This is a genomic window from Streptosporangium sp. DT93 (assembly GCF_049844535.1).
Classification (GTDB): domain Bacteria; phylum Actinomycetota; class Actinomycetes; order Streptosporangiales; family Streptosporangiaceae; genus Streptosporangium.
In genome coordinates this window covers 394,234-451,904 of sequence record NZ_JBNCLF010000004.1, presented here as the reverse complement: position 1 = coordinate 451,904, position 57,671 = coordinate 394,234, and the positions used below count along the sequence as shown (strand labels likewise).

Genomic DNA, 57,671 nt, shown 5'->3' with positions numbered 1-57,671 from the left:
CGTCGGAGAGCCCCTCCAGCTCGGCGACCAGCAGCTCCTCCACCGCCGTCGCGAGCCCGGCCACGGTGCTGCGCGCGAACAGGGTGCGGATCGGCACGTCCACCTCCACGGCCGCGCGGAGCCTGGCAATGGCCCGGGTGGCGAGCAGCGAGTGCCCGCCGAGGGCGAAGAAGTCGTCGAAGGCGCCGACCCTCTCGATCCCGAGCACCTCGCCGAAGATCTCGGCCACCAGCTCCTCGGCGTCGCCGCGCGGAGCGGTCCTGGTCAGCGGCCCGAGTTCGGGCGCGGGCAGCGCGGCCCGGTCGAGCTTGCCGTTCGCGGTCAGCGGCAGGCCCGGCAGGCTCACCCACAGCGTGGGGACCATGTGGGCGGGGAGCGTGGCGGCAAGCCGCGTGGCGAGTTCCTCACCGGTGGTCGTGCCCACGGCACCCGCGATGCCCTCGCCACCCGCGGCGCTGACGATGTAGCCGACCAGCGTCTCCCGGTGGACGGCCACCGCGGCCTGGCCGACGCCGGGGCAGGCCAGCAGCCGCGCCTCGATCTCGCCCGGCTCGATCCGGAAACCGCGGACCTTGACCTGGTCGTCGAGGCGGCCGAGGAACTCCAGCCGCCCGTCGGCCCGCCAGCGCGCCCGGTCACCGGTCCGGTAGATCCGCTCCCCGCCGCGCACGGTGAAGCGCTCGGCGGTCAGGTCCGGCCTGTCGAGGTAGCCGACGGCCACGCCGGCACCGCCGACGCAGAGCTCGCCCGGCGCCCCGGGCGGCACGGCCCCGCCGGCCGCGTCCAGGAGCAGGACGGAGGTGTCGGCGATCGGGGTGCCGATCGGCGGACGCCCCGGGGAGCCGTCGAGCTCCGCGGCGGTCGCGATGATCGTCGCCTCGGTCGGGCCGTAGGTGTTGACCAGCCGGACCCGGTCGCCGAAGCGCTCGCGCCAGCGGGTCACGGCCGCCTCGTGCACCTGCTCGCCGCCGAGGATCACCAGCCGCAGGGACGACGGCCAGGTGATCTCGTCGATCTCGTCGACCAGCGCGTGCCAGTAGGCGGTGGGCAGGTCGAGCACGGTGACCCCGCCGAGGTGGTCGGGCAGGCTGACACCGCCGTCGGGCAGCAGCTCCAGCCGGGCCCCGGCCGCCAGCGCCGGGTAGATCTCCTCGGCGTGGGTGTCGAAGCTCAGCGAGGCGAACTGGACGACCCGGTCGTCCTGGCCCAGTCCGTACGCCTCGCGCATCCAGGCGACGCGGGCGGCCAGGTTGCGGTGCGAGACCACGACGCCCTTGGGCGTCCCGGTGGAACCGGAGGTGTAGATCACGTAGGCGGCCCCGCCGTCCGGCGTCACCGGACCGGCACCGGAATCACGGCCGGTGGTGGTGGAGGGGACGGGGTCGTTCACCCGGACGAGCCGGGCGGTGCCCGGCAACCGGTGGGCCAGGCCCTCCGAGGTGAGGACGAGGCGGGCGGCGCTGTCGTCCAGCATGAAGGCGAGCCGCTCGGCCGGGTGGTCGGGGTCCAGCGGCAGGTACGCCGCCCCGGCCCGCCAGGTCGCCAGCAGGGCCGCGACGACGTCGGGCGACCTGTCGAGGCAGACGCCGACCACGTCCCCGGGGACGACGCCGTGCCCGCGCAGCAGCGCGGCCAGCTCTCCGGCGCGGGCGTCCAGGGCGGCGTAGCCGAGCGTGGCGTCCCCGCAGCCGATCGCGACCGCGTCCGGCCCGCCGCGCACGGCCGCCGCGAACAGGTCGGGGACGAGAGGGGCGGGCGGCCGTACGGGACCCCTGGACAGGCGCGCGAGCAGCGCGTCGTCGTCGGCGGTGCGCAGCGGCAGCGCCGAGACGCGCTCGCCGGACGCGGCGGGCAGCGCGGTGAGCAGCAGGCGGAACCGGGCCGCCATCGCCTCGACCGTGGCCCGCTCGAAGAGGCCGGCGTCGTAGACGAAGCTGATCGTCAGCTCGTGCTCGTCCTGCCAGGCCTCCAGCATGAGTTCGAGCTTGGCCTGCCGCATGCCGTGGTCGAACACGCTCGCGGTCAGCCCGGCGAAGGGGGCGCGGGCCCGCCCGGAGTCCTGGCTGTGCAGGATGAGCATGGTCTGGAAGAGCGGCGTGCGGGTGAGGTCGCGGTCGACCCTCAGCGCGGCCACCAGCTCCTCGAACGGCACTCCCCGGTGGGAGAAGGCGTCCAGGACCTCGCCCCGGGCCGCGGTGAGCAGGTCGGCGAAGACGGGGTCGGCCGACAGGTCGCCGCGCAGGACCAGGGTGTCGCTGAGGTACCCGACGACCCCTTCGAGCCCGACCCGGTCCCGGCCCGCGTCGGCCGCGCCGACGAGGATGTCGCCCTGCCCGGTGTGGCGGTGAAGCAGCACCTGGTAGGCGGCGAGCAGCACCATGAACGTGGTGGCGCCGTGCTCCCTGCCCAGCCGGACCAGGGCGGTGGCCTCGGCCGCGTCCAGCCGGACGTCCACCACGTCGCCGTGCCTGGCGGTCCCCGGGGTACGGGGCCGGTCGACCGGCAGCTCCAGCGTGGCGGGGTCGGCCAGCCGCTCCCGCCAGTGTCCGAGCAGGCCCTCCAGGTCGCGCCCGCGCTGCCAGAGGGCGACGTCGCCGAACTGCAGGGGGACCGGGGGCAGGACGGTGTCGCCGGAGTACAGGCGCGCGACCTCGTCCAGGACGAGGTTGAGCGACCAGCCGTCGCCCAGGATGTGGTGCAGCACGACGCACAGCACGTGGTCGTCCTCGGCGATCCTGATCAGCGTGACGCGCAGGGGCGGCCTGGCCGCCAGCTCGAACGGCGTGTTGGTCAGGGCCGCGACCAGCTCCAGCGCGCGGGCCTCACCCGGCGTCGCGGTCCCGGTCCCGCTGATGGTCCCACCGGCGCTCACCTCGTCGCCGCTCGCCTCTTCGGCGCTCACCTCGTCGACGGGTACCGGGCCCGGCGGGTCGACGACGACGACCGGTGCGCCGTCCACCTCGGGGAAGCGGGTGCGCAGGCTCTCGTGCCGGGCGACCGTGCCGGCCAGGGCCCCGGCCAGGGCCCCGCGGTCCAGCGGCCCGCGCAACCGCCTGACCACGCACATGTTGTACGACGCGTCGTCCGGGTCGAGCCGGTTGAGGAACCAGAGCCGCTCCTGGCCGTAGGAGAGGGGCGGGACCGTCCCCTCGGGCCTCGGCTCGATCGGCGGCTCGTCCCGTGTCTCGTCCGGGGACCCGGTGGCCGGTTCGGACGGTGATCCCGCCAGCCACTCCGCCAGCCCGGCGACCGTCGGGTGCGTGAACACCTCCCTGACCGGCACCTCCCGCCCGGACAGCGCCGTCAGCCGCGAGGTGACCATGGTCGCCAGCAGCGAGTGCCCGCCGAGGGTGAAGAAGTCGTCGTGCGCTCCGACCCCGTCCGCGCCGAGGACCTCGGCGAAGACCCGGGCGACGGTCGCCTCGGCGGGGGTGCGGGGAGCGGTCGCGCCCCGCTCGGGGGCCCGGTCCACCTCGGGGAGCGCGTTGCGGTCGATCTTCCCGTTGGGGGTCAGCGGCAGCGTCTCCAGCTCGGCGAACACGCCGGGCACCATGTAACCGGGAAGCTGGAGCGCGGCGTGCTCACGCAGCCCGCCGATCGCCTCCCCGGCCGGTACGACGAAGGCCACCAGCCGGTCCCCGCGCACCGCGACGACCGACTGCCGCACGCCGGGATGGGCGTCCAGCACGGCCTCGATCTCGCCCAGCTCGATGCGGTGGCCGCGCAGCTTGACCTGGCCGTCGGTACGGCCGAGGAACTCCAGGGCGCCGTCGCCCCGCAGGCGGACGCGGTCCCCCGTCCGGTAGTGCCGCGAGCCGCCGGGGCCGGGGACGAAGCGCTCGGCGGTCAGGTCCGGGCGGCCCAGGTAGCCGGTGGCGACACCGGCGCCCCCGATGAGCAGTTCCCCGGCCACGCCGATCGGGCACGGCCCGCCGGAGGGGTCCGTGACGTGCACGACGGTGTTGGCGATCGGGTGACCGACGACGATCTCGTCCGGCTCCTCGGGCACCTCCCACGCCGTCGACCAGATGGTGGTCTCGGTCGGCCCGTAGACGTTGACGAGCCGCTCCACGCGGGGACGCAGCTCGCGGGCGAGCCGTACGGGGAGCGGTTCGCCGCCGGTCAGGCCCGTCACGCGCGGCAGGTCCCCCGACAGCAGGACCCGCCACCCCGAGGGCGTCGCCTGGACGTGGGTCACGCCCTCCTCCCGCACCAGGCGGGCGAGCCGGGCGCCGTCGCGGGCCGTCTCGGCGTCGGCGACGACCACCCTGCCGCCCGTCACCAGAGGCAGGTAGAGCTCGAGGGCGGAGATGTCGAAGGAGAGCGACGTCAGCGCCAGCCACACGTCCTCGGGCGAGGAACGCACCAGCGCGCGCATCGCCAGCAGGAAGTTGGTCAGCGCGCGGTGCGGCACCACCACGCCCTTGGGGCGCCCGGTGGAGCCCGAGGTGTAGAGCACGTACGCGGTGTCGCCGGGGAGCGGCCGTTCCGCCGCCCGGGGCGCGTCCTCGGCGCCGGCCGGGGGAAGGTCGTCCAGGCCGGTCAGCACGAGGGCCGCAGCGGAGTCCTCGATCACGTACGCGACGCGGGCCTCGGGGTAGTCGGGGTCGACGGGCAGGTAGGCCGCGCCGCTCATCGCCACGCCCAGCAGCGCGACGAGCATGTCGGCGCCGCGTTCCATCCGGACCGCGACCAGCGAGCCGCGCCCGATCCCGGCCGCGCGCAGCCGCCCGGCCAGCTCGGCCGCGCGCCCGGCCAGTTCCCCGTACGTCAGCCCGGTGCGCCCGTCCGCCGCGTGCGCCTGCCCGGAACCGGAGGGCCCGGTGGCCGGGGCGCGTACCGCGACCGCGTCCGGGGTCGCCGCGGCCTGCTCCAGCAGCAGGTCGACCAGCGTCACTTCGGGCAGTTCGGCCGCGGTGTCGTTCCACTCCCGCAGCAGGGCGAGCTCGGCGTCCGGCAGCATCCGCAGGGCGCTCACCGGCGAGGCGGAGTCCGCCAGGACGGCGGAGAGCAGCTCCTGGAAGCGGGCGACGAGGCGTTCCACGGTGACGCGGTCGAACAGGTCGGTGCTGTAGATGACGACGCCCGTCAGCAGCCCGTCGGCGTCGGGGTAGATGTCCATCGACAGGTCGAGCCTGGCCTGCGACCAGCCGTTGGGGAAGGGGACGGCGTCCAGGCCCGGCAGCGGGTCGGCCTCGTCGCCGTGGGTGTGCAGGGCGAAGAGCGTCTGGAACAGGGGGGTGCGGCTGAGGTCCCGTTCCAGGTCGAGGTCGGCCACCAGGCGCTCGAACGGGACCTCCTGGCGGGAGAGCCCGTCCAGCACGACCCGCCGGGTGCGCCTGAGCAGCTCGTCGAAGGTGGGGTCGCCGGACAGGTCGCAGCGCAGGGCCAGCGTGGTGGAGAGGAAACCGATCATGCTCTCCAGCTCGGTACGGCCCCGGCCGGCCGAGGGGATGCCCACGCAGAAGTCGCCCTGCCCGGTGTGGCGGTGCAGCAGGACCTGGTAGGCGGAGAACAGCACCATGAAGGGGGTGCACCGGGCCCGCCGGGCGAGGACGCCGATCGCGGCGGTCGTCTCGGGGGTGATGTGGAACTCGACCTCCGCCCCGGCCCCGCCGCGCAGGGCGGGACGGGGACGGTCCGCCGGCAGCTCCAGGACGGGCACCCCGGCCAGCCGCTCGGTCCACCAGCGCAGCTCCGGCTCGGAGACGCGCAGCGAGCGCGCGTACTCGCCGTACTGCAGCGGCAGGTCGGGCAGCGGCGCGGTGCCGCGGCTGCCGTAGTGGGCGGCCACCTCGGAGCGGAGCACGTTCAGCGACCAGCCGTCGCCGTTGATGTGGTGCAGGACCACGCAGAGCACGTGCTCGTCAGGGCCCAGCTCGACCAGCGAGACCCGGAACGGCGGCGCCTCGGCCAGGTCGAAGGCGATGTTGGTCAGGGTGGCGACCAGCGCGGCGGCCTCGGAGTCGTCCCGGGCGCGCAGGCGCTCGACGGTCACCGGCGCGGGAGGTTCGACGATCGCCACCGGCCGCCCGGCCACCTCGTCGAAGCGGGTCCGCAGGCTCTCGTGCCGGGCCGACACCGCGGTGAAGGCGGCCTCCAGGGCGTCCCTGTCAAGACGACCTTTCAACCTGTAAACATAGGAGGTGTTGTAACCCGAGTCGTCGGGGTCGAGCCTGTGCAGGAACCAGAGCCTCCGCTGGCCAGGCGACAGGGGGTATTCGGTCCCCGGCTGGCCCGACGGGACGGTCTCTGACTGGAACACTCGGGGCTCCTCTGCCGGCCGCGGTCCGTGACGCACGCGACCGCGCGGGAAATTAGATGGAAAAGCCCGCTCGGTGCGTAGGCGCCCAGATGGGCGGGCGTGGGGAAAGGCCCCTTTCTGGAAAGAAACCTTTCAGTTAGTTCTGGTTGGTCAGTGTTACACCTCGATGTCGGAGGCGCAAGGGCCTCTTTCGGCATGATTTCATGGTCTCCCGAACCTCCCCCAAGGGCTTGCGTGGCTGTTGCGATCATGTAAGACTAACGCTCGCTTTTGAATAGTAAAGATTCTTTCCTGTAGCGCCTTCGGCACCCACGCGCTTCGAGCGCATATACATCCGATCTTTTAGTGGGAGGTTCACTCGGTGAACCTGACCGTCCCCCAACTGCTCCACGACCGGGCCCTCGCCGACCCCGACGGGGTGGCGCTGATCGTCCACGGCTCGGCCCCCCTCACCTACCGCCGGTGGTACGAGCGCTCCACCGACCTCGCCAACCGCCTGGTCGGGCGCGGTGTCACCCCGGGCGACCGGATCGGGCTGGTCTTCGGCGCCGCGGACTGGACGGACTACGCCGTCGCGTTCTGCGGGGTCCTGGCGGCCGGAGCGGCGGCCGTGCCGCTCTCGGAGCGTCTCGCCCCCGGCGACCTGCGCCTCATGCTGGACGACTGCGGCGCGACCGGGGTCGTGCACGGCGCCGGGTTCACCGTGCCCGGGGCCGGGTGGAGCGCCACGATCGAGGACCTGGACGCGGAAACGTCCTACGAGAAGGCCGTCCTCGCGCCTCCGGCGCCCGGCGATCTGGCCCAGATCCTCTACACCTCAGGCACCACCGGCCGCCCCAAGGGGGTCGCGGCCACCCACGCGAACCTGGCCCACGGCTGCGGCGCCAGGCGCCGCCCGTTCGCGCACTCCCGCCACCTCGCGCACGCCTTCCCGATCGGCACCAACGCCGGGCAGGCGATGCTGATCAACGCGCTGGACGCGCATCCGGCCGTGGTGACGCTGCCGCGCTTCACCCCGGGCCGCTTCGCCTCCCTGATCGAGTCCTACCGCGCCGGGACGGTCTTCCTGGTCCCCGCGATGGCCATCGAGCTGATCGGCGCCGGGGTGGGGGAGCGGCACGACCTCTCCAGCGTGCTGCTGCTCGGCTCGGCCGCCGCGCCGCTGCCCTCGGCCGTCGCCACGGCCCTGACCGCGACCTTCCCCAACGCGACGATCACCAACTACTACACGTCGACCGAGGCCGCCCCGGCCCAGACGGTCATGATGTTCGACCCCGACCGCCCCGGGAGCGTCGGCCGCGCCATCGCCGGGGGACGCGTCAGGATCGCCACCCCCGAGGGGGAGCCCCTGCCCGCGGGGGAGACCGGGGAGGTCTGGATGCGCTCCCCGGCCGCGCCGCGCGCCTACTACGGCGACCCGGAGAGCGGGACCTTCCGCGACGGCTGGGTGCGGATGGGCGATCTCGGCCGGATCGACGACGAGGGCTACCTCTACCTCGTCGACAGGGAGAGCGACGTGGTGAAGTCCGGGGCCTTCAAGGTCTCCACGATCCACGTCGAGGAGGCCGTCCACGACCACCCGGCCGTGGCCGAGGCCGCCGCGTTCGGGGTGCCCCACCCGGTGCTCGGGACCGTCGTCGCCGTCGCCGTCGCCGTGAGGGAGCCCCTCACCCCCGAGGAGCTGCGGATCTTCCTCAAGGACCGCCTGGCCTCGCACGAGCTTCCCGCGCACGTCCTGACGGTCGACGCGCTGCCGCGCAACGACGGCGGCAAGGTCGACAAGCGGGCCCTGCGGCGGAGGGTGGAGGGCACATGAGGCCCGTTCCCGTCTCCTCCGCCGCCTCCGTTCCCGGGAGCGGTTCCGCTCGCGCGTCCGAGACCGTTTCCGCGTCCGAGGCCGCTTCCGTGTCCGAGGGCGTTCCCGTGTCCGAGGGCGTTCCCGTGTTCAAGACTGTTTCCGCGTCCGAGGTCGCTTCCGTTTCCGAGGCCGTGCCGGTGCCGGGTCTCGCGCCCGGAGACATGCCCCAGGTCACGTTCACCCAGCAGGGCATGTGGGTGACCGAGCAGGCGGGGGGTGGGGGCGCGGCGTACCACATGCCGTTGCTCGTCCACCTCGACGGCGACCTGGACGTCGCCGCGCTGTCGGCCGCCTGCGCGGCGGTGGCGGACCGGCACCCGATGCTGGGCAGCGTGGTGACCGAGGTGGGCGGTGAGTTGCGGCTCGTACCCGGTGCCGAGGTTCCGGTACGCCTCCTGAGGAGTGCGGACCTCGCCGCAGAAGCGGACGCGAGCCTCGCCCGGGAGAAGGGCGCGGGCCTCACCGCGGAGGAGGACGCGGACTCCGCCCCGGGGGAGGACGCGTGGGAGCGGGTGGTGCGGGAGGAGATCCTGCGCCCGTTCGACCTGGACGCCGGGCCGCTGACCAGGTTCACCCTGCTGCGCGTCGCCCCCCGGCGGCACCTGCTCGTCGTCGTCGCCCACCACATCGTCTTCGACGGCGGCTCCAAGGACGTCCTGGTCCGCGACCTGGCGGCCCTCCACAACGGGGAGACGCCGCCCCCGCTGCCCCGGATCGACCACGGCCGCGCCGAACGCGACCGGGTGGCCGGCCTGCTCCCCGCCGCCCGCGAGTTCTGGAAGCCCCGCCGGCGCGACCCGGGCGAGACAATCGTGCTCGGCCGGGCGCTGAGGTCCCGGCGGGCGGGCGAGGGCCGGGTGCTGCGGTTCACCCTCGACGCGCCGCTCACCCCGATCCCGGGCCTGACCGGGTTCGAGGTGCTGCTCGCCGCGCTGCACACCCTGCTCCTCGGCTACGGCAACGCGGCGGTGACCACCGCCGTCGACCTGTCCACCCGGCCCGCCGAGGCCGCAGACCACGTGGGGCCGTTCGTCAACGAGCTTCCGGTCGCGTCCACGCCCTCACCCGAGGCGACCTTCCGCGCGTTCGCCACCGAGCTGCGCGGTGAACTGCGCGAGATCTACCGGTTCCGTCAGGTGCCGTTCTCCCGGGCGATGCCCCGGGTCCGGCCGCACGCCGCGCTGGTGCCTGTCTCGGTCAGCTACCGGACCCGCCGCGAGGCCGATCCGATCTTCACCGGGCTGGACGCCACGGTGGAGTGGACCGCCTTCAACCACGCGGTCCGCGGCGCGCTGCACCTGCAGTGCGTGGCCGGGCCCGGCGGGCTGGAGATCAGCATGCGGTACGACCCCGAGACGGTGCCCGACGCCGCCCGGGTGGCCGGCGACCTGCGTCGCGTCCTGGAACGCGCCACCCGCCACCCCGACCTGTCACTGCACGACATTCTGGAGAACGAGATGGGTTCCGTCACCACGCTGACCGACCAGGTGCGCGAGATCTGGGAGGAGGTGCTGGGCATCTCGCCGATCGACGACCACGACGACATCTTCGACCTGGGCGGCCACTCGCTGACCATCACGCAGATCATCGCCCGCATGCGCAAGCGCCTGGACATCGAGGTCTCCCTGGACGACTTCTTCGACAACCCGACGATCGCCGGGATCGTGGACTCCCTCAGCCATGACTGAGACCACCGTGACTCCCACGACCTCCGTGCCACCGATGCCCCCCATGATCCCCGCGACCGTCGGCGCCCCCTTGACGACCGGCCCCACCGGTGTCACCGAGTCCGCCCCCGCCGCCCCCGTCGCCGCCGCCGCGCCCCGCCTCTCCCGCATGGCCGACGACGACCTGGAACTCCTGCTGCTGATCCGGCACTTCGAGCTCACGCTCCTGGAGCTGTACGCCAGGGGCGACCTCAACGGCACCACGCACACCTGCCTCGGCCAGGAGTACGTCCCGGTCGCGCTGCGCCCGCTGCTCGGCGCGGCCGACCACGTCTTCAGCAACCACCGGGGCCACGGCCACTACCTGGCCAGGTTCCGCGACCCGCACGGCCTGCTCGCCGAGATCATGGGCAGGCAGGGCGCGATCTGCGGCGGCGTCGGCGGCAGCCAGCACATCCGGCGCGACCGCTACCTCTCCACCGGCGTACAGGGCGAGAGCATGCCGGTCGCCGCGGGAGTGGCGCTCCACCTCAAGCGCTCCGAGCCCGGCGCCCTGGCCTGCGTCCACATCGGCGACGGCACCTGGGGCGAGGGCGCGGTCTACGAGGCGCTGAACCTGGCCGCGCTCTGGAACCTCCCGCTGCTGGTCGTCGTGGAGAACAACGGGGTGGCCCAGTCCACCCCCACCTCCGCGCAGATGGCGGGCACGGTGGCCGGACGCGCGGCCGCGTTCGGCGTCCGGCACCGCCTGGTCGTCTCCGCCGACGTCAACGAGATCCGCATGGCGCTGGAGGCCGACGTCGCGCGGGTGCGCGAGGGCGTCCCGCTGGTGGTCGAGTTCGTCACCCACCGCCTCGGCCCGCACAGCAAGGGCGACGACGTCCGCCCGGCCGACGTCCTGCGCGCCGCCAGGGACAACGACTGGTACGGCCGCTACGCCCACGACCACCCCGAGCAGTTCCACCGGTTCGACGAGACGGTCAGGGCCCACGTCCGGGCCGTCGCCGACGAGGTCGCCGCCCGGCCGCCGTCCGGTCTGGAGGGACCGTGCGCGTAGCCGAGAACCTCAACGCGGCCCTGCACTCCCTGCTGGAGGACGACCCCACGGCCTACGTGCTCGGCGAGGACGTCGTCGACCCGTACGGCGGCGCCTTCAAGGTCACCAAGGGGCTGTCCACCCGCTTCCCCGAGCGCGTGATCACCACCCCGATCAGCGAGGGCGCGCTGACCGGCGTCGCCGCGGGCCTGGCGCTGACCGGCAACACGGCCGTGGCCGAGATCATGTTCGGCGACTTCGTGACGCTCGCCTTCGACCAGCTCTGCAACTTCGCCAGCAAGTCGGTGTCAATGTACGGCGAGCGGGTGCCGCTGCGCATGGTGGTGCGCTGCCCGACCGGCGGCGGACGCGGCTACGGCCCCACGCACAGCCAGAGCCTGCAGAAGCACTTCATCGGCATGCCCGGCCTCTCGCTGTACGAGATGTCGCCCTTCCACGACAACCGCGCGGTGTTCGCGGCGATGCTGGAGGCGGCCGAGCCCTGCGTGTTCTTCGAGGACAAGGTCCTCTACACCCGGCAGATGGAACGCGTCGACCCGCTGTTCGCGGTGCGCCGCGACGGCGACCTGGCCGTGGTGGACATCCGCGACTCCGGTGACCGCCCCGACTGCGTGGTCATCGCCCCCGGGGGGATGGCCCACCGGGCCCTGGGCGCGATGCGCTCCCTGCTGGTGGAGCAGGAGATCGTCACCCGCCTGCTGGTGCCCTCCCGGCTGTACCCGCTGGACGCGGACACGCTGCTGCCGCACCTGACCGACGTCGTGCTGGTCGCCGAGGAGAGCACCCCCGGGGGCACCTGGGGCAGCGAGGTCGCCCACCTGCTGCACGCCCGCCTCTGGGGACGCCTGCGCGGGCCCGTCCGGCTCGTCTGCTCGCGCGACGCGGTGATCCCCACCGCCGCGCACCTGGAGGCCGAGGTCCTGGCCGGGGAGTCCGCGATCCACCACGCCGTACGGGAGGCCCTGCGTGGCTGACATCCGCGTCCCCAAGCTCAACGACAACGACACCGAGTACCTGGTCGTCGCCTGGCTCGTCGGGGACGGCAAGCCCGTCGCGGCGGGCGAGCCGATCGCCGTGCTGGAGACCTCCAAGGCCGCCGACGAGCTGGAGGCGCCCGAGGCGGGACACCTGCACCACGCGGCCGCCCTGGACACCTGGATCGCGCCCGGTGCGCTCCTGGCCCGCGTCACCGCCGAGGCGGACCCGCCGCCCGCCCCGGCGACCGGCGCGACTCCCGGCCCGACATCCGGCGCGAGTCCCGTCCCGGTGCCCGGCACGTCCTCCGCGGCGTTCCCGGGCGGGGCGGCGGAACCGGTGACCCCGGGCGCGTCTCCCGGCACGCCCTCCCGCGCGCCCCACGGTGCGCCGGGTGGTGCGGCGGGGGGCCAGATCGGCGAACCCGTGGGAACGGCCGGGCGCAAGGACGCGCAGGCCGTCGAGCCGGTCGTCACCGATCCGGCCCGCGCCGCCATGGGCGAGCTCGGGGTCTCCGACGACGAGGTCGCCTCGCTGGGCCTGGCCGTCGTCCGCCGCGCCGACGTGGAGGCCCTGGCCGCCCGCCGTACCGCGGAGGCGACCCCCGAGGCGCCGGAGGGCGGCGCCGAGGAGGGCACGCACCGCCTCTCCCGGGTGCAGCGCGCCGTCGCGCGCGCCGTCACCGTCTCGCACGGCACGATCCCGGCCGCCTACACCGCGGTGAGGTTCGACGTGGGACCGCTGCTGGAGCGGGCCAGGGAACTGACCAGGGAGGTCCGCAGGCCGGTCGGCCTGGCCGAGCTGTTCGTCCAGGCCGTGGCCGCCCTGCACCCGTCGTTCCCGCTCTTCTTCTCCTCCCTCGACGGCGACCGGGTGCGACCCGCCGACGCCCCGCGCGTCGGCGTGACGTTCGACATGGGCGAGGGGCTGTACGTGCCGGTCGTCCACGACACCGGCTCCCTCAAGGCCATCGCCGCCACGCTCATGCGCTACCGGCTCGCCGCCGTCGAGGGCGACTTCCGGGAGAGGGACCTCACCGGAGCCACCATCGCCGTCACCCTGCACACCGAGGCCGACGTCGTCCTCGCGATCCCCTTCGTCTTCCCCGGTACGGTCTGCGCGCTCGCGATCACCTCGCCGCAGCGCGAACCGGCCTTCGCCGAGGACGGCACGGTCACATCCAGGACCGTCGCCTGCATCGGTCTCGCCTACGACCACCGAATCATCAACGGCCGGGACGCCGCGCTCTTCCTCGCGGCCCTCCGGATGGAGCTGCGAGCATGACCGAGACCACGCTGTCGGACGCCAAGAAGGCGCTGCTCGCCCAGCGGCTCCGGCGCAGGGGGGAGTCGCGGTCCGTCGTCGCCCGCGCGCCCGGAACCGTCCCGCCCCTCTCGCACGCCCAGGAACGCCTGTGGTTCCTGGAGCAGTACCGGCCGGGCACCACCGTCTACACCGTGCCCGTCGCGGTGCGGCTGAGCGGACCCCTGGACGCCGGCGCGCTGCGCCGCGCGCTGGACGAGGTCGTCGCACGGCACGAGGCCCTGCGGATGCGCTTCCTCACCACCGAGGACGGCACCCCCGAGCTGGTCGTGGACGACCCCCGCCCCGCCGAGCTGCGCGTCGCCGAGGTGGCCGACGCCGACGCCGCGATCGAGCTGTTCGACGCCGACCTGGCCGTCCCCTTCGACCTGGAGCACGGCCCGCTCTTCCGCGCCGTGCTGGCTCAAATCACGCCCGAGGACCACGTCCTGCTGCTGGCCGCCCACCACACCGTCGTCGACGGCTGGTCCAGCGACCTGATCATCCGCGAGCTGCTCGCCCTGCACGACGGCGAACTCCTGCCGCCCGCGCCGGTCGGCTACGGCGACTACGCCCTGTGGCAGCGGGGCCTCGACCACAAGCGGGAGATCGCCCACTGGCGCGACCGGCTGGCCGGGCTGCCCGCCCTGGAGCTGCCCACCGACCGGCCGCGCCCGGCCGAGCAGCGCCACGAGGGGGCCGCCCTCGACGTCCGGATCGACGCCGACCTCACCCGGCGGCTGACCGAACTGGGCGCCGCGGCCGGGGCCACGCCGTACATGACGCTGCTGGCCGCCTTCCAGGTCCTGCTGTACCACTACTCGGGGCAGACGGACTTCGCGGTCGGCTCCCCGGTCGCCGGGCGCGGGCTGCCCGAGCTCGACGGGGTCGCCGGCATGTTCGTCAACACCCTCGTCCTGCGCGCAGACCTGGCCGACGACCCGTCGTTCACCACCTTCCTGGGCCGCACCCGCGAGACCGCGCTGGACGCCTTCGCGCACCAGGAGCTCCCGTTCGACCGGCTGGTTGGCGAGCTGAACGTGACCCGCGACGTGAGCAGGTCGCCGCTGGCGCAGGTCACGTTCGCGCTGCAGAACTTCAAGGCGGGCCGGGAGGACCGGCGCGTCTCCTACCTGACGCTCCCGGCCAGGACCACCCGGTTCGACCTGGGCCTGTACCTGTTCGAGAGCCCGGACGGGCTGCTCGGCCACCTCTCCTACGGCACCGCCCTGTTCGACGCGGAGACCGTGGAGCTGATGGCGGCGCGGTTCGAGACGCTGCTGCGCTCGATCGTGGCGGACCCGGAGCGGCGGGTGGGGGAGCTGTCGCTGCTCTCCGAGGAGGAGCGCGAGCTGGTCCTGGGCTTCGCGACGGGACCCGCACCGAAGCCGTCGGGCCACGCGCTGCTGCACGACCTCGTCACCGCGCAGGCCGCGCTGACCCCCGGCGCGACGGCCGTGGTCCACGACGTCTCGCCCTCCGCCGCGGCGTCCGCCTCCGCGACACCGGCCGTACGCGGCGCCTCCGCGCGGTCCGGCGCGCCGTCCCCGGCCGGTGGGGGCTCGCTGACCTACGCCGGGCTGGACGAGCGCTCCACCCGGATCGCCGCCCTGCTGAGGAACCGGTACGGCGTGGGCCCCGACACCAGGGTCGGCGTCTTCCTGGAGCAGTCCACCGACCTGGCGGCGGCCGTCGTCGGCGTGCTCAAGGCCGGTGGCGCGTACGTGCCCCTCGACCCCAAGCAGCCGCGCGAACGGCTGGCGTACATGCTGGCCGACTCCGGGGCCGTGGCTGTCCTCACCACCTCCGCCCTGAGCGACCTCGTGTCCGGCGTACCGTCCACCGGCGGTCACGACGCCTCCGGTGTCGCCGCCGGTCACGGTGCCCCGGGTGTCCCCGAGGTGCCCGTGATCCACCTGGACGTCGAGCCGCTGGACGAGACCGGCTTCGCACCCCCGGACCTCTCTCCGGACCACCTCGCGTACGTGATCTACACCTCCGGCACCACCGGGCGGCCCAAGGGCGTCGGCGTGCAGCACCGGCAGGTGCTCACCTACCTCGCCGGGGTGAGGGAGCGCTTCGAGGTCGAGCCCGGCGCGGTCTACACGCTGCTGCAGTCGCTCTCGTTCGACTTCGGGGTGACGATCTTCTACCTGTCGCTCATGACCGGCGGCGAGCTGCACCTGGCCGACCCGCAGGCTCCCGTCGAGGAGCTCGCCGGGCTGCTGGGCCGCACCGACTACCTGAAGATGACCCCCTCCCACCTGGCCTCGCTGCTGGCCGGGGTGGACGACCCGGCCCAGGTGCTGCCGCGCAGGCTCCTCGTCCTGGGCGGCGAGGCCTCCCGGTGGAGCTGGGCCCGCGAGCTGGCCGCGCACACCCCCGTGGTCAACCACTACGGCCCCACCGAGGCCACGGTCGGCATCTCCACCCACGCCGTCACCGGCGAGCACGAGCGCTCGTCGAACCTGCCCATCGGCAGGCCGCTGCCCGGCGCCGCCGTCTACGTGCTCGACGACCACCGGCGGCCGGTCCCGCCCGGCATGACCGGCGAGATCTACCTCGGCGGCGACCGGCTCGCCCGCGGCTACCTCGGACGCCCCGGATGGACGGCCGAGAGGTTCCTGCCCGACCCGTACGGCGAGCCCGGGGCCCGCATGTACCGGACCGGCGACCTCGGCCGGTGGCTGCCCTCCGGTGACCTGTGCTTCCTGGGCCGCCGCGACCTGCAGGTGAAGGTCAGGGGCTACCGGGTGGAGCTGCCGGAGATCGAGTCGGTGCTCGCCGGCCAGCCGGAGATCGCCCACGCCGTCGTCGACCTGCGCGCCGACCGGCTGGTCGCCTACGTCGTCGCCGAGCACGCCGGGGAACAGGTCGCCGTCGGCGAGCTGAGGGCGCGGCTCGCCGAGCGCCTGCCCGAGTACATGATCCCCGGGCGGTTCGTCTGGCTGGACGAGCTGCCGCTGAAGTCGCACGGCAAGGTCGACCGGGCGAGCCTGCCGGAACCCGACGAGGCGCGCCCCGACCAGGAGGCCGGGTTCGTCCCGCCGGGGACACCCCTCGAAGAGGCGGTCGCGGCGGTGTGGGCGACGGTCCTCGGACTGGCCCAGGTCGGCGTGCTGGACGACTTCTTCGACCTGGGCGGGCACTCGCTGCTCGCCGCGCAGGTGGTCGCCCGCCTCAGGAGGACCATCCCCGAGGGCGGGCGCCAGGTCACGATCCTGGACCTGTTCAAGCACCGCACCGTCCGCGCGCTCGCGCGGCTCGTCGAGGCGGGCGACGACGGCCCGCGCATGCTGCTGCACCGCCTCACCCCCACCCGTACCGCCACCTCGACCCTGGTCTGCGTGCCGTACGGGGGAGGCAGCGCCGCGATCTACCAGCCGCTGGCCGACACGCTGCCGGCCAACTGGGCGCTGCACGCGGTCGCCGTCCCCGGCCAGGAGATGGGCCTGATCGAGGAGACGCGACCCGTGGCGGAGGTCGCGCAGGGCTGCGTGGAGGAGATCCTCAAGGAGATCCGGGGACCGCTGGCCCTGTACGGGCACTGCGGGCTCGGCGTCATGCTGACCGTGGAGATCGCCCGCCGCCTGGAGGCCGCGGGCCGCCCGGTCGAGGCGATCTACCTCGGCGGCATCTTCCCCTTCGCCCGCCCCACCTCGGTGCTGGCCAAGCTGTCGAACCTGACCGACCGTCTGCGCAGCGACCAGGTCTGGGCCAACGCCCTGCAGGCCGCGGGCCTCGACGTGGAGGACCTGGAGCGCGACCAGCTCAAGCTGATGATCGACAACCGCCGCAAGGGCACCAAGGAGGCCGAGCGCTACTTCACCCGCCTCTTCGAGGAGGGCGTCGAGCCGCTGCGGGCGCCGATCATCTCGGTGGCGGGCGACCGCGACCCGGCCACCGAGTTCTACCAGGAGCGCTACCGCGAGTGGCACCTGCTGACCGGCTCCACGGCCGTGGTCGTCCTCGACGAGGCCGGGCACTTCTTCCTGAAGTACCGTGCCGAGGAGCTCGCGGACATCGTCACCGGCACCCACCGGGCCATCGCCTCCGGCGACACGGCGAGGCTGGCCCGTACCGACCGGTCCACCTGGTGGCTCGGCGGCGTCTCCACCCAGGACGCCCTCCCGGAGATCTCCCCGGCGACGACGGCACCCGCGCTCACCGGCGCGGGACCGATCGCGCCCGCCACCACCGGTGCGGGGGCATCCGCTCCCGCCTGGCCGGAAGCGGCCGCGTCCGCTTCCTCCGGTCCCGGTACGGGCGGGGCGCCACCGGGGACCGGGCACCCGGTCACGACGGGCCCCGCGGCGCCGTCCGGCCCGCCGCCCAGCATGAAGCGGTTCGCCGCCGTGGCGGCCGGGCAGCTCGTCTCGATCATCGGGTCGTCCCTCACCGAGTTCGCCGTCCCGCTGTGGATCTACATCACCACCGACTCGCTCGCCAGGTTCGCCCTGTTCTCCGTCCTCGCGCTGGTCCCCGGCATGCTGGTGTCCCCGCTGGCCGGTGCCCTCGTCGACCGCTACGACCGGCGCAAGGTCATGCTCGCCGGAGACGTCGGCGCGTTCGGCACGCAGCTGGCGCTGGGCGTCCTGCTGTGGACCGGCAACCTGGAGATCTGGCACATCTACCCGCTCCTGGTCCTGCTGTCGGTCGCGCTGACCTTCCAGCGCCTCGCCTACAACTCCGCCATCCCGCAGCTGGTGCCCAAGCGTTTCCTCGGTCACGCCAACGGCGTGGTCCAGATGGTCACCGGCACCGCCCAGCTCATCGTCCCGCTGCTCGCGGTCGGCCTGATGGCGGTGATCGGGCTGGAGGGCATCCTCATCCTGGACGTCGTCTCCTACGTCTTCGCGATCGGGGTGCTGCTCTTCGTCCGCTTCCCGAGGACCATGGCGTGGAAGCGCAGGGAGTCGCTGGTCGCCGAGATGGTGGAGGGCTGGAAGTTCTCCTGGGGCAACCGGGGCTTCCGCGGCATGCTGTTCTTCTTCGCCGTGCTGAACATCTTCCTGTCCCCGCTGTTCCTGCTGATCTCGCCGCTCGTCCTGGGCTTCGCCACGCTGGAGGACGTCGGCCGGATCTCCTTCTTCGGCGGCCTGGGCGTCTTCCTCGGCGGCCTGACCATGACCGTCTGGGGAGGCCCGCGACGCCGGAGGCTGCGGGGCGTCATGCTCTCCACCCTCGCCCTGAGCGTCTTCTGCCTGATCACCGGCCTGCAGCAGAGCCTGGTCCTGATCGCGGTCGGCGCCTTCGGGATGTCGTTCTGGCTGACCATGCTCAACGGCGTCTACGCCACGATCATCCAGGTCAAGGTGCCGCAGCGCTTCCACGGCCGCGTCATCGCGCTCAACACGCTCGTCGCGTGGTCCACCCTGCCGATCGGCTTCGGCCTGGTGGCGCCGTACGGCAGCGCGCTGTTCGATCCGCTGATGGCTCCCGGCGGACCCCTCGCCGACACGGTCGGCCTGGTGCTCGGCACCGGCGAGGGCCGGGGCGTCGGCCTGATGTACGTGCTGTTCGCGGTCGCCATCGCGATCACGGCGCTGGTCGCGATGCGCACCCGCACGCTGTCGCGGTTCGACGTGGACGTCCCCGACGCGCTCCCGGACGACCTGGTCGGATTCCAGGCCATCCAGAGGCGCCAGGAGCGGGAGCGCCAGGAACACGAGAGCACCGAGCCGGCCACCGAGCCGGCCACCGAGGCGGTCCCGGCGGGGAGGTGACCGCGTCCCCTGGTGAGGGAGGTCCCGGCCGCCCGCAGGATGGTGGCGCGGGCGCTGCCCAGGGTGAGGGCGAGAGCGTCGGCCACCCCCGCGTCGCGGGCACCGTCGGACCACAGCAGGCAGGTGGGTGCCGCCGGGAACGGGGCCGGCGCGTTCCCGGGTTTGTCGGTGAGGTCATCTAGCGTCCCGATCATGACTTCAGCGACGCAGGCGTACACGTACGCCGCGCCCTCCTCTCTCGTCGACGGCCGGCTCGGACTGGCGACCTCCGGCGGGCGGGGCCTGTCCGGACCGGCCGTGGCCCCCCGGTTCTTCAGCGGCGTGGTGACCCGGGCGGCCCCCGCCGCGGCGGCCCTGCTCGGCGTCGCGGACGTGGCGCTGGCCCGCTACCACCAGCCGCAGGCGCGGCCCGGCTGGGTACGCGACCCGGTGGTGACGTGCAACGGAGACCGGTTGAGGTTCGAGTCGTTCTCGGCCTGCGGCGGCGTGTACGCCCGGCTCGACCTGCTGGGCGGCGCGCTCGACGGCGAGGTGTTCGACCGGGGCACCACCAACGTCGACGTGAACGCGCCGCTCCGGGAGGCGCTGGCGCGCATCGGCGCGCGTGACCCGCTGCACCTGGGGGTCGGGCTCGACGAGCTGGTCGTGACCACGATGGACGGCGCCGTGGTGGAGAAGAAGGTGCCGCTGCCCGAGCGCTGGTTGCGTGGCTTCGCCGAGGTGCAGGTCATCGCCTCGGGCATGGACCAGCGCGGTGAGCTGACCGGCATGGCGGCGGTGCGGTTCCTGCGCGGGCTGCCCAGGAAGGGCACGGTGTGGGTGGCGCAGGCGGGGCGGGAGCTGAAGGTCTCCGACCGTCAGGCTCCGGGCTCGGTCCAGCTCGCCGGCCCCAACCGGCTCGGCACCCTCCTGCCGCTGCTGCGCTTCGCGAGATCCCTCCGGGTGTACGGCCCGGCCGACGCCGCCTCCAGTGCCTGGGAGCTGGAGCTCCCCGGCATGCGCTACACGCTCACCCTCTCGCCCGAACGCTGGCGCGGCTTCTCCGGCGAGGGCGCGGTGCTCGACGACCTGGCCACCGACGAGGCCGAGGACGACGCCGACGTGGTGGGCATGCTGCTCAACTTCGAGCCCGAGGTCGAGATCGGCCTGCTGGCCGACCGCGCGGGCATGCCCGCCGACCGGGTACGGGCCGCGCTGACGCGGCTCGGCGTCGCAGGCCGGGTCGGCTACGACCTGTCGGAGGCCGCCCACTTCCACCGTGAGCTGCCCTACGACAGGGACAACGTGATGCTGCTCAACCCGCGGCTGGCCAAGGCGCGCGCGCTCGTCGACGCGGGCGCCGTGCACCTCGAAGGCGAGCTGGCCACCGTCCACACCTCGGGCGGCACGCGCCGGGTCTCGCCGGCCGACGGATCCTGCACCTGCGAGTGGTGGTGGGACCATCGCGGCTCCCGCGGGCCGTGCAAGCACGTGCTGGCCGCCCGCATCGTCGCGCGCGCCGACGTGGCACGCTGGACCGGCGCGCGCGGGGAGATCCCGGTCGTCGCCGGGTTCGCGCGCGACCGCCGCACGATCCGCCTCGTCCACGAGTGCAAGCGCCTTCACGCCGAGCTCACCGCGGCCACGCCATGACTCCCGGCGAGATCCCCGACGCGATCGGGGATCTCGCCGGGGATCTCGTGCTCGGCCACGACGCCGGGTGAGCGATCGACCCGGGCCGCCCTCCCGGCGGAAGCGCGAGACCAGGCCCGCGGCGGCACCGGAGACACGACGACCCATTCCCGGCGGTGAGGAGGCCGCCGGGAACGGGTCCCACATGGGTCCCACGCGGTCACCGCGCCGACGGCGCTTCAGGCCCGCAGGCGCAGGCCCCTGGGGGTCGGGTGGAACCCCGCGGCCTCCAGGGCGGCACCCAGCGGGGAGTCGTTGATGGCGGTGCCGTCCGCCCGCTCGACGGTCAGCTTGCCCAGCGCGCCGTCGCGCACCGCGAGCGCGAGGGCGTCGACCGCGGACCGGAGGCGGTCGTCGTCGGAGAAGGACAGCAGCGTCTTGCCGCCGCGCTCGACGTAGAGGATCAGGTGCCCGTCGACGAGCACGACCAGGGACCCGGCCTTCCTGCCGGGCTTGTGGGACGCCTGCTCGGGACGGGCCGGCCACGGAAGGGCCGCCCCGTAGGGGTTGGCGGGGTCGGCCGCCGCCAGCACCACCGCCCGCCGGACGTCCCCGGCCGGGCGCTCCGGCCTCCGCGCCTCCCAGGGGGCGGGCGCCGGAGCCGAACCCCACGCGTCGGCCTCGGGCACCGGGCTCCGCTGCTCGGAGGGAGCGGCGGCACGCATCCGGTCGACGGCACCCGGGAGGGCGAACTGGGCGCCGCCCAGCCCCTCCACGAAGTACCCCCTGCGGCACCGGCCGCTCTCCTCGAAGGCCCGGAGCACCTGGTAGACGGCGGCGAACCCGCCGGGCAGCCGCTCGGCGGTCACCGCGCCCCTGGTCACCACCCCGTGCCGTTCCAGCAGCACCTCCGCCTGGGCGTGGGCACGCTGGGTGCTCTCCGGCGCGAGAGCGGGCAGCGCCCACCAGCGTCCGCTCACCGTGGGCGGACCGCTTCTGGTCGGCAGCACCGCCCGCCTGCGCCGGGTCGGTGCCGGTCGATGCGCCGGACGCCCCGTCCCGAGCGTGGAGCGCAGCGGGGCCAGCGTGTCGCCCGTGATCCGGCCCGACCACACCAGGTCCCACACGGCGGCCGAGAGCGCCCGGTCGTCCGGGACGGAACCGTCGAGCAGCGCGCCCGCCCGGCTCGCCAGCTCGCGGAAGAACAGCGCGCCCCCACCGCCCAGCACCTCCAGCACCGCCTCGTGCACCGGGGTCAGCGTGATGTCGGCGGGAGCGGACATCAGCAGCGGCGCGGTGTCGGCGAAGTAGAGCGACACCCACCCGTCACCGCCCGGCAGTGACCCCTGCCCGGCCCAGATCACCTCGCCCGAGGCGGTCAGCTCGTCCAGCAGCGACGGATCGTAACCGGGCACCCGCGCGGGCAGGATCAGCGTCTCCAGCGCCGACGCGGGCACCGCCGCGCCCTGCAACTGCTCGATCGCGCCCACCAGCGCGTCGATCGGCGGCCTGCCGCGCTGCGGGGAGCCGGTGATGCCGTGCCAGGCGGGGGAGAAGGCCGCCAGCGTCTCCGCCGGGACCGGCTCCACCTCCTTGCGGAGCCTGGCCAGCGACCTGCGGCGCAGCATCCGCAGCACCCCCGCGTCGCACCACTCCTCACCGCGGCCGCCCGGCCTGAACTCCCCGCTCACCACCCGCCCGGAGGCGGCCAGCCGGCGCAGCGCGTCGACGACGACCGCGGGGCCCAGGCCGAACCGGGTCGCGGCCGTCCCCGCGGGGAAGGAGGCGCGGGTGCGGGCGTGCCGGGCGAGCAGGTCGCCCAGCGGATCGTCGACCGGCTCCAGGAAGGCGTGCGGCACCCCCACCGGCAGCGGCGTGCCGAGCGCGTCGCGCAGCCGGGCGGCGTCCTCGATCGCCGCCCACCGCTCCTGCCCGGCCACCCGCACCCTGATCGCCCGGCGTGCGCCCTCCAGCTCGGCCAGCCACGCGGGGTCGCCCTCGCGCACGCTCACGTCCTCGGCCAGCAACGGGCCGTGGGAACGGAGCAGGTCGGCCAGGTCCTCGGCGTCGCGCAGCGGGCGATCCAGCCGGGCCAGCTCCCGCTCGGTGTCGGCGATCACGTCGGGGTCGAGCAGCTCGCGCAGGTCGGCCTGGCCCAGCAACTCGGCCAGCAGGCTCGTGTCGAGTGCGAGCGCCTGGGCGCGACGCTCGGCCAGCGGGGCGTCCCCCTCGTACATGAACGCGCCGATGTAGTTGAACAGCAGCGACGCGGCGAACGGGGAGGCCTTGTCGGTCTCGACCTCCACCAGCCGGATCCGCCGCGCCTCGACGTCGCGCATCAGCCGGACCAGCCCCGGCACGTCGAAGACGTCCTGGAGGCACTCGCGCATCGTCTCCAGCACCACCGGGAACGACCCGTACCGGCCGGCCACGCCGAGCAGGTGCGACGCGCGCTGCCGCTGCTGCCAGAGCGGCGACCGCCTGCCAGGGGTGCGACGCGGCAGCAGCAGGGAACGCCCGGCGCACTCGCGGAACCGCGCCGCGAACAGCGCCGAGCCGCCCAGCTCCTCGGTGACGATCCGCTCGATCTCCTCCGCGTCGAAGATCGCGATGTCCGAGGGGGGATCGGAGAGCGTGTCGGGGATGCGCAGCACGATCCCGTCGTCGGAGTGCACCGCCTGCACGTCGACGCCGTAGCGCTCGCGCAGCCTCCGCCCGATCGCCAGCGCCCACGGCGCGTGCACCCGCGCCCCGTACGGGGAGTGGACCACCACCCGCCAGTCGCCCAGCTCGTCGTGGAACCGCTCGACCACCAGCGTCCGGTCGTCGGGCACGTACCCGGTGGCCTGCCGCTGCTCGGCCAGGTAGGCGAGCAGGTTGGCCGCGGCGAACTCGTCCAGCCCCGCCGCCCTGATCCTCGCCAGCGCGCCGTCCCTGGTCAGGTCCTCGGCGGGACCGCTCCGCGCCTCCGCGTTCCCGGAGCCCTCACCACCGGTCACCGCGCCCTTCCCGCCGGCGCCTTTCCCTTCGGTTCCCTTACCGCCGGGGCCCTTCCCGGTCGTTTTCTTCGCACTCGTCTTCTTCGCGCCCGCGCCTGGTCCTGTACTCGGGCCCGCGTCCGTGCCCGTTCCCGTGCCCGCGTCCGTTCTGGCGCTCGTGCTCGTTCCCGTACGCGTGCTCGACGCGTCCAGGCTCCTCGCGCCCGTGCCGCCCGTCGCGGTGTCCGCGCCCGCCGCGGACATCTCGCGGAGGAACGCGCCGATGGCTCTCCCCAGCTCGGCCGGGCGGCCAGCGGTGTCACCGTGCCAGAACGGGAGCTTGCCTGGCTGTCCCGGGGCGGGCGTGACCAGCACCCGGTCGGCGGTGATCTCCTCGATCCGCCAGGAGGTCGCGCCCAGCACGAACACGTCCCCCGCCCGCGACTCGTAGACCATCTCCTCGTCCAGCTCGCCCACCCGGGAGGACTTCTCCCCGACCAGGAAGACGCCGAACAGCCCGCGATCGGGGATCGTGCCGCCGTTGGTGACCGCCAGCCGCTGCGCCCCCGGACGGCCCCGCAGGGTGCCGGTCACCCGGTCCCAGACGATGCGCGGGCGCAACTCGGCGAACTCCTCGCTCGGATAGCGTCCGGCGAGCATGTCGAGCGTGGCCTCCAGCGCGCTCCTGGGCAGCGTCCGGTAGGGGGCGGCCCGGCGTACGACCTCCTCCAGCTCGTCGACCGTCCACTCGTCCAGCGCGGTCATCGCCACGATCTGCTGGGCGAGGACGTCGAGCGGGTTGCGCGGATAACGCAGGTCCTCGATCTCGCCGGTCCGCATCCGCTCGGCCACCACGGCCGTCTGGACCAGGTCGCCCCGGTACTTGGGGAAGATCACTCCACGGGAGACGGCTCCCACCTGGTGACCGGCCCGGCCGATCCGCTGCAGGCCGCTCGCCACGCTCGGCGGCGCTCCCACGCAGGCCACCAGGTCCACCGCGCCCATGTCGATGCCGAGTTCCAGGCTGGAGGTCGCGACCACGGCGGGCAGCCGTCCGGACTTGAGCGCCTCCTCGATCTGCGCGCGCTCCTCCTTCGAGACCGACCCGTGGTGGGCACGGACGATCTCCGGGACGACCCCCTTGGCAGCACCGGCCTGCGCCATCATGGCCGCGGGCGTGGAGACGGAGGCGGGCGGAGGACCTCCGGCGGGACGCGCGCGACCGGCCTTCCCGTCGGTTTCCCCGGAACCGGCCTGCCCGGGGCGGGTGCGCCCGGGGCCGGTCTGCCCGGGCCGGGGGCGCCCCCCGGGGTCGTGCCCGGAACCCTGCCCGGCGTCCTCGGCCGTCCGCTCGGCGTCCTCGGTCTGCCGCTCCCATGCCAGCTCGTTGAGGCGGGTGCAGAGCCGCTCGGCCAGCCGCCGCGAGTTGGCGAACACGATCGTGGAGCGGTGAGCTCCGATCAGGTCGAGGAGCCGCTCCTCCACGTGCGGCCAGATCGACCGCCTGGCGGGGGTCTCGGTCAGCCAGCGGTCGTCGTCCTGGGGCGGCGGGGCGGGGGCGGTGTCGAGCTCGGTCATGTCCTCGATCGGGACGACCACCTCGACCTCGATCCGCTTCTCGGAGGGAGGCTGGACCACGGTCGCCGGGCGGGACCCGCCCAGGAAGGCGGCCACCTCGCTCACCGGCCGCACGGTCGCCGACAGGCCGATGCGCTGCGCGGGCCGGTCGAGCAGGGCGTCGAGCCGCTCCAGGCTGAGGGCCAGGTGCGCTCCGCGCTTGGTCGCCGCCACCGCGTGCACCTCGTCGACGATGACCGTCTCCACCCCGCGCAGCGCCTCGCGGGCCTGGCTGGTGAGCAGCAGGAACAGCGACTCGGGGGTGGTGATCAGGATGTCGGAGGGCCTGGTCGCGAACCGGCGCCGCTCCTCGGCCGGCGTGTCGCCGGAGCGGGTCGACACCGAGATCCGCGGCACCGGGAGACCGAGCCGGCGCGCGGTCTGCTCCAGCCCGGCCAGCGGCGCCCTGAGGTTGCGCTCGACGTCGACCGCCAGGGCCTTGAGCGGGGACACGTACAGCACCCGGCACAGCCTCGGCGGCTCGTCGTCCCCGCGCGCCCGCCGCCTGCCACCGGCCCGTACGCCGCCGGGCCGGTCACCGGCACCCCGTTCGCCGCCGGTTCGCCCGCCGTCCCCGCCGGTGGACGCCCGCCCGCCGCCCGCCAGGTCGTTCCCCGTCTGCCGGTCATCCGCCTGTCCGGTGTCCGCCTGCGTGGCGCCCGCCCGCATGGTGTCCGCCCGCATGGTGCCCGTCTGCGCGGTGCCCGTCTGCGCGGTGCCGGCGGCCGAGTGTTCGGCCGCCAGCCGGTCGAGCGACCAGAGAAAGGCGGCCAGGGTCTTGCCGGAACCGGTGGGCGCGACCACCAGGGTGTTGTCGCCCCGGGCGATCGCCGCCCAGGCCCCCTCCTGAGCGGCGGTGGGCGCGGCGAACGCCCCGGTGAACCACTCCCTGGTCATCGGGGTGAAATGTCCGAGAGCTCCGTCACTGCCCGTGGTCTCGCCCATCGACGGCCTCCCCCTAGCCTCCGGCTCGATCGACCTGCCGGTCCGTCACCCATACTGCCTGGCGCCACCGACAGAACCCGTCCTCGCCGACCACACCGGAAAGGCGGTCCGCGACCTTGCCCATGAGCGTGTCCACGACCCTGTCCATGAGCCCCGTTCACGACCCTGTCCATGACCCCGTCCATGACCCCGTCCATGAACCCTGTCCATGACCCCGTCCATGACCCTGTTCACGGCCCTGTTCAATGAACCCCGTTCATGAACCCTGTCCAATGAACCCCGTTCATGACCGCGCCGGTCGCCACGGCCCTGTCTCGGCCTCGTCCCGGCCCTGTCACGGTCCGCTACGGCCCGGCGTGCCACGCCGGCCTCGTCCGCCCGCCGGGGCGCCGCCACGGTGGCGCGATGTCCGGGGTAGGTTGGCCCCCTGTCGTCACGGACATGGCCCTGACGGACGTACAAGGCAGTGAGTGGTGAGCTAGCGATGAGCATCGACCATCAGGCCATCGAGGCGGCGCGCGAGCGGATCAAGGCGAAGCACCTGAGGGCGCACCGGCCGCCGAGCAGCGCGAGGGGGCTGCACCACTTCGCCCTGATCTCCTCCGACGTCGAGACGACCGTCAGGTTCTACCAGGACCTTCTGGAGTTCCCGCTGACGGAGATCATCGAGAACCGCGACTACCCGGGGTCCAGCCACTTCTTCTTCGACATCGGCAACGGCAACCTGCTCGCGTTCTTCGACCTTCCCGGCCTGGACCTCGGGCCCTACAGGGAGGTTCTCGGCGGGCTCCACCACATCGCCATATCGGTGGACCCGTCCACATGGGGGCGCCTGCGGGGCAAGCTGGAGGCCGCCGGGGTGCCGCACCAGGTCGAGAGCGGCGCCTCCGTCTACTTCGCCGACCCTGACGGGGCTCGGCTGGAACTGCTCGCCGACCCCCTGGGAGAGATGTACGGCTCCAGGGTGCTTTGAGCTCGACCCCGCCACCGAAGGACCCGAAGCGCTCCGAGGTCGCTCCCGCCACGGGCGGAGCGGGTCTCGCCCCTCGTCGGCGCGGCCGTACGGGGCCCGGCATCTCCGAGCCGGACCCATACTTGGGACATGCGCCTGTCGGATTTCTGGAAGCGGATGAAGCAGCACTTCGGAGACCAGTACGCCGAGTCGTGGGCCCAGGACTACATCATCGCCGACCTCGGGAGCCGGACCGTGACCCAGGCGCTGGCCGAGGGCGTCGGGGCCAAGGAGGTCTGGCACGCCGTGTGCGGGGTGACCGACGTCTCTCCGCGCCTGCGCTGAGGCGGGCCCGTTCGGGGCGGATCTGTTCGGTGTGATCCGCTTCGGGACGGGCCAGTTCAAGGTGCACCTGTTCGGGACGAACCTGTTTGAGAGGCGCCCTTTCGAGGCGGGGCCGTTCGGGGTGGTCGTGTCCATGGCGGGTCCGTGGCGGGTCCGTGTGCGAGGGCCGTTCGGGGTGCCCCGCTCACGCAGGGTCCGTTCGAGGCCGATCCGTGGCCGAGCCGAGGAGTTTCTCCACCGCCTCGGCCGCGTGTGCGGGGTCGTCGGCGCTCTGCTGACCGTCCGGCGACCACAGGAACAGCCAGCCGTCGCCGGTGGGGGTGGCGAAGACGATCGTCTGTCTTCCGTTGTCCGGATGCCACACCCACAGCACCGGGGCGGTGCCCCCGAGGGTGCGGCTCGCCAGCCCTCGCCGCTTCAGCTCGGTGGCCAGGGAATCGAGATGAACTAGGCGTTGCTGCGTGAACGCGTCGGGCACGTCGGGCACCTCGGATCGTTTCCCTTCAGCATCACCCCAGGTCAGCCCGGTGACAACAGAGCCACGGCAATTCCCGTAAATGTCTCCTCCAGGATGGGGTGACGGCGCGCGATCACGGGCCGTGCCCCGGCCCGGAGGGCGCCACCGGAGGACGCGAGGTCTTTCGCGGTCCTCCCACGTGGGGGCGCGACGTCCCGGGGCGTTCCCCACCGGTGGGCGTGGGGCGTCCGCAACCCGTCGGGACAGGAGACGCGGAGGCGTTCCACGGCGTCCCCCGACCTCCGGTGACTTCCCTGCCCCCCTGTCCTTCCTGTCCTCCCGGTTTTCTCGGTCGTCCCGGGCTTCACGAGGGGAACGGTCAGAGGACGCCCCGAGCCGAGCGGGGCAGAGGTCGCCGGGTGTTCCGTGACTTCCGCGACGCGTGTTGCCGACGGGCAGCGATCGAACAGTCGTTCGGCTATATTGAACAAGCCGCGACTCTTGGCGTGCCCTCCCGAAATTGTCGGCGGCACCCCGTAGCTTGCTGGCAATCGATCCAACCCACGACCCTCCAGGGGGGCTCCCATGGCAGCTAACGACCGCGAGAAGGCGCTCGAGACCGCGCTCGCTCAGATCGAGCGGCAGTTCGGCAAGGGCTCCATCATGCGCCTGGGCGACGAGACCCGGGCGCCCATCGAGGTGATCCCCACCGGCTCCATCGCGCTGGACGTGGCCCTCGGCATCGGCGGCTTCCCGCGCGGCCGCATCGTCGAGGTCTACGGCCCCGAGTCGTCGGGAAAGACCACCGTCGCCCTCCACGCGGTGGCCAACGCCCAGCGCGGCGGCGGCATCGCCGCGTTCATCGACGCCGAGCACGCGCTCGACCCGGAGTACGCCCAGAAGCTGGGCGTCGACACCGACGCGCTCCTCGTCTCCCAGCCCGACACCGGTGAGCAGGCGCTGGAGATCACCGACATGCTGATCCGGTCCGGCGCCGTCGACCTGATCGTCATCGACTCGGTCGCGGCCCTGGTGCCGAAGGCCGAGATCGAGGGCGAGATGGGCGACAGCCACGTCGGTCTGCAGGCCCGCCTGATGTCCCAGGCGCTGCGCAAGGTCGCCGGTGCGCTCAACAACACCGGCACCACCGCGATCTTCATCAACCAGCTCCGCGAGAAGATCGGCGTCATGTTCGGCTCGCCCGAGACCACGACCGGTGGAAAGGCGCTGAAGTTCTACGCCTCGGTCCGTCTCGACATCCGCCGCATCGAGACGCTGAAGGACGGCACGGAGGCGGTCGGCAACCGCACCCGGGTGAAGGTCGTCAAGAACAAGATGGCCCCGCCCTTCCGGGTGGCCGACTTCGACATCCTGTACGGCGTCGGCATCTCCCGCGAGGGTGGCCTGATCGACATGGGCGTCGAGCACGGTTTCGTCCGCAAGTCCGGCGCTTGGTACACCTACGAGGGTGACCAGCTCGGTCAGGGCAAGGAGAACGCGCGGAACTTCCTCAAGACCCACCCGGACATGTCCAACGAGATCGAGAAGAAGATCAAGGAGAAGCTCGGCGTCGGCCCGCGCGTCGACAGCCCGGCGACCCCGCCGCCCGCCGCCCCGGTCTCCGCCCCCGCCGGTCGGAGTTCCGCTCCGGCGCCGGCCACGGCAGGTGCCGGTCGGGGGGCCAAGGCGGCGGCGGCAGCCGCCGCCCCCAAGCCGGGTGACGCCTGATCCGGGCTGACCGATGACGACGGGACCTGACTCCGGTCCGGCCGACGCGGCCGGGCCGAGAGACTGGGGTGCCTGGCCCGATGTGCCCCGGGACGCTTCGTCACCCGGAGGTGGTCGCGGGCGAGACGGCGATCCACCCGCGTCCGGGGGCTTCTGGGACGATGATCCGTCTTCCTCTTCGGGGCGCTCGGGACGGCGCCGAGGTGGCGGTTCGTCCGCCTCGGGGCGTGGAGGGCGGTCCGGTGCGTTCGGCTCGGGAAGTGATCGGGAAGGTGGCTCCGACGCGTCTCCCGGTGGTTGGGAGGTGGACCCGCCGTCTTCTCGGGACGCGTTCGACGCCTTCGGTGAAGAGGGCCTCGCCGACCCCGAGGGCGGGTCGCCGGGCGAGGGGCGTCGTGCTCCCCGCCGTGCCTCGCGACGTGGTGAACGGACCGGCCGGCAGTTCGGCGAGGGAAAAGGCCGGCGGACCGGTGGGGGGTGGGGCGGGAGACCTTCCAGGGACCGATCCTCGAACCCGTTCCCGGACACGTCGACCGGGGAGACGGGCGACGGCGCGACCGACGGCACCGGCACCGGCGGGATGGGCACCGGTGCGGGCGACGCTGGAACGGGCATCGGCGGGTCGCGCGGCGGGGCGGCGGGCCGCAGGGCCGACGCCGATCCCCAGGCGGTGGCCCGGGGGATCTGCCTGCGGCTGCTGACCATGGCGCCGCGCACCCGGGCCCAGCTCGCGGAGGCGCTGCGCAAGCGTGAGGTGCCCCAGGAGGCGGCGGACGCCGTCCTGGACCGCTTCTCCGAGGTCGGGCTCATCGACGACGAGGCGTTCGCCGCCGCCTGGGTGAGCTCGCGCCACGCCGGGCGGGGCCTGGCCCGCAAGGCGCTCGCCTCCGAGCTCCGCCACCGGGGAGTGGACGAGGAGACCGTGAAGGACGCGGTGGAGCAGCTCGACCCCGAGCAGGAGGCCGAGACCGCCCGCGCCCTGGTGCGGCGCAAGCTCTCCTCGACGCGTTCCCTGGAGCCCGCGGTGAGGACTCGCAGGCTGGCGGGCATGCTGGCCAGAAAAGGGTACGGTCCCGGGCTGGTGTTCCGGGTGATCCGCGAAGTGCTGGAGGAGGCCGAGGCGGAGACGTCGTCGTTCCCCGAGGATCTGGACTGCCCGCCCGAATAGCTCAAAGCGGCTTGACAGCCGTTCTTTGCTTGCTCGTTACCTCTCTGACGCTTAATCTCAACGACAGTGAGGAGTTACTCCGTGCAGTGCGGATTGGCATAGCGGTTTATTGCGGACAAGCAGGCTTGGCGAACGGGAACGCGACGACGGAACCGGCGGGGAAAGCCGGTTGCCGATCTCCCGCGGGTTCTTCTCCGTCCCGGTGACGCCGAGGCTTGGGCTTTCCGTACCGTGCGTGTGACCCCTCGTGTGCTTGATATTTGCGACGCGAGGAAGGTGAGGCGCGCATGGATCCGGTCGTGGTCGTCATGTTGACGGTGGCGGTTGTGGCTCTTGCCGTGATGACAGCCGTGCTTGTCGTGTTGCTACGTCGCATCGGTGGAGCCGGGGCCGGGCCGAAGGGCCCCACCCCCGAGCAGGAGGCCGAGTTCCAGGCCGGTGTTCAGGCCGAGCTGGAGGAGGCCAGGCTCGAGGCCGCCGGGATCCGGGCGAAGGCCCAGGACGACGCCGGGGAGCTGCTGCGCAGGTCGGAGCTGGCCGTGGAGGCCGCCGCCGAGGTGCGCAAGGAGGCCGAGGCCGAGGGCCGGATCCTGAAGTACGAGCTCAAGGAGCTCCGCTCCGACCTCGAACGCCGGGAGAACCGGCTGGCCGAGCGGGAACAGCGCCTCGACGAGGAGGCGCGCAGGCAGGCCGAGCGGGCCCGCAAGCTGACCGAGACCGAGACCGAGCTGGCCGGCCGCCGCGAGGATCTCGAAAAGGTCGCCGAGGAGCGCAGGGCCGTCCTGGAGCGGGTGGCCGGGCTCACCGGCGAGCAGGCCCGCGCCGAGCTGGTCAGGGAGATCGAGAACCAGGCCAAGCGCGAGGCCGCGCTGATCGTCAGGGAGATCGAGGGAGAGGCCCGCCGGGAGGGCGAGAAGCGAGCCACCAAGATCGTCACTCTGGCGGTCCAGCGGGTGGCCACCGAGCAGACCGCGGAGTCCGTGGTGAGCGTCCTGCACCTGCCGGGCGACGAGATGAAGGGCCGCATCATCGGCCGCGAGGGCCGCAACATCAGGGCCTTCGAGTCGACCACGGGCGTCAACCTGATCATCGACGACACCCCGGAAGCCGTGCTGCTCTCCTGTTTCGACCCGGTTCGCCGCGAGACCGCGCGACTGACCCTGGAGAAGCTCGTCCTCGACGGCCGCATCCACCCCCAGCGCATCGAGGAGGCCCACGAGCGCAGCAAGGCGGAGGTCCAGGAGCTCTGCGTGCGCGCCGGTGAGGACGCCCTCGTGGAACTCGGCATCACCGACATGCATCCCGAGCTGGTCACCCTCCTCGGCCAGCTCCGTTACCGCACCTCCTACGGGCAGAACGTCCTCGGCCATCTCATCGAGTCCGCGCACATCGCCGGGATCATGGCGGCCGAGCTGCGGCTCGACACCACGCTGCTCAAGCGCTGCACGCTCCTGCACGACATCGGCAAGGCCCTCACCCACGAGGTCGAGGGCAGCCACGCCCTGATCGGCGCCGAGATCGCCAGGCGGTACGGGGAACACGAGGACGTCGTGCACGCCATCGAGGCCCACCACAACGAGGTCGAGGTCAAGACCGTCGAGGCCGTCCTCACCCAGGCCGCCGACGCCATCAGCGGCAGCAGGCCGGGTGCCCGCCGCGAGTCGCTGGAGGCCTACGTCAAGCGGCTGGAGCGGCTGGAGGAGATCGCCACCTCCTACGAGGGCGTCGAGAAGGTCTTCGCGATGCAGGCCGGCCGTGAGATCAGGGTCATGGTGAAGCCCGACGCGGTCGACGACATCCAGGCACAGGTGATCGCCCGTGACGTGGCCAAGCAGGTGGAGGAGGAACTCACCTATCCCGGGCAGATCCGCATCACGGTCGTGCGCGAGTCGCGGGCCACGGAGTTCGCCCGCTGACCCGCGCCGGGGCCTCGGCTCGTGCCGAGTCCCCGGCCCGGGACCGGTCTCCTCGTCAGAGGTGGAAGATCTGCTGGTAGAAGGCGAGCTCGGTGGCCAGGGCCGCGCTGCGGGTCTCGGCGCGGCGGAAGCCGTGTGCCTCTCCCTCGAACGTCAGATAGGTGCACGGGACGCCGCGCTCGGCCAGCGCGTCGGCGAAGGCCTGCGACTGCTCGGGGGGGACCACCGGGTCGGACAGGCCCTGCAGCAGCAGCATGGGGCAGGTCACCCCCGCCACCAGCGCCAGGGGCTCGCGTGTGGCGTACAGGGCCGGGTCCTGCGGGCCGACGAGCCAGTCGACGTAGCGTGACTCGAAGTCGTGGGTGGTCGCGCTGAACGCGGCGAGTGCGCTCACCCCGTAGTAGGAGACACCACCGGCGAACGCGCCGGACGTGCAGCAGACCGCCATCACCGTCCAGCCGCCCGCGCTGCCGCCCCGGATCGCGATCCGTGCCGGGTCGGCCAGCCCCTCGTCGGCCAGCCACTCGGCCGCGGCGACCGCGTCCTCGACGTCCACCACGCCCCACTGCCCGCGCAGCCGCTCGCGGTAGGCGCGGCCGTAGCCGGTGGAGCCGCCGTAGTTGAGGTCCAGCACGCCGATGCCCCTGCTGGTGAAGAACGCCTTCTCCAGGTCGAGCGCGCCCACGCTCTGCCCGGTGGGTCCGCCGTGCACGAACACGACGTACGGGGCGGGGCCCTCGCCGCGCGCCTCGGGGTTGGCCGGCGGGTAGAGGAACGCGTGCGCGTCGCGCCCGGATCGGCCCCAGAGCTCCACGGCCCGGACGGGCGGCAGGTAGGCGGGGTCGGGGATCTGGCCGGCGTCCCGGTGGAGCTCACGGGTGCGGCCGGTCGCGATGTCGATCCGGACGATCGACCTGGGCGTCGCCGGGCCGTACCCGATCCCGACCAGGGAACGCCCGTCGGTGGCCAGCACCGGCTCCCAGCCGTCGTAGGGCACCTCCAGGTCCTTCAGCGTCCCGTGGGCCGGGTCGAGGACGCCCAGCCGCAGGTTGCCCCGTCCGTGCAGGACCGCGACGCTCCCGTCGTCCAGCGGCGCGTACGGCATCGCGCCGAGCTGCCAGAGCGGGCCCGCGAACTCCTCGTCCTCGCCGTGGAGCGCCCGTGGCGCGCCGCCGTGCAGCTCGGCCAGGTAGAGGTTCCACCAGCCCGAGGAGTCGGAGATCAGGTAGAGGCTCCGCTCGTCCCGCCAGTACGGGGCGAGCACCGACTCGTCGGTGCCACCCGCGATCGTCCAGGAGGCGCCGTCGGCCAGCCGGCAGACCCGCAGCTCGGTGCCGTTCCACGGCATCCGGGGATGATCCCAGCAGACGAAGGCCAGATGCTCGCCGTCGGGGGAGAGGGTGGGGAAGGCGTAGAAGTCATGCCCGGTGATCCACTCGCGCGGCTCGTCGCCACCGGACAGGGAGCCGGACGACGAGCCGAGCGGGGAGTCCAACGACGAGCCGGAGGACGAGTCCGACGACGAGCCGGACGGGGGGACGGGCGACGGGCCCGATGACGAGCCGGGCAGGGCGACGGACATGATGGAGCGGCTCACCCGGCCGTCGTCGTGCCGCTCCCTGACGCACCAGACCCGCCCGTCGCGGACGACCAGGTCGGCGTAGCGCAACGCCGAGGGCGAGGTGGGCTCGGGAGTGAGAGGCCGGGGCTCGCCGCCGGTGGGCAGCAGGTAGAGCCGCTGGTCGGTGAAGTTCGCGAACACCACGCCCTGGCCGGGAACCACCGCGTACGACCGGCCGCCGTACTCGTGGACGCGGGTCCTGGCGCTCCAGGGAGCGGTCAACAGCTCGCGCCGCACGCCGTCGGCGTCTCGGTGCACGATGGTGGTGCGCCCGCCCTCGGCGGGACGATCTTCGGTCCACCAGACCTCATCGCCGAGCACCATCGGAAATCCGAGGCGCAGGCCGGAGCGGGCGACGTCGGACGTGGAGACCGGCGAGGGCCAGGTGGCGTACGGCAGGACGACCTGCTCGGGGGACATGGCGACATCCTGCCCGATAACCGGCCGCGTGTCGCCGATATCACGCCCGCGTCCCGTCGAAGGTGCCGACGGCGGCCGGCGGCGAGGGGGGATCGGGGGGAAATGGGGGATGAGAGCGATCGACGGTGGCCACTGGAGGGCCTCCCTCGGAGCCTCGGCCGTCACATCGCCCGAGGTGGCCGTGCGGGCCGTGCAGGCCGAGGAACCCTCAGCGCCTTCGACCCGAGGCAGCCGGGTGGCCGAGTGGCTGAGTGGCTGAGGGAGCTCTCGGCGCCTCTCACGCGAGGTGGCCGGGTGGCTGAGGGAGCTCTCGGCGCCTCTCACGCGAGGTGGCCGGGTGGCTGACGGAACTCCCAGCGCCTCTCACGCGAGGTGGCCGGGTGACTGAGGGAGCTCTCAGCGCCTCTCAGCGGCCTCAAAGGTTCGGTGGAACAGACTTCCAGGGTTTCCCCCCGGCCCCTGGAGCCCGTATGAGCACCCGTTCCGATGACCGCACGGCCACGTCGTCGATCGGATGGTGGCGGCGGTGGCCATGGTGGGCGGGTCACGCCGCGAGCACGGTGGCCGCCGTGTACGGCTGCGTGCTGCTGGTGGCCGCGTTCATGGGCTACCGCGCGTTCCTCGGTGTCACGGACATCGGCCTTCCCGACATCACCTGGCCGGGCGCCGCGGTGCTGCTCGTCGGATCCGTGATCGCGGCCGCCACGGTGCGCCCGTGGGGCGGGCGGGTGCCGCCGCGTGCCCTGTCGGCCGGTCTGTGGGCCGTGGCGGTACCGGCACTGGTGGGCAGTTGCTGGGTACTGCTCAACCTGATCCAGCTCGTCCTGACCGGCACCGTCAGCGACCGCCTGGGCGGCAGCGACTGGGTGAACCTCACCGAGCGGCTGTGCCTGGCCGCCGTCGCGGCCCTGTTCGTGGCCACGGCGTTGTCACACGCCCGCCGCGCCGCCGGCGTCTGCCCCCGGTGCGGCCGGGCACATCCGCCACAGGCCTCGGGCCGGTGGCACCCCCCGCCGCACGCGGCGCCCCCCGGGGTGCGGCGGATCGCCTACGCGGGCTGCTGCGCGTTCCTTCCCTACCTCACCCTGCACACCCTCGGCGCGGTCGGCGTCCCCGGGATCGAGCCCGGAGGATTCCGGCCGACCTGGGCCATGGTGTTCGCGGGGGTCTGCGGTGTCGCGCTCGCCGTGTTCCTGCTGCTGGGTCTCGTCCGGCCGTGGGGCATGCTCTTCCCCCGCTGGACGCTCTGGCTCGCGGGAAGGAGGGTCCCCCGGTTCCTGCCGCTGGCACCGGTCTGGGTGGTCGCGCCGACCCTGGCCCTGTACGGCACCGGAAGCGGGATCCTCGCGGGCGCCGGGGTCCTGGGCGACGGGAACGACCTGTTCGGCATCGGCGGAGCGGCGTCGCTGGCGTTCGGCGGTTACGGCTGGGCGCTGGCCGTGGCCGCCGTCTCCTACCAGCTCCGGACCCGCCCCCTGTGCGTGCCGGCGGACACGTCCGTCCTCTGAACCGCCCAGAAAAGCCGAGCCACCCAGAAAAGCCGGGCCGCCGGGAAAAACCGAGCCCCCCGGGGACGCCGGGCCGATCGAGAAGGCCGCCCCGCGAGGGGCGGCCGAGCAGCCCGGGAAGAGGGGCGGTCCAGCAAGGCAGGCCGCCCGGCACAAGGGCGAGGGGGCGGTCACCGCCATCCGGTTACCGCCCCCTCGTCCATACCGGGTACCTCTCAGGGAATCGGCGTCCCCACGCCCCCCTCGACCGCGGTCGGCAGGTCGGGACGGGCGATCGGCTGGACGATCGACTTCCTGCTGCGCCGGCTGCGCTTCTCCAGCCACGTGGCGACGGCGCCCACCATCACGTTGATGATGATGTAGATGATCGCGATGACGATCACCGCGGGAATGATGTTGTTGAAGTTGGAGGGCAGCACGCGCGCCCCCGCGTTCAGCAGGTCCTCGAACGCCACGATGAAGCCCAGGGCGGTGTCCTTCAGGAGCACCACCAGCTGGGCGACGATCGCCGGCATCATGGCCGTGACCGCCTGCGGCAGCAGGATCATCCGCATCACCTGGCTGCGGCGCAGGCCGATCGCGAGCGCGGCCTCGCTCTGTCCCCGGGGGATGGACAGAATTCCGGCCCGTACGATCTCCGCCAGCACCGAGCCGTTGTACAGCACCAGGCCGACCACCACGGCGGTGAACGGGGTCACGGTGAGCCCGAAGACCGCGCTCCCGCCGAACATCACCGCGAAGATCATGATCAGCAGCGGGATCGCCCGGAAGAACTCGACCACCGCACCCGCAGAACGGCGGATCCAGGCGTGCTCCGAGAGCCTGCCGATACCGAAGACGAACCCGAACGGCACCGCGATCACGGCGGCCACCAGCGCCGCGCTGAGCGTGTTCACCAGACCCGGCAGGATCAGGTTCACCCACACGTCGGCGCGCAGGAACGGCGTCCACAGGTCGGCGTTGAGCTGGTTCTTCTCGTCGAGCTTGGTCACCATCCAGTACGCGGCGAACAGCACGAGAACCACCGTGAGCACGGTGAGCACGGTGTTGCGCGTCCGCGCCTTGGGCCCGGGGATGTCGTACAGGACGCTGACCCGGTCGGAGCTCGCGGCCCGCTTCCTGGACGCCGGGCGCGGCTCGGTGGCCGTCGTGGTCATCGGACCACCGCCAGGCGCTTGGCGAGCCAGCCGAACAGCAGCCCGGTCGGCAGGGTGAGGATCAGGAAGCCCAGCGCGAATCCGGCGAAGATCTGCACGACGGCGTCACCGTGCGCCTCGAACAACGTCTTCATCGTCAGGGACGCCTCGCCCACCCCGATCGCCGCGGCGATCGTGGTGTTCTTGATCAGTGCTATCAGGATGCTGCCCAGGGGGGCGATCACGGCGCGGAACGCCTGGGGCAGCACGATCAGTCTCAGGTTCTGGCCGAATGTGAGCCCGATGGCCCGCGCCGCCTCCGCCTGACCGACCGGCACCGTGTTGATGCCGGACCGGATCGCCTCGCAGACGAACGCCGCCGTGTAGGCCGACAGTCCGATGATCGAGAGCCACATGTAGTTGGTGGACAGGCTCTCGGAGAACGAGACGTTCAGGACCAGGCCGAGGCCGAGCCCGCAGAACACGATGACCAGCGTCAACGGGGTGTTGCGCAGGATGTTCACGTACGCCGTGCCGATTCCGCGCAGGATGGGCAGCGGGCTGACCCGCATGCCCGCCAGAACGGTGCCGAGCACGAGCGCCACCAGCCCGCTGGCGACGGCGAGGCGGATCGTCAGCCAGAAAGCGTCCCGGATCATCGGGAATTCATCGAAGAGTGCCTGCACTCATCCCTCCAGTGCCACAGGCCGGGGCGACGCGCGCCCCGGCCGAGGTGTGACCGATCAGTAACGCTCGACGGCCGGGGGGGTGGTGAAGAACTTGCCGAACTCGCCGAAGTTGGCCTCGACGGCCTTCTTCCAGCTGCCGTCGGAGAACATCTTCTCCACGGCCGTGTTGACCTTGTCGCGGGTCGCCTTGTCGTCCAGCTTCAGGCCGACGCCGTACTTCTCCTCGGAGAAGGGCTGGCCGACGAGGCGGAACTTGCCGGGGGACTGGGCGGCGAAACCGGCCAGGATCGTGGCGTCCGTGGAGATCGCGTCGACCTGCTTGTTCTCCAGGAGGGGCAGGCAGGCGCCGTAGCCCTGCTGCTCGGTGAGGTACTGGGCCTTCCACTCGGCGCCGAACTTGTCGGCCAGGCGCTTGGGCGAGGACGAGCCCTGGGCGCCGCAGACCTTCTTGGCCTTGAGGTCCTCGACACCGCTGATCGTGGTGTCGTCCGCGCGGGTCAGGATGTCCTGGCCGGTGACCAGGTACGGTCCGGCGAAGGAGACCTTCTTCTTACGGTCGTCGGTGATCGAGTAGGTCGCGATCACGGCGTTGACCTGGCCCTGCTGGATGAACGACTCACGGTTGGCCGAGATGGCCTCCTTGAACTCGATCTTGTCGTCCGCGTAGCCGAGCTCCTTGGCGATGTAGCGGGCCACGTCGACGTCGAAACCCTTGAAGGAGCCGTCGGGCTGCTTCTGGCCGAGGCCGGGCTGGTCGATCTTGATTCCCACCACGAACTTGTCGCTGGCACCGCTGTCGCCACCGCACGCGGTCAGGCCGGCCATCGCCGCGGCGGCTGCGATCACCACGGCTCCAATACGCCGTACACGCATTCGTACTACCTCGTCTTTCGTCAGGATGAGCAGAGCCGTCAGTGAGTGAGAATCTTGGAAAGGAAATCCCTGGCACGATCGGTCCGGGGGGCGGTGAAGAACTCCTCGGGGGCGTTCTCCTCCACGATCTGGCCCTCGGCCATGAAGACCACGCGGTTGGCCGCGCGGCGGGCGAAGCCCATCTCATGGGTGACGACCATCATCGTCATGCCCTCCTGGGCAAGACCGATCATGACATCGAGCACCTCCTGGACCATCTCGGGGTCCAGCGCGGAGGTCGGCTCGTCGAACAGGATCATCTTGGGGTCCATGGCCAGCGCGCGGGCGATGGCCACACGCTGCTGCTGGCCTCCGGAGAGCTGCGCCGGGTACTTCGACGCCTGGGCGCCGATGCCGACCCGCTCCAGCAACTCCATGCCGCGCCGCTCGGCCTGGGCGGCGGGGATTCCGCGAACCTTGATCGGCCCGAGCGTGACGTTCTCCAGGATCGTCTTGTGGGCGAACAGGTTGAAGGACTGGAACACCATCCCGACCTCGGAGCGCAGCTTGGCCAGGGTCTTGCCCTCCACCGCGAGCGGCTGCCCGTCGAAGGTGATCGTGCCCTGGTCGATGTCCTCCAGCCGGTTGATCGTCCTGCAGAGGGTCGACTTGCCGCCGCCGGAGGGGCCGATGACGACGAGGACCTCGCCTCGGGAGATCGTCAGATTGATGTCCCTCAGGACGTGCAGGCTGCCGAAGTGCTTGTTGACGCCTTCGAGCACGACCAGAGGAGTCTTGTCCCCGTTCTCCGTCATGGGGGACAACGTAATTCTGCCAAGGGCACCTCGTGCTAACCCTGCGGTACCGATCGCATCACGGCCTGCTCACGCCTTGGCCAGTCCGCGTCCTGCGAGGTGGACGGGTCGGCTATGGGGGCAAGGGCCCCACCGGCTCCCCGCCGGCCGCCGCCGGGGGAGGGCGCCCGCCCCGGGAGGCGTACCCGGAGGTCCGGTGAGCGCCTACCCTTGTCGTGAGATGACTGCCACCGGACAGAGCGCCCGCACGTACCAGGTCCGTACCTATGGGTGCCAGATGAACGTGCACGACTCCGAGCGCCTCTCGGGCCTGCTGGAGGACGCCGGATACGTCCCCGCCGCGCAGGGGGACACGGCCGACGTGGTCGTGTTCAACACCTGTGCCGTACGGGAGAACGCCGACAACAAGCTCTACGGCAACCTCGGGCACCTGCGCCCCTCGAAGGTGGGCAACCCCGGCATGCAGATCGCCGTGGGGGGCTGCCTGGCGCAGAAGGACCAGGGGGAGATCGTCCGCAGGGCGCCCTGGGTGGACGTGGTCTTCGGCACCCACAACATCGGCTCGCTGCCGGTGCTGCTGGAGCGGGCGCGCGTCCAGCAGGAGGCCCAGGTCGAGATCAGGGAATCCCTGGAGACCTTCCCGAGCACGCTGCCCACCAAGCGCGAGTCGGCCTACGCCGCCTGGGTCTCGGTCTCGGTCGGGTGCAACAACACCTGCACGTTCTGCATCGTGCCCGCCCTGCGCGGCAAGGAGAAGGACCGCCGTCCCGGCGACGTCCTGAACGAGGTCCGCACCCTGGTCGAACAGGGCGTGCTGGAGATCACCCTGCTGGGCCAGAACGTCAACACCTACGGGGTGGAGTTCGGCGACCGGCTGGCCTTCGGCAAGCTGCTGCGGGCCTGCGGCGGCATCGAGGGCCTGGAGCGGGTCCGTTTCACCAGCCCGCACCCGGCGGCCTTCACCGACGACGTGATCGCGGCCATGGCCGAGACCCCCAACGTGATGCACCAGCTCCACATGCCGCTGCAGTCGGGTTCGGACCGGGTGCTCAAGGCGATGCGCCGCTCCTACCGGGCCGAGCGCTACCTGGGCATCATCGAGCGGGTCCGCGCCGCCATGCCGGACGCGGCGATCTCCACCGACATCATCGTCGGCTTCCCCGGCGAGACCGAGGAGGACTTCCAGGGCACCCTGGACGTGGTGCGGGAGTCCCGCTTCGCCAACGCCTTCACCTTCCAGTACTCGATCCGTCCCGGCACGCCCGCGGCCACCATGGACCACCAGGTTCCCAAGGAGGTCGTGCAGGAGCGCTACGAGCGGCTCGTGGAACTGCAGACCGAGATCTCCTGGTCGGAGAACAAGGGGCAGCTCGGCCGGACGCTGGAGGTGCTGGTGGCCGAGGGCGAGGGCCGCAAGGACGAGGCGACCCGGCGCATGTCCGGACGCGCCCCCGACAACCGGCTGGTGCACTTCACCCCGGGCGCCGAGATCCCGCGTCCCGGTGACGTGGTGAGCGCCGAGGTGACGTACGCGGCGCCGCACCACCTGGTCGCCGACGGCCCGGTCCTGGGGCTGCGCCGTACCCGCGCGGGCGACGCCTGGCAGGCCCGGCAGGACACCCCGGCCGGTTCCGGCCCCGGGGTCATGCTCGGCATGCCCTCGATCGGCCGCCCCGCCCCGCTCCCGCAGACCTCGGGCTGCTCGGTCACCTGAGGACCGTCGGCCCCGCTGGGGCCGTCCGGTCTCCTGAGGGCTGTCCGTCCCGTTCGCTCGGGTCCCCTTGAGGACGTCTCACCCCTCGGGCCGTCCGGCCTCCTGAGGGTTGTCCGTCCCGTTCGCTCGGGTCCCCTTGAGGACGTCTCACCCCTCGGGCCGTCCGGTCTCCTGAGAGCCGCCCGCCCCGGAGATTTTTCGTTGGGTCCTCCGGGGCCCCGGGCCGGTCCCGCGCACCCGGCACACTCATGATCGGGGGAGGCCGGAACCCCCGGCGGGACCGGCGATCCCGGCCGTTTCACCGCTTCCGCGGGCGGGAGCGTGCCCGCCGCCGTCACCGATGTCACAACAGATGATATTTCGTGATCAATTAGTGATTGATGTGCGAGCATTTGTCTGCTGTGGCTACTGTGGTTCAGCACCCGCGGAAGCCGTGGAGGTTTCCCCCCGAGAACCGCAGGGAGTCTTCCCATGCACGTCCCCCCGCCCTCCGGACCATCCGGCCCGTCCGGTTCGCCCGGCCCGTCCGGTGAGTCCCCGGGCACCCACGGAGAGCCGGAGATCCTCACCGGTCCCGCGGGCGATCCGAAGAGGCCCGGGAGATCCCGGAGGCCCGCCCGGAGAAGCGGCCCGGCCGTCGCCGTCTTCTCCGTCCTCGCCGTCGCCCTGCTGGGCGGAGGCGCCGCCTTCGCCCTCATGAACGGCACCGAGGACGACGGTTCGGGACGCTCGCCCGAGACCGCCCAGCAGGCGTCCCAGGACCCCGCACGCGATCCCGGAGACGACGCCGGACAGGCCCAGGACCCGCCCGGGCCGGGAGAGCCGGAACCGGGCGCCGGGGAAGAGGGAGAAGCCGGGGACGCGGGAGACGCCGGGGACGCCGGGGACGCCGGGAACACGGCCGCGGGACAGGACGACACCTCCGCCGGTTCCGGCGGAGGATCGGACCGGAGCGAGCCGGAATCCGGTTCAGGCTCCGACTCCGCCGCGGGCAACCCGTCGCGGGACAAGCCGGGGGAGAGCAAGCCGACCCGGCGCCCGCAGAGCGGTCCGGCGTCACCCCCCGCCACCGACGACGGTCCCCTGTCGGACGGCGAGACCGGTTACGTCCACCCCCAGGGCCCCGTCGGCGGCTACTAGCTCCGGCCTTGAGGCAGGGGAGCGCGAGGGTCCGGAGCTGATCGGGTCGCGCTGCCGACCGTCGTCCGTGGTGCTCCGGCCTTCGGACCGGGAGCGCGTCGACGATCCGGATCCCGGCGCCCGCCGTGGTGCCGGGCGTCCGCCGGGTGCCCGCCGGACACCGTTAGTCTGGCCGGATGCTCGTCGCCGTGGCCGTGTGCCCGCATCCCCCGCTGCTCGTCCCGGCACTGGCCGGGGCGGCCGCCGCGGAACTCGACGATCTCAGGGCGGCCTGCGCGTCCGCGGTGAGGTCGCTGGGCGACGCCGGAGCCGACACGATCGCCGTGGTGGGCGGTGCGAGCACGACCGCCGCGTACGGTGCGGACGCCGCGGGGAGCCTCGCCCCGTGGGGGGCCGACGTCAGGGTCGGCGAGGGGGAGGCCGTCCTCCCGCTCTCCCTGACGATCGGCCGCCTGCTCCTGGACGAGGAACACCTCGGCGCGTCGGCCTTCCACGCGATCTCCTTCGACGCGGACCCCGCGGAGTGCGCCGGCCTGGGGCGGCGGCTGACGGAGCGGGGCGGGCGGACGGCGTTGCTCGTCATGGCCGACGGGTCGGCCCGCCTCACCGAGAAGTCCCCCGGCTACCTCGACCCCCGCGCCGAGCCGTACGACCGGGCGATCGTCCGGGCGCTCGCCCGCGCCGAGGTCCCGGCGTTCGACGTCGCCGAGGCCGCCGAGCTGTGGGTGCAGGGGCGCGCCGCCCTGCAGGTCCTCGACGGTCTCGGCGAGGGCCTGAGCGCCGAGATCCTCTACGACGACGCGCCGTACGGTGTCGGGTACTTCGTCGTCCGCTGGACGGAATGACCCCGTTCGGCCCCGCCCGGATACCGGAACGCGCCGCGACAGGCCTCACCGAGCGGGCGGCGGGGGGACGGGGGCCGCGCTCCGCGAACCGTCTCAGCGGTCGTTGTCGTCGCGCCCGGGATCGGGGCTCGGCTTCGAGCTCTTCTCGGGACTCGGGCTCGCCTTCTTCTTGGGGTCCGGGCTCGGGCTCGACTGGCGGTAGGTCTGGTCGCAGTTCTCCCAGTGGCTGAAGTCCCGGTTCTGGCTCCACAGCTGCCGGGCCGCCCGGATGTTCCAGTCGGGGTCGAACGCCCGCAGGGGGGTGCCCTCGAGCTCGGCCAGCCTCCGGTCGGAGATCTGGAAGACGCCCCAGTTGCGCGTGCCGTTGACGTTGGGCAGGGAGTAGTACTGGTCGAGGAACGACATGCACTTGGCGATGCCGACCGCGCGGTCCGGCTCCTCGGGGAAGACCTCCCTGATCCGGCCCTCCACCTTCTGCGGCGACCACCTGACCATCTTCACGGTGCCCTGGTACAGGACGCGCTTGGTGGTGTCGTCGACCAGGCCGTTGGGTTCCAGCCCCGCCAGCACCTGGAACGCCACCACGTGCCGGAGGGTCCCCGGCCCGAAGTCGGCGTCGACCTGCACGAGCCCGCCCGCCTCCAGCAGCAGCTTCTGCAGTTCCCGGACGCACTCGTCGTGCTCCCCCAGACCCATGATCGGGGGACAGGCCCGGGAGAGCAGGAGGCGCCGGTCCTCCGGCGTCGCGGAGGGGGCCGGTGAGGGCGCCGGCTTCGCGGCCGCCGTGCTCATGATCGCCGCCGTGGCGGCCGCGGCCGCACCGGAACAGCCCATCACCACCGCCGCCACCGCGAGCCATCGCCGGGTACGGGACGGTCTGTTCGTCCGCTTTCCCGGATCACCCGGAGAGGAGGCCGGCACCGGGTCGTCGCCCTCCGCGGGCTCGTCCCCGGAGGCGGCCCGGTCCTGCCCGTCGGGAACGGCCGGGTCCTGTCCGGCGGGGACGCCCGGGTCCCGCTCGCCGGAAGGGCCGGAAGGGGCGGGAGACGGGGAAGACGGGGAAGACGGGGAAGACGGGGAAGACGGGGAAGAGGCGGGAGACGGGGAAGGCTCAGCGCCGCTCGCGTCCTTGGGGACGGTCGGCGCTCCCTCGGCCTTGGCCCACGCCTGCGCAGCCTCGGCGCGGATCCATCGGCGATGAAGTTCGAGGAGCTCGTCGGAGTGGGCTCCGCACACCCTGGCTATACGTTCCACCGTGCTGAAGTCGGCCGGGAGCCCTTTTCCGGAACAGTAGCGATGAATCGCCGAACTGCTGATTCCCGCTCGTTTCGCGAGCGCCTCGTAGCTCCGCCCGGTCCGATCCTTCATGCCCCGTAGATAGCCGGCGAACTCCTCAAGATCATGTTCGGTCACGGAGTGCCCCCTGTGGCGGTCCATCCACGGCGTCATCCCACCACAACGTCCCGCGGGTCCGCTACAACCGCAGTTCAGGGGGTGTTTCCTCATCCCGCCGTCCCGATACGCGCGTCCCACCTTGACGGGGGACCGGCCGATCAGGATTCTTGTCGCCACACCGTACCGCACGACCGGGAGAGGCGTTCGGCGGAGAATGGCCGGCATTGCGCCCCGTTGGAAATGGGCGACCGGCCGACCGTGAAAGCACCCGGCCCGAGACGGATGGGGCGGCCTTGGCATTCCATCCTGAAAGTTCCCTTACCGGAAGCCGAAACCTGCTGCAGCGTCGTCATCCGTCCCAGCGCGGTGACGACGACAGGGGAGAGCAGGATTCGGTGGTCCCCCGGTCGCCGCCGTCGAGCACGGTGGAGGCCGGTCGGATGCGCGGGCACGTTCTCCGGCGACGGCGTGATACGGCCGGGGATGGGCGCGTCAGTCGCGCCCATCCCCTCCCATCCCTCCTCCCCGGTACGTCCCGATGATCCGTGCGCACACGCTGCGCCGCGCCAAGGGCGCCCGGTTCTCGCCGTTCGCCGGGGAGAGCACGAAGGGGAGACCCCGAAGGTCGAAAAGCCCGGGGAAGCCGGAGAAGCCGGGGAAGCCGGGGAAACCGGGAAAATGTCGTCCCTCGCGGCTACGGTGACGGCAGGCGCGGCCCGGGGCGGGTGCGCCGGACTCGCGGAGGGACACGAGAGTGATGGCGGGAACCGTGGCGTTCGGGAGCATTCCCACGCCGCTGGGAGACATGGTCGTCGCCGTGACCGAGGACGGGGTGGCGGGCACCGGCTGGGGTGATCCGGCGCGGATCAAGGCCCGCCTGCAGGACCGGCTGAGGCTGGAGGAGACGGACGACCCCGGCAGGACCACGGCCGTCCTGGGCGAGCTGGCCGACTACTACGCCGGAGGGCTGCGGGTCTTCGAGGTCCCGCTGGACTGGCGGCTGACCTCACCGGTGCAGCGCAGGGTGCTGGGTGTCCTGTACGAGACCGTTCCCTACGGCCGCGCGGTGACCTACGGCGAGCTGGCCACCCGCAGCGGGACGGGTGTCCCGGCGCGGGCCATCGGGTCGATCATGGGAGCCAACCCGATCCCCGTCATCGTGCCGTGCCACCGGGTGGTCGCGGGCAACGGGCTGGGCGGGTTCAGCGGCGGCGACGGCGTGGAGTCGAAGCGGCGGCTGCTCACCCTGGAGGGATACCTCCAGCCGACGCTCGACTGGGACTGACCCGAGGGCCGACCGCCTCCGGCACCGGCTCCCACCACACCCGACGACGCCTATGACATCCGGGACGCCGTCCGATGACGGGCGACAGGCGCCCCGGGGGGCGCGAGCGCCTCGACTCCCGCGTACTCCCGGCGAGTTGGCACACTTGCCCTGTGCCTCAGCTACCCGTCATCGCCGTCGTCGGCCCGACCGCGGCCGGTAAGTCCGACCTGGCCGTGGACCTCGCCCTCGAACTGGGAGGCGAGGTGATCAACACCGACTCCATGCAGCTCTACCGGGGGATGGACATCGGGACGGCGAAGCTCTCCGTGGCCGAGCGCCGCGGCGTGCCCCACCACCTGCTGGACGTCTGGGAGGTGACCAGGACGGCCAGCGTGGCCGAGTACCAGGCGCTGGTCCGGCCGCTGATCGACGATCTGAGGGCGGCCGGGACGGTGCCGGTCCTGGTGGGCGGCTCCGGGCTGTACGTGCGGGCCGCCCTGGACGTCCTGGAGTTCCCCGGCACCGACCCCGGGGTCCGTGCCCGCCTGGAGGCCGAGCTGGCCCTGGCCGGTCCCGCGCCGCTGTACGAGCGGCTCCGCGAGCGCGACCCCGAGGCCGCCGGGACGATCCTGCCGAGCAACGGCCGCAGGATCGTCCGCGCCCTGGAGGTCATCGAGATCTCCGGACGGCCGTTCTCGGCCACGATGCCGTCGTACGACGCCTTCTACGACAACGTCCAGCTCGGGGTGGAGGTGCCCAGGGACGTGCTGGACGCCCGTGTCGAGGCGCGGGTCGAGCGCATGTGGCGGGACGGGCTGGTGGCGGAGGTCAGGGAACTCGCCGCCCGCGGGCTCGCCGGAGGGCGTACGGCCAGCCGGGCCCTGGGCTACGCGCAGGTGCTGCGCTTTCTCGGCGGTGAGTGCACCGAGGAGGAGGCCCGGCAGGAGACGATCCGGGCGACGCGCAGGTTCGTCCGCCGCCAGGAGTCGTGGTTCCGCCGCGATCCCCGGGTGGTCTGGCTGCCGCAGCGCGATCCCGGCCTCCTGGGACGCGCGCTCGCCGCGATCCGCGGCTGACCCGGACGGCCGCGCGGGGAAGGGCCGCCGGGACGCCTCGCCGGGTCGCCGGGTCGCCGGAAAGGTCCCGATAGAATCCGGGTATGCGATTCGTGAAGGGGCACGGCACCGAGAACGACTTCGTCATCCTCCCGGATCCGGACGGTGAGCTGGAGCTGTCCGCCGCGTTCGTGGCGGCGGTGTGCGACCGTCGCGCCGGGATCGGCGCGGACGGCGTGCTGCGCGTGACGCGGACGAAGCTCAGCCCCGAGGTGTCCGCCCACGCGGGTGAGGCCGAGTGGTTCATGGACTACCGCAACGCCGACGGCGGCAAGGCCGAGATGTGCGGCAACGGGACGCGGGTCTTCGCCCGCTACCTCGTCGACGCCGGGCTGGCCGCGCCGGGGGAGTTCGCCGTCGCCACCCGGGGCGGGGTCCGGCGCGTACGGCTGGCGGAGACCGGTGACGTGACCGTGGACATGGGCCCGCCCCGGGTGCTGGGGACGAGCCGGGCGACCGTGGCGGGCCGGGGGTACGAGGGGCTGCACGTCGACATGGGCAACCCCCATCTGGCCTGCGTCATCGGCGACCCGGTGGCGCAGCTCGACCTGAGCGGAGCGCCCGCGTTCGACCCCGAGGTGTTCCCCTCCGGGGTCAACGTCGAGCTTCTCAACCCGGTCGGCCCGCGCCGGGTCGTCATGCGGGTCTTCGAACGCGGATCGGGGGAGACGCGCTCCTGCGGGACCGGCGCGGTCGCCTCGGCCGTGGCGGCGGCGCGGCTGGCGGGCGAGAGCACCGGCACCTGGGCGGTCGAGGTGCCGGGCGGCACCGTCACCGTCATCCTCGACGAGGACACGAGCTACCTGGCAGGGCCCGCCGTCCTGGTCGCGTCCGGCGAGCTCACCCTCTGACCCCGGGCCCTCCCCGGCTCGGGACGCGGCCGTGGGGCGTGACCGGATGTGGACAGCTCCCGCCGCCGGACGCCGTCGCGGGCCGCGCGCGGAGGCCGCGCGCGGGCCGTGCCGCCGGGGCCACGCTCCCGGCCCGGCGGGGCCGCCGTGGGGCTGCGGCGGGACTCCGACGTGACTTCGGCGGGGCTCCGGCCGGGTTCCGGCAGGACTCCGGCGGGGGTGCGGCGTGGCTCCGCCGGGACCCGGACCGGCCCCCGGAGGGCCACCCGGAGGACATGTCGTTTGGGGCATCCCCCCCGACCTGGCAGACTGACGTCCCATGGACGTGGACATCTGGGCCTGGGTCGGCGACACCCAGCGGCAACTGCACGAAGCAGGTAACACCGGTCTGGCCATGGCGATCGGAGATGTTCCCGCGCAGGCTCTGGAGGGCCGGTACGCGCAGCTCGACGTGCTCGCGCCCGCGATCGCGCAGCAGGCGGAGAACCTGCAACTGCCCTGGCTGGAGTTCTACGCCCGCTACTGGCACCTGATCGGCCGCGTCGGCGACCGCGCGCAGGGGGCGGTCGCCCTCGCCGACGCCGAGACGCTCGTCGAGTTCACCGGGCGCGAGGACGTCCGGGAGTGCCCGGCGACCCCCGGCGCCGTCGTGGCGCTGGCCGTCGCGCGGGCGAACACCGACGGGCCGGGGTACGCCGACGAGCGGCTGGCCGCGCTCACGGCACTGGACGTCGAGCCCGCCTCCCCGGCCTTCTCCGCCGTGGCCGAGCACCACGTGGCGGCACTGATCGACGCGGGCCGCGTCCAGGAGGCCGTCCTGCACGCCGAGACCTCCGTGGAGACGCTGGGCGGCGCGGGGCGCGAGGCGAGCTGGGAGCTGGGAGCGGCCTCGGCCCGGGCGCTGCTCGCCGCGGGCCGCGCCGAGGACGCGCTCACCGCGCTCGACGCCGCGGCCGGGTTCAAGCCCGACGACCCGGTGGCCAAGGCCCACCGCGAGGGCGTACTGCGCGCGCTCGTGCTCGCCACCCTCGGCCGGGTGCAGGAGGCGGTCGACGCGCTGCCCGACCTCGACGTGGTCGGCGACCACCCCCGGGTCTGGGTCGAGTGGACGCACGCCATCCGCCTGCTGGCCGGATCGGCGCAGATCACCAACACCTGGCAGCTCGGCCGGGTGCTCAAGCAGTGGATCGACTACTTCGCCATGATGGGCGGCTACCGGGCCAGGGTCGAGCTGGCGCTCATCGCCGGTGAGCTGGCCGTCGCCCGCCAGGGCATCTGGCAGGCCCGGCTCCTGGCCGACCTGGCCGACTCGGCGGCCGGGGAGCTCAAGAGCCCCGGTGACGTGCCCGAGCGGATCGCCGCGCTGCGCACCGCCGCCGACGAGGCCACCCCGCTCCCGGCCCCGGGGCCGGAGCCGGAGCTGGTCGGCTACTTCGACGCCGCGGACGGCTTCAACGCCGACCCGGAGCGCTGGGTGGGCTGGCTGACCCCGCTGTCGGGCCGGGACCTCGAGGCGACCCGGCGCCACACCACCACGCTGGGCTTCCTCGGCTACCCCTCCAGGGGCGCCGACATCTACTGGTCCATGCTGGTCGAGTCCGGTGACATCGAGAACGCCGACCCGCAGGACTCGGCGTACCTCAGCAGCCTGCTGATCGAGGCCCGCCAGGACGAGCGCCTGGAGCAGATGGCCGAGCGGCTGCCCGCCGCGCAGCGCCACATGGCCCTGGGCCGCCTGCACACCGCGCGGGAGCGCTGGGAGCAGGCCGCCGCCGAGGGCGAGGCGGCGGCCGGCGCGGGTGCGGGCATCGAGGCGGCCCGCCTGTGGTCCGCGGCCGTGCAGCAGCTCGGTGACAACGCCAAGGGCGCGGGCATCCTGCGCGACCTCGTCGACTCCGAGGAGATCGAGCAGCAGGACGTCTGGCGGATGGTCGTCATGGCCTCGGCGGCCGAGGACTGGGAGACCGTGCGCCTGGGCGCCGCCAAGATCGGCATACCGATCCAGTCGACCGAGGGGCCGATCGAGGAGGAGATGGGCCTGGTGCGCATCATCCTTCCCGCCCCCGACGGGAGCCAGCGTCAGGTGCTGAGCGTGCGCACCGGTCCCGCGACCGCGCGCCTGGCCATCCCCCAGCCTCCCGGGATGGAGTACAACGCCGGGGACCTGGTCGTGTTCGAGCCGCAGCTGCTGGAGCCGGTCCCGGAGACCCCCGAGGAGCAGGAGAACTTCGTCCCGCCCTTCGCCGCGGTCAGCATGCTCCGCCCCGGCGGCTACACGAGCTGGTTCTTCGACGGCGCCGCCCCCAGCCAGGACGACTGGACGGAGTTCAACGAGGTCCTGGCCGAGCGCGGCTGGCCGATGTGGGTCTACAGCGACGACGACTACACCGTCGGCCACCCGACCTCGGGCGAGCGGCTGCCCGGCGTGTTCGGCTGGATCGCGGTCCCGCCGGACACCAGCCCGGTCGAGGTCGACGCGCTGCTGGACGACGCTACCGAGCGCTGGGTGCACCCGCTGGCCTGGCTCGACCTGGCCAGGACCGTCGACGTCGAGGTGGAGCGGCACGAGCGGATCACCAAGGAGTACGGGCTGTAGACGCTCGCGTACCCGTCCCCGCCACGCCGGTTCTGCTCCGCGTCCGGCCCGCCCGTGAGGGACGCCCTCACGGGCGGGTCGCCGCAAGCCTCTAGAATCTCATTCGGCACATTGGGTCGGTGAGGGAGGAACGGATGCTGGAGCGGTTCCGTCTGGACGGCAAGGTCGCGATCGTCACCGGCGCCTCCTCGGGGCTCGGCGTCGCGTTCGCGCGGGGTCTGGCCGAGGCGGGCGCGGACATCGTGATCGGCGCGCGCCGCAAGGATCGCCTGGAGGAGACCCGCGCCCTGGTCGAGGAGACCGGCAGGCGGTGCCTGGCCGTCGTCACCGACGTGACCGTCCCGGAGGACTGCCAGGCCCTGGTCGCCGCGGCCGTCTCCGAGCTGGGCGCGGTGGACATCCTGATCAACAACGCCGGTGTCGGTACGGCGGTCCCGGCGCTCAAGGAGACCCCCGAGCAGTTCCGCCAGGTGGTGGAGATCAACCTGCACGGCACCTACTGGATGGCGCAGGCCTGTGCCAGGGTCATGAGGCCCGGCTCCTCGATCGTCAACGTCGGCAGCGTGCTGGGGGAGACGACCGCGGGGCTGCCGCAGGCCGCCTACAGCGCCTCCAAGGCGGGGGTCGTCGGCCTCACCCGCGACCTCGCCCAGCAGTGGACGGGCCGCAGGGGCATCCGGGTCAACTGCGTCGAGCCGGGGTTCTTCGCCTCGGAGATGACCGAACAGTACGCCGAGGAGTACATGGCCTGGCAGCTGGAGCATCGGGTGCTGATGAAGCGCGCCGGGGACCCGGCCGAGCTCGTCGCCACCGCGATCTTCCTCGCCTCGGACGCCGCCTCGTACGTCACCGGCGCGGTGATCCCGGTCGACGGCGGCATCCTGATCACCTGACGCGGCGCCTGTCCCGGGCCGGGGTCCTGCGCCGGCCGCCCGTGGCCGCCCGTGGCCATCCTCGCCGACGGCGAGATCTCACCCGCACCGGCCATCCGCGTGTTCGCCCGCTCGTCTTCCGTGAGTGTTTCCCGGCACCGGGGTGTCTTCGCCGTGACGGGTCGGCGGCGACGCTTCGTGAAAATTCCTTCCACGGGTGTTCCCGGCTCCATGTCTTCGATGACATCAGGCCAGGTCACATTGATATCGGGGAAAGAAGTCCCCCGGGGTGGAGCGGGGTTTTTCCCTCCTCTCGACGAGAGCATGACGCTTTTACGCTTAAAGGCCGGGATCTGGGATAATTTGCCACCTCAAGGGTGGTGAGCTCGGGTGAGAGGTGGCATGGTGCGGGCTGCGCTGGTACGGGGTGTGGCCGTCGCGACGGCCGGGTTCGTGATCGCGGGCTGCGGCCCGATGGCCGGTGGGACCGAGGAGAGGTCGGGCTCCGGCGAGGGACAGTCCGCGTCCGCGACCCTCAAGGACCTGAGGAAGCTGGAGGTCAAGGGCCGCGCCCCGATGACCGGGTTCGACCGCGACAAGTTCGGCCCGGCGTGGTCGGACGTCGACAAGAACGGCTGCGACACCCGGAACGACATTCTCATCCGCGACCTGAAGGAAGAGGTCTTCAAGAAGGGCGAGGACGGCTGCGTCGTGCAGTCCGGCGTCCTGGAGGACCCCTACAGCGGCAAGACCATAAAGTTCGAACGCGGGACCAGAAGCAGCATGGCGGTGCAGATCGACCATGTGATCGCGCTCGCCGACGCGTGGCAGAAGGGCGCCCAGGAGTGGAGCGCGTCCAAGCGCAGGGAGCTGGCCAACGACCCGTTGAACCTGCTGGCCGTGGACGGTCCGCTGAACGGCCAGAAGGGCGCCGGGGACGCGGCCACCTGGTTGCCGCCGCGCCGGGCCTATCGATGCCCCTATGTGGAACGCCAGATCCGGGTGAAGGTCAAGTACGACCTCTGGGTGACGTCCGGGGAGAAGGACGCCATGGAGGGCGTGCTCACGTCCTGCTGACCGGCCGTCACGGGAGACCACCGGGCTCCCGGCCCGCCCGGGCATCCGGCGTTCCCGCCGCGTCCAGCGGCGTCCGGAACACCTGACGCGGTCGGCGTGTCATGAGGTGACCCGCCCTCGACCGTCCCCGTCCTCGGAGTCCCCGGGGCGTACGGCCGTGCCGGTCTGCTCGGTCATGGGTCCGGGCTCCCCGGGGAGCCCGGGGTCGTGGGGGGGGTGCGCGAGCGGGCCGGTCTGCTCGGCCATGGTCGCCCGGTGTTCGTCGGCGGCTGCCTGACGGCGGTGTTCGAGCGCCCGGAGCCGGTGGTCCTCCGCGTCACCGCTCCCCACCTCCGCGGCCCGTTCGTGACCTGCGGACGCCTCGCGGTGCGCTCGCGCGGCGGACCGGTATCCGGTCACCGCGCGCTGTCCGGCCTCCTGGGCCCGCGCGCGTGCCTGTTCCAACCGGGCGTCGGCGTGGGCCAGCCGTTCGGTGCCGGACGCCGGTGCGGAATCACCGGCGGCGAGCTCGTACCGGCGCCGGGCGGCCTGCTCGCGTCGCTCGGAGGCCCGCTCGATGCGCTCGCGGGCCCGCTGGCCTCGCCCGTCCCGCTCGCGCGGCTCGTCCTGGGCGCCCTCCCGGCCCGGCGGTCCGCCGGACGGCCCACCGGAAGACCTGTCCGAGGGTTCGTCCGGAAGGTCGGGGTCGGGGTTGTCGCGGGATCCGGCGTTGTTTGCCATGGAATCATGCTTTCCGTTCCAGCCCTCGGTAACCCGGGCCGGGGCCGCGTGCCGTGCTCCGGCGGGGGCCGGCTCAGCGGGGGGCGGTCCCCGTACCGGCTTCCGTCCCCGCCGGTTCGATCGCCGTTCCCGTCTCCGTTCTCTTCCCCCTCGGGGTTCCGGTCGTGGACGGGGCGGTGAGAAGGTACGCCTGGTCCTCGCTGATCTGCCGGACATGATCTTCGCATGCCGTTCGCACCGCGTCGCGTACCGCGACATGGATGTTCAGCCCGGCGTGCATGGTCTGTCGGAGGCTGTGCATCTGGGCTAGTTTCATGCGGGTCGCCCCGGTCTGGTGCTGCAGCAGCTCCAGGCGCGCCGCCGCCTCCCGCCTCAACCGCGCCGACCTCTCCAGCGTGGGATGCGGTGCGCGCCCGGAGCCCGGAGGCCTCGCGACCCCACCCGCGGACGCCGGGGCGCTCCGCGCGGGCGCGATGCCCTCCTGGACGACCCCGGCGGCCGGGGCGGGAGGGACGTCCGGGATCGGGGGGCCGGTCCGGGCGCCGGACGCCTCCACCGGGACGGAGTCGGCGGCCGGGACGGAGCCCTTCCGCGGACGGCGCCCGGCGCCGACACGGCGCAGGCTCAAGACATGCCGTCTGGGAAGCGACGGGGCCTCGAAGGACTCCTCCAGGTCGAAGGCGGCCACCAGGCTCGGATGCTCGGGCTCCTGCGCCCCCCAGAGCACGGTGAACAGGCGCATGACGCTCGGGGAGGGGACGACGAGCAGTTCCCCTCCGGTCGCGCGGAGACCCTGATGCGCCCGTTCCAGCCCCCGGGCCCCGCTGACGTCGCAGAAGAGCAGCTCGCTGGCGTCCAGCAGGATGTGCCGCATTCCCTCCCGCATCAGGGACTCCAACACGGACTCCAGGAGCCGGTAGTTGAAGGCGTCCATCTCACCCAGCACGGCTACCAGAGCCGTGTCGGCATAGCGGTGAACGACATAGACCGACATGTCCATACAGTGGCCATACCCTTCGTGGGGGTTTTAAAGGCTCCGCCGAGAATTCTCTGAACCCCAGTATGAATCGCCCCAGACTGGATAGAGGCCGAACGTGGCAAATTCAAACGGACGTGACCTGGTCGTCGTCGCCGCGTCGGCGGGGGGTGTGGAGGCGCTGCGCTCCCTGGTCGCGGAACTCCCCGGGGATCTCGCCGCCGTTGTCCTGGTCGTGCTCCACCTGCCCGCCCGTGGCGAGAGCGCCCTCGCCGGTATCCTCGACCGGGCCGGGCCTCTGCCCGCCGCCCCGGCCCGGGACGGGGAGCGCCTGCGCCACGGCCACGTCCACGTGGCGCCTCCCGACCGGCACATGCTGGTCCGGGACGGGACCGTCAGGCTGGTGCGCGGGCCGCGGTACAACGGGCACCGCCCGGCCGCCGACCCCCTGTTCCTCAGCGCGGCGCTGGAGGGAGGCTCCCGCGCGGCCGCCGTCGTGCTGAGCGGCACGCTCGACGACGGCGCCAGGGGGAGCTCGGTCGTGGAGCGCCACGGGGGCGTGGTCGTCGTCCAGGACCCGCTGGAGAGCGCGTTCGACGGGATGCCCAGGGCGGCCCTGGCCGCGACGGAGAGCGCGGAGAGCCTCTCCGTGAAGAAGATCGCAGGATGGCTCGTGCGGCAGAGCCGCACCCCCGTCGCGGAGGGGCCCGTCAGGGACGCGGCCGTCGAGAGGGAGATCGCCCGCTACCTGCTCACCGCCGACAGCGGGACGCACGAGGGGCAGCTCACCGCGCTGAGCTGCCCCGAGTGCGGGGGCCCGGTGTACGAGACGGTGGCCGGGCCCGAGACGTACTACGGGTGCCGGGTGGGCCATGCCTGGACCCCGAAGGGCCTGGCGTCGGGCCAGGCCGAGGCCGTGGAACGAGCCCTGTGGACGGTGATCCTGCGACTGGAGGAGCGGTTGCGGCTGCTCGACCGCATGGTCAAACGCGCCGAGTCGGGGGGCAGGAACCACTCGTCACGGCGGCTGCGGCGGGACGCCGAGGAGACCGGGCGGGCGCTGGAGACCATGCGGATGCTCCAGAACAGCATCGATGGTGCCGGTGACGACCTTGTTTCACACAGCGGCCCATGACGGGCCTAGGCTGACATCGTGATGCCCGATGACGAACGTGAATTCGACGATCTGCTCCTCATGCTGAAGGAAACGCGCGGCTTCGACTTCACGGGGTATAAGCGCACCACCCTCATGCGCCGTATCAGCAGGCGATTGGAGGCTCTCAAATTACACAATTACGGTGAATATCGTGATTATTTGGAGCTGGAGCCCGAGGAGTTCAACCTGCTCTTCGACAGCCTGCTGATCAACGTCACCGCCTTCTTCCGCGATCCGGCGGCCTGGCAGACGCTGCGGGAGAGCGTGATCCCCTCCCTGCTGGCGAGCAAGGGACCCGGCGCGGGGATCCGGGTGTGGAGTGCGGGCTGCGCCACCGGCGAGGAGGCCTACACCCTCGCCATGGTGCTGGCCGAGGAGCTCGGCGTCGACGAGTTCCGCGAGCGGGTGAAGATCTACGCCACCGACCTGGACCAGAAGGCCCTGCAGACGGCACGCACGGCCGTCTACTCAGAGCGCCAGCTCGCCGAGCTGCCGGACGGGATGCGCGACACCTACTTCGAGGCCGGGGAGATCGGGTACGCGTTCCGGCGTGACCTGCGCCGCCAGCTCATCTTCGGGCGCAACGACCTCACGCGCGACGCGCCGATCTCCCGCGTCGACCTGCTGCTGGCCCGCAACACGCTGATGTACTTCAACGGCGAGACCCAGCTCAGCATCGTCCGCCGCTTCCACTTCGCGCTCGCCGACCCCGGCTACCTGTTCCTGGGCAAGGCCGAGATGCTGCTCAACCACGGCGACAGGTTCGAGCCGGTCAACCTCAGGATGAGGCTGTTCAAGAAGATCGGCGCCCCGCCGGCCGCCGACCGCACCACCTGGGCCTCCGGCGCGGGCGCCGCACCGGCCCGCCCGTACGTACGGCACACGGCGCTGCAGGCGGCGGCGCTGGCCAGCGGCCCGGTCGCGCAGATCGCGCTGGACCGCTCCCGCAACCTCGCGCTGGCGAACACGCGCGCCGAGCTGCTGTTCAACCTCAACGCCCGCGACATCGGCCGGCCGTTCCAGGATCTGGAGGTGTCCTACCGGCCGGTCGAGCTCCGTTCGGTGATCGAGCAGGTGGAGGTGGACCTGCGCGTCGCCGAGCTGCAGGACGTGGCCTGGCACCGGCCGAACGCGCCCGAGACCAGCTTCTTCGACATCGCCGTCGTCCCCCTGACGGATCCGGGCGGCGAGCTGGTGGGCGTGGGGGTCAACTTCCACGACGTGACGCGCTACCGCCAGCTCCGCGACCGGCTGGAGCAGACGAACCGGGAGCTGGAGCACGCCTACGAGGAGCTGCAGTCCACCAACGAGGAGCTGGAGACGACCAACGAGGAGCTGCAGTCCACCAACGAGGAACTGGAGACCACGAACGAGGAGCTCCAGTCCACCAACGAGGAACTGGAGACGATGAACGAGGAGCTGCAGTCGACCAACGACGAGCTCCAGCAGATCAACGACACCTTGAACGCGCGCAGCGACGAGCTCAGGCGGGCCACCGTCCTGGTCTCCTCGGTGGTGCGCAGCCTCGGTGACGCCGTGGCCGTGGTCGACACCGAGCTGCGGGTGCTGGTCTGGAGCCCGGGGGCCGAGGAGCTGTGGGGCCTGCGCGCCGACGAGGCGATCGGCTGCCGGCTGGCCGCCCTGGACATCGGCCTGCCCTTCGAGGAGATCCTCTCCCGGATGCAGACAACGATGCAGGAGGGGGCCGCATCGGGCAACGGCCACCGCGAGACCGTCGTCGTGGACGGCGTGAACCGCAGGGGTCGGCCCGCCAGGATCGGGGTGGAGCTCTCCCCGCTGCACGCCGACGACCAGGAGCCACACGGCGTGATCATGGTGATGAACCTCCTCCCGCAGGACCCGGACCGGCAGGCCCTTCCCCAGGACCCGGGCTGACCGTCACCGCCCGGGAGCGGGCTGTTCCCCGGGATCCGGACCGGCCGGTCCCTGCCCGGGACCCGGACCGGCGGGCCGTTCTGCGGGAGCCGGGCCGGTCGTCCGCTCCCCGGTGTTCCCGGCCGGCAGGAACAGCACCACCTCCGCACCGCCCCGCCCGGAGGTCCCCAGCGAGAGCGAGCCGCCCGCCGACTCGGCCGTGCGGCGGGCGATGTCCAGGCCGAGCCCGGTCGAGTCGGCCCCGCTCTCACCGCGCCTCGACGGATCGGACGTGGCGAAGCCGGGACCGGCGTCGGAGACGGCCAGCAGCGCGCCGCCCCGGGCCGTCTCCAGCCGTACGGAGAACGACACCCCCTCCGGGGTGTGCGCGAAGACGTTGCCGAGCAGCGCGTCCACGCAGGCGGCCAGATCGTCCTCGGCGACCCCGACCGACAGCGGGCCGG

36 protein-coding genes and 1 pseudogene (2 of these 37 only partly in view) are annotated in these 57,671 nt (G+C 72.8%); 24 read left to right on the top strand and 13 right to left on the bottom strand.

The features are described 5' to 3' along the window. Positions 1 to 6,265: the 5' portion of an amino acid adenylation domain-containing protein gene (locus ACLQ2R_RS12360; protein ID WP_425959590.1), read on the bottom strand. 35 nt of this gene lie to the left of the window's left edge; the window shows 6,265 of its 6,300 coding nt (coding positions 1–6,265); its start codon is at positions 6,263 to 6,265; its stop codon lies beyond the left edge, outside the window. Between the two features lie 361 nt (positions 6,266 to 6,626). Between ACLQ2R_RS12360 and ACLQ2R_RS12355 the strand changes: the two genes are divergently transcribed. The 7 genes from ACLQ2R_RS12355 to ACLQ2R_RS12325 all read left to right on the top strand — a co-directional run bounded on the left by ACLQ2R_RS12355 (position 6,627) and on the right by ACLQ2R_RS12325 (position 20,482). After that, a complete protein-coding gene (locus ACLQ2R_RS12355) occupies positions 6,627 to 8,081 on the top strand; it encodes a class I adenylate-forming enzyme family protein (RefSeq protein ID WP_425959588.1) in 1,455 nt (484 codons plus the stop codon). Positions 8,082 to 8,284: 203 nt separating this feature from the next. Continuing rightward, positions 8,285 to 9,811, top strand: coding sequence for a condensation domain-containing protein (locus ACLQ2R_RS12350; protein ID WP_425959587.1), 1,527 nt, complete (start codon positions 8,285 to 8,287; stop codon positions 9,809 to 9,811). Further along, positions 9,804 to 10,847: a thiamine pyrophosphate-dependent dehydrogenase E1 component subunit alpha gene (locus ACLQ2R_RS12345; RefSeq protein WP_425959586.1), complete on the top strand. Its 1,044-nt coding sequence runs from the start codon at positions 9,804 to 9,806 to the stop codon at positions 10,845 to 10,847. The genes ACLQ2R_RS12350 and ACLQ2R_RS12345 overlap by 8 nt, the downstream gene beginning before the upstream one ends. After that, complete coding sequence (locus ACLQ2R_RS12340) at positions 10,838 to 11,821, top strand: alpha-ketoacid dehydrogenase subunit beta (RefSeq protein WP_425959584.1); 984 nt, start codon at positions 10,838 to 10,840, stop codon at positions 11,819 to 11,821. Before ACLQ2R_RS12345 ends, ACLQ2R_RS12340 begins: the two co-directional genes overlap by 10 nt. Then, positions 11,814 to 13,106 (top strand): 2-oxo acid dehydrogenase subunit E2, encoded by a 1,293-nt coding sequence (locus ACLQ2R_RS12335; protein ID WP_425959583.1) that lies wholly within the window; start codon positions 11,814 to 11,816, stop codon positions 13,104 to 13,106. The genes ACLQ2R_RS12340 and ACLQ2R_RS12335 overlap by 8 nt, the downstream gene beginning before the upstream one ends. Then, entirely contained in the window at positions 13,103 to 18,850 is a 5,748-nt protein-coding gene (locus ACLQ2R_RS12330; RefSeq protein WP_425959581.1) for an amino acid adenylation domain-containing protein, read from the top strand. Before ACLQ2R_RS12335 ends, ACLQ2R_RS12330 begins: the two co-directional genes overlap by 4 nt. A 192-nt stretch (positions 18,851 to 19,042) precedes the next feature. Further along, positions 19,043 to 20,482, top strand: a complete 1,440-nt coding sequence (locus ACLQ2R_RS12325) for an SWIM zinc finger family protein (RefSeq protein WP_425959580.1) — start codon at positions 19,043 to 19,045, stop codon at positions 20,480 to 20,482. Positions 20,483 to 20,700: 218 nt separating this feature from the next. On the opposite strand, the gene ACLQ2R_RS12320 is transcribed toward ACLQ2R_RS12325, so the two are convergent. Beyond that, the gene (locus ACLQ2R_RS12320) at positions 20,701 to 26,001 is read right to left on the bottom strand and encodes an Lhr family helicase (RefSeq protein WP_425959578.1); all 5,301 of its coding nucleotides are present in this window, start codon (positions 25,999 to 26,001) and stop codon (positions 20,701 to 20,703) included. 484 nt (positions 26,002 to 26,485) lie between these two features. Between ACLQ2R_RS12320 and ACLQ2R_RS12315 the strand changes: the two genes are divergently transcribed. Then, positions 26,486 to 26,974: a VOC family protein gene (locus tag ACLQ2R_RS12315; protein ID WP_425959576.1), complete on the top strand. Its 489-nt coding sequence runs from the start codon at positions 26,486 to 26,488 to the stop codon at positions 26,972 to 26,974. Positions 26,975 to 27,103: 129 nt separating this feature from the next. After that, positions 27,104 to 27,298, top strand: coding sequence for a DUF3046 domain-containing protein (locus ACLQ2R_RS12310; protein WP_425959575.1), 195 nt, complete (start codon positions 27,104 to 27,106; stop codon positions 27,296 to 27,298). 184 nt (positions 27,299 to 27,482) lie between these two features. Here ACLQ2R_RS12310 and ACLQ2R_RS12305 read toward each other — a convergent pair whose 3' ends face one another. Beyond that, positions 27,483 to 27,776, bottom strand: a complete 294-nt coding sequence (locus ACLQ2R_RS12305) for a hypothetical protein (RefSeq protein WP_425959573.1) — start codon at positions 27,774 to 27,776, stop codon at positions 27,483 to 27,485. Between the two features lie 564 nt (positions 27,777 to 28,340). On the opposite strand from ACLQ2R_RS12305, the gene recA reads away from it, so the two are divergent. From recA to rny, 3 genes are all read left to right on the top strand, one after another. Beyond that, entirely contained in the window at positions 28,341 to 29,483 is a 1,143-nt protein-coding gene (gene recA, locus ACLQ2R_RS12300) for a recombinase RecA (RefSeq protein WP_425959571.1), read from the top strand. Positions 29,484 to 30,063: 580 nt separating this feature from the next. Further along, positions 30,064 to 30,651, top strand: a complete 588-nt coding sequence (locus tag ACLQ2R_RS12295) for a regulatory protein RecX (protein ID WP_425959570.1) — start codon at positions 30,064 to 30,066, stop codon at positions 30,649 to 30,651. 341 nt (positions 30,652 to 30,992) lie between these two features. Beyond that, positions 30,993 to 32,567, top strand: coding sequence for a ribonuclease Y (gene rny, locus ACLQ2R_RS12290; RefSeq protein WP_425959568.1), 1,575 nt, complete (start codon positions 30,993 to 30,995; stop codon positions 32,565 to 32,567). A gap of 55 nt (positions 32,568 to 32,622) precedes the next feature. Here the strand turns inward: rny and ACLQ2R_RS12285 are convergent, their stop codons facing one another. After that, positions 32,623 to 34,608 carry a prolyl oligopeptidase family serine peptidase gene (locus tag ACLQ2R_RS12285; RefSeq protein ID WP_425959566.1) on the bottom strand — a complete coding sequence of 662 codons (1,986 nt, stop codon included), beginning with the start codon at positions 34,606 to 34,608 and terminating at the stop codon, positions 32,623 to 32,625. A gap of 470 nt (positions 34,609 to 35,078) precedes the next feature. Here ACLQ2R_RS12285 and ACLQ2R_RS12280 point away from each other — a divergent pair, with 470 nt between their 5' ends. Beyond that, positions 35,079 to 36,116 (top strand): hypothetical protein, encoded by a 1,038-nt coding sequence (locus ACLQ2R_RS12280; RefSeq protein ID WP_425959564.1) that lies wholly within the window; start codon positions 35,079 to 35,081, stop codon positions 36,114 to 36,116. A 215-nt stretch (positions 36,117 to 36,331) separates the two neighbouring features. On the opposite strand, the gene ACLQ2R_RS12275 is transcribed toward ACLQ2R_RS12280, so the two are convergent. The 4 genes from ACLQ2R_RS12275 to ACLQ2R_RS12260 are packed head-to-tail and all read right to left on the bottom strand — an operon-like array spanning position 36,332 to position 39,608. Next, on the bottom strand, positions 36,332 to 37,273 hold the full coding sequence (locus ACLQ2R_RS12275; protein ID WP_425959563.1) for an amino acid ABC transporter permease: 942 nt from the start codon (positions 37,271 to 37,273) through the stop codon (positions 36,332 to 36,334). Further along, positions 37,270 to 37,938: an amino acid ABC transporter permease gene (locus ACLQ2R_RS12270; RefSeq protein ID WP_425959562.1), complete on the bottom strand. Its 669-nt coding sequence runs from the start codon at positions 37,936 to 37,938 to the stop codon at positions 37,270 to 37,272. The genes ACLQ2R_RS12275 and ACLQ2R_RS12270 overlap by 4 nt, the downstream gene beginning before the upstream one ends. Before the next feature lie 57 nt (positions 37,939 to 37,995). Further along, positions 37,996 to 38,814, bottom strand: a complete 819-nt coding sequence (locus ACLQ2R_RS12265) for a glutamate ABC transporter substrate-binding protein (protein WP_425959560.1) — start codon at positions 38,812 to 38,814, stop codon at positions 37,996 to 37,998. A gap of 38 nt (positions 38,815 to 38,852) precedes the next feature. Beyond that, the gene (locus ACLQ2R_RS12260; protein ID WP_425959558.1) at positions 38,853 to 39,608 is read right to left on the bottom strand and encodes an amino acid ABC transporter ATP-binding protein; all 756 of its coding nucleotides are present in this window, start codon (positions 39,606 to 39,608) and stop codon (positions 38,853 to 38,855) included. Positions 39,609 to 39,828: 220 nt separating this feature from the next. Here ACLQ2R_RS12260 and miaB point away from each other — a divergent pair, with 220 nt between their 5' ends. The 3 genes from miaB to ACLQ2R_RS12245 all read left to right on the top strand — a co-directional run bounded on the left by miaB (position 39,829) and on the right by ACLQ2R_RS12245 (position 43,307). Beyond that, on the top strand, positions 39,829 to 41,322 hold the full coding sequence (gene miaB, locus ACLQ2R_RS12255; RefSeq protein WP_425959557.1) for a tRNA (N6-isopentenyl adenosine(37)-C2)-methylthiotransferase MiaB: 1,494 nt from the start codon (positions 39,829 to 39,831) through the stop codon (positions 41,320 to 41,322). 471 nt (positions 41,323 to 41,793) lie between these two features. Then, complete coding sequence (locus ACLQ2R_RS12250) at positions 41,794 to 42,462, top strand: hypothetical protein (RefSeq protein ID WP_425959555.1); 669 nt, start codon at positions 41,794 to 41,796, stop codon at positions 42,460 to 42,462. Positions 42,463 to 42,638: 176 nt separating this feature from the next. Next, positions 42,639 to 43,307: a hypothetical protein gene (locus ACLQ2R_RS12245; protein ID WP_425959553.1), complete on the top strand. Its 669-nt coding sequence runs from the start codon at positions 42,639 to 42,641 to the stop codon at positions 43,305 to 43,307. Between the two features lie 93 nt (positions 43,308 to 43,400). Here ACLQ2R_RS12245 and ACLQ2R_RS12240 read toward each other — a convergent pair whose 3' ends face one another. Continuing rightward, positions 43,401 to 44,156: a peptidoglycan-binding protein gene (locus ACLQ2R_RS12240; protein WP_425959681.1), complete on the bottom strand. Its 756-nt coding sequence runs from the start codon at positions 44,154 to 44,156 to the stop codon at positions 43,401 to 43,403. Positions 44,157 to 44,522: 366 nt separating this feature from the next. Beyond that, positions 44,523 to 44,744, bottom strand: a pseudogene (locus tag ACLQ2R_RS12235) (helix-turn-helix domain-containing protein); the annotation flags it as partial. Positions 44,745 to 45,459: 715 nt separating this feature from the next. Here ACLQ2R_RS12235 and ACLQ2R_RS12230 point away from each other — a divergent pair. The 6 genes from ACLQ2R_RS12230 to ACLQ2R_RS12205 all read left to right on the top strand — a co-directional run bounded on the left by ACLQ2R_RS12230 (position 45,460) and on the right by ACLQ2R_RS12205 (position 52,480). Then, positions 45,460 to 45,987, top strand: a complete 528-nt coding sequence (locus tag ACLQ2R_RS12230) for a methylated-DNA--[protein]-cysteine S-methyltransferase (protein WP_425959552.1) — start codon at positions 45,460 to 45,462, stop codon at positions 45,985 to 45,987. 152 nt (positions 45,988 to 46,139) lie between these two features. Then, the gene (gene miaA, locus ACLQ2R_RS12225; RefSeq protein WP_425959551.1) at positions 46,140 to 47,045 is read left to right on the top strand and encodes a tRNA (adenosine(37)-N6)-dimethylallyltransferase MiaA; all 906 of its coding nucleotides are present in this window, start codon (positions 46,140 to 46,142) and stop codon (positions 47,043 to 47,045) included. Between the two features lie 83 nt (positions 47,046 to 47,128). Further along, positions 47,129 to 47,935: a diaminopimelate epimerase gene (gene dapF, locus ACLQ2R_RS12220; RefSeq protein ID WP_425959550.1), complete on the top strand. Its 807-nt coding sequence runs from the start codon at positions 47,129 to 47,131 to the stop codon at positions 47,933 to 47,935. A 319-nt stretch (positions 47,936 to 48,254) separates the two neighbouring features. Next, complete coding sequence (locus ACLQ2R_RS12215) at positions 48,255 to 50,531, top strand: tetratricopeptide repeat protein (RefSeq protein WP_425959548.1); 2,277 nt, start codon at positions 48,255 to 48,257, stop codon at positions 50,529 to 50,531. Positions 50,532 to 50,650: 119 nt separating this feature from the next. Next, positions 50,651 to 51,424: an SDR family NAD(P)-dependent oxidoreductase gene (locus tag ACLQ2R_RS12210; RefSeq protein ID WP_425959547.1), complete on the top strand. Its 774-nt coding sequence runs from the start codon at positions 50,651 to 50,653 to the stop codon at positions 51,422 to 51,424. 381 nt (positions 51,425 to 51,805) lie between these two features. Further along, entirely contained in the window at positions 51,806 to 52,480 is a 675-nt protein-coding gene (locus ACLQ2R_RS12205; RefSeq protein WP_425959546.1) for an HNH endonuclease family protein, read from the top strand. Between the two features lie 99 nt (positions 52,481 to 52,579). Here ACLQ2R_RS12205 and ACLQ2R_RS12200 read toward each other — a convergent pair whose 3' ends face one another. Both ACLQ2R_RS12200 and ACLQ2R_RS12195 read right to left on the bottom strand, forming a co-directional pair. Next, positions 52,580 to 53,200, bottom strand: a complete 621-nt coding sequence (locus tag ACLQ2R_RS12200) for a hypothetical protein (RefSeq protein ID WP_425959545.1) — start codon at positions 53,198 to 53,200, stop codon at positions 52,580 to 52,582. A gap of 73 nt (positions 53,201 to 53,273) precedes the next feature. Then, positions 53,274 to 54,194 carry an STAS domain-containing protein gene (locus ACLQ2R_RS12195; RefSeq protein ID WP_425959544.1) on the bottom strand — a complete coding sequence of 307 codons (921 nt, stop codon included), beginning with the start codon at positions 54,192 to 54,194 and terminating at the stop codon, positions 53,274 to 53,276. Between the two features lie 100 nt (positions 54,195 to 54,294). Here ACLQ2R_RS12195 and ACLQ2R_RS12190 point away from each other — a divergent pair, with 100 nt between their 5' ends. Both ACLQ2R_RS12190 and ACLQ2R_RS12185 read left to right on the top strand, forming a co-directional pair. Beyond that, on the top strand, positions 54,295 to 55,311 hold the full coding sequence (locus tag ACLQ2R_RS12190) for a chemotaxis protein CheB (RefSeq protein WP_425959543.1): 1,017 nt from the start codon (positions 54,295 to 54,297) through the stop codon (positions 55,309 to 55,311). Between the two features lie 21 nt (positions 55,312 to 55,332). Next, a complete protein-coding gene (locus ACLQ2R_RS12185; protein WP_425959680.1) occupies positions 55,333 to 57,228 on the top strand; it encodes a CheR family methyltransferase in 1,896 nt (631 codons plus the stop codon). A 3-nt stretch (positions 57,229 to 57,231) separates the two neighbouring features. On the opposite strand, the gene ACLQ2R_RS12180 is transcribed toward ACLQ2R_RS12185, so the two are convergent. Then, on the bottom strand, positions 57,232 to 57,671 hold the end of the coding sequence (locus ACLQ2R_RS12180; protein WP_425959542.1) for a sensor histidine kinase. The gene runs 928 nt beyond the window's last position; the window shows 440 of its 1,368 coding nt (coding positions 929–1,368); the start codon falls outside the window, past its right edge; its stop codon occupies positions 57,232 to 57,234.

What these genes read in the sequence shown, in the direction of transcription:
- miaB (WP_425959557.1), top strand. Translation starts at nt 39,829, where the DNA reads ATGACTGCCACCGGACAGAGCGCCCGCACGTACCAGGTCCGTACCTAT.
- ACLQ2R_RS12205 (WP_425959546.1), top strand. Translation starts at nt 51,806, where the DNA reads ATGGTGCGGGCTGCGCTGGTACGGGGTGTGGCCGTCGCGACGGCCGGG.
- ACLQ2R_RS12250 (WP_425959555.1), top strand. Translation starts at nt 41,794, where the DNA reads ATGCACGTCCCCCCGCCCTCCGGACCATCCGGCCCGTCCGGTTCGCCC.
- ACLQ2R_RS12310 (WP_425959575.1), top strand. Translation starts at nt 27,104, where the DNA reads ATGCGCCTGTCGGATTTCTGGAAGCGGATGAAGCAGCACTTCGGAGAC.
- ACLQ2R_RS12295 (WP_425959570.1), top strand. Translation starts at nt 30,064, where the DNA reads ATGGGCACCGGTGCGGGCGACGCTGGAACGGGCATCGGCGGGTCGCGC.
- ACLQ2R_RS12265 (WP_425959560.1), bottom strand. Translation starts at nt 38,814, where the DNA reads ATGCGTGTACGGCGTATTGGAGCCGTGGTGATCGCAGCCGCCGCGGCG.
- dapF (WP_425959550.1), top strand. Translation starts at nt 47,129, where the DNA reads ATGCGATTCGTGAAGGGGCACGGCACCGAGAACGACTTCGTCATCCTC.
- ACLQ2R_RS12325 (WP_425959580.1), top strand. Translation starts at nt 19,043, where the DNA reads ATGACTTCAGCGACGCAGGCGTACACGTACGCCGCGCCCTCCTCTCTC.
- ACLQ2R_RS12315 (WP_425959576.1), top strand. Translation starts at nt 26,486, where the DNA reads ATGAGCATCGACCATCAGGCCATCGAGGCGGCGCGCGAGCGGATCAAG.
- ACLQ2R_RS12330 (WP_425959581.1), top strand. Translation starts at nt 13,103, where the DNA reads ATGACCGAGACCACGCTGTCGGACGCCAAGAAGGCGCTGCTCGCCCAG.
- ACLQ2R_RS12285 (WP_425959566.1), bottom strand. Translation starts at nt 34,608, where the DNA reads ATGTCCCCCGAGCAGGTCGTCCTGCCGTACGCCACCTGGCCCTCGCCG.
- ACLQ2R_RS12200 (WP_425959545.1), bottom strand. Translation starts at nt 53,200, where the DNA reads ATGGCAAACAACGCCGGATCCCGCGACAACCCCGACCCCGACCTTCCG.
- ACLQ2R_RS12280 (WP_425959564.1), top strand. Translation starts at nt 35,079, where the DNA reads ATGAGCACCCGTTCCGATGACCGCACGGCCACGTCGTCGATCGGATGG.
- ACLQ2R_RS12350 (WP_425959587.1), top strand. Translation starts at nt 8,285, where the DNA reads ATGCCCCAGGTCACGTTCACCCAGCAGGGCATGTGGGTGACCGAGCAG.
- recA (WP_425959571.1), top strand. Translation starts at nt 28,341, where the DNA reads ATGGCAGCTAACGACCGCGAGAAGGCGCTCGAGACCGCGCTCGCTCAG.
- ACLQ2R_RS12345 (WP_425959586.1), top strand. Translation starts at nt 9,804, where the DNA reads ATGACTGAGACCACCGTGACTCCCACGACCTCCGTGCCACCGATGCCC.
- ACLQ2R_RS12320 (WP_425959578.1), bottom strand. Translation starts at nt 26,001, where the DNA reads ATGGGCGAGACCACGGGCAGTGACGGAGCTCTCGGACATTTCACCCCG.
- ACLQ2R_RS12185 (WP_425959680.1), top strand. Translation starts at nt 55,333, where the DNA reads ATGCCCGATGACGAACGTGAATTCGACGATCTGCTCCTCATGCTGAAG.
- ACLQ2R_RS12245 (WP_425959553.1), top strand. Translation starts at nt 42,639, where the DNA reads ATGCTCGTCGCCGTGGCCGTGTGCCCGCATCCCCCGCTGCTCGTCCCG.
- ACLQ2R_RS12260 (WP_425959558.1), bottom strand. Translation starts at nt 39,608, where the DNA reads ATGACGGAGAACGGGGACAAGACTCCTCTGGTCGTGCTCGAAGGCGTC.
- ACLQ2R_RS12275 (WP_425959563.1), bottom strand. Translation starts at nt 37,273, where the DNA reads ATGACCACGACGGCCACCGAGCCGCGCCCGGCGTCCAGGAAGCGGGCC.
- ACLQ2R_RS12230 (WP_425959552.1), top strand. Translation starts at nt 45,460, where the DNA reads ATGGCGGGAACCGTGGCGTTCGGGAGCATTCCCACGCCGCTGGGAGAC.
- ACLQ2R_RS12195 (WP_425959544.1), bottom strand. Translation starts at nt 54,194, where the DNA reads ATGTCGGTCTATGTCGTTCACCGCTATGCCGACACGGCTCTGGTAGCC.
- ACLQ2R_RS12215 (WP_425959548.1), top strand. Translation starts at nt 48,255, where the DNA reads ATGGACGTGGACATCTGGGCCTGGGTCGGCGACACCCAGCGGCAACTG.
- rny (WP_425959568.1), top strand. Translation starts at nt 30,993, where the DNA reads ATGACAGCCGTGCTTGTCGTGTTGCTACGTCGCATCGGTGGAGCCGGG.